The following is a 57,671-nucleotide window of genomic DNA, read 5'->3' on the forward strand; positions in this document are numbered from 1 at the left end:
GCTGGCACAATATCCGCTGCTAATGAGCCGGCTGCCGTTGTAATAATACTAAAGAAGATCCCTTGAAAAAAACGTAATCCTAGTAAAAGTCCAAAAGGATGTATAAATAAATATAAAACTGTACATAAAAAATAGCCGATAATTGAAATAACTAAAAGTTTTTTCTTCCCAAATACATCTAATAACTTACCAGAAAAGGGACGAACGATTATAGCCGATAATAAAAATCCTGACAGTAACAATCCCGCTTCCTTGTCAGTCTGGTGCAACTCACCAATCGCATAAAGCGGCAAAGTCGTTACTAATCCATAAAAAACAAAAAATACCGAGATATTTGTGAAAAAGAGACTAATAAATCGCTTCGTCCATATTTTTGTATTTCCCTCTTGCTGCATATCTATCAACCTTTCATTTTTTCCAATAAAATCATAAATTGCTGCTGTTCCTCTACAGTCAATGCCCCTACCATTTCTTCCTCAAATGCTAAAATGGTTTTAGTAATAACAGGCAAATGTTCCTCTGCATATGGAGATAAGGTAACAATTTTTTCTCGTTTATCTTCACCATTTATTCTTAGCACCCAGCCTAAATCCTCAAGTCGAGTTATTGCTCTTGTAATACTCGGCGCTTCAACGTTCAAATACTTCCATATTTGTGTTAATGTCATTGATCCGTGATTATGTAAACAATATAAAATAGTCCATTGTGAGCTATACAAATTATGCTGTTTCAGTACTTCATTTAAACAATTCGTTATATAACGACTTTTTTGGAATAACGCATGAAATAAAGGATTCATGATTGTGACCTCCCACATTTATTTATCTAGCTAAATAAATACTATACGCCTCATTTTTTTCGTTGTAAAGCAAGCTGTTTATGTAGTGCATTTAGTGGCAATGTTCCAGAGTCGACTGGCGCGGATTCTCACACAATTAACAGCGATTACACTACTTCTTCTAGCTTTTCTATACTATTAGAAGGGAATTATTTGAAAGTGTCGAATTTAGCTACTAGATTACAATAAAAGGAGATGGAAGCATGGGGAAAAAGGTATTAATACTTGCAGGAGACGCAGTTGAGGCTTTAGAAATTTTTTATCCTTATTATCGTTGTCTTGAGGCTGGCTATGATGTAACGATTGCAGCACCATCCGCAAAGAAGTTACAAACTGTATCGCACGATTTTGTCGATGGAGTTGATACTTACATTGAGCGTACAGCATATGGCTTAGAAGCGCACTCATCCTTTGCCGAAGTAGACCCAACACAATTTGACGGACTCATCATTCCTGGTGGACGAGCGCCGGAATACATTCGTTTAAATGAGCATGTTCCAGCACTAGTGACCCATTTCTTTGAAGCAAATAAACCAATCGCCGCTGTATGTCACGCAGCACAAATTTTCGCGACTATTCCAAAAGTTCTGCAAGGACGTGAGCTAACTGCTTATATTGCCTGCAAGCCAGAGGTTCAAGTAGCAGGAGGAACGTATATCGATGCTAATCTTCATACAGACGGCAATTTGATTAGTGGTCATGCATGGCCAGATTTACCTGGATTAATGCGAGAATTTATTCATAAGCTAGAAAACTAATAGAATGAGGATGCCTGAAGTTAGGCATCCTCTTATTTTATGAAGTGATTTCTTGGAATTCAACTTTTACTAATTTATTTGTATTGGTTACATATTTGATTCGAACTTGTACACCGAATTCCTTGTCACTTAGTTTTATCCAAAGCTTAAATTTCTCAATCGTGGTGTCTCCTTTAACCTCGCTTCCCTCATGCAAATAATCGAGGATTTTAGCTTGAGGATATTTTGCCTGCGTTTCTTTTATCGCTACTTTTCCCCATTGAGCATGGGCTGGTATTTCTTGCTGAGCATAGACACTTGTTGGGAGGTAGGTCGATACGGCAAACAATACAAGAGAGAATCCTAGCATTACAAAAAATTTTCGCAAGTGAATCAACCTCTCATATTTTTTTGGGATAAAGTCGCCAAAACAGCATAAAATAAGTGCTCCCTAAGTATTTTTTCAATTTACTTAAGGAGCAGTTTTTATTATCTTTTGCTGGATTGTTTTGGCTGCTGAGGATTGTTATGAATTACTTGATTAAATTCGGCTGAATATTCTTCACGATCATTTCTTTTATGTGTATCTTCTTTCTTTTTCTTTTTGAAGCTTGTTTTACCCTTCTTTGCCATTTTTTTGCCTCCACTATTTGTTTTTGTTGGACTGTTGATTTTTCTTATGGTTCGTTTTATTATCTTTATTTTTGGCCTTCGCATCGAATTCTGCAGAGAATTCTTCATTTAAATTGTCATTCGGGTTATTGTTATTACTATTTGATTGATCGAGGTCTATTTTTTTGTAGGTATCAAAAGGATTATGCGTTCTAATGTTCATTGTTTTATTGTTATTTTTGTTGTTTTTATTCGTATTTCTATTGCCCACGGATGTTCACCTCCTAATTGTAATGTGCTCAGGATAGAACGATTTATGCTTTGGGGATTACTGCAGGCATTGCCAAAAAAAAATGTACATCACCAATATTAATTAGTAATGCACATTGTATTTAGACAATCGTATATTCAGTTATATTTAACAATGCACCGACTGCGCCAGAAAAACCGTGGTCATTTATAAAGATTGGTGTATGTTTTTTCGTTCTTGTGTAATTGGCAATAACACGTGCAAGATGATCATTATTACTTAAAGTTGAACCGATATAAACGATATGCTGAGCATTTTTCTCTTCAGCATATTGAATACTAAGGGTAGTAATAACTTCACCAACAAGACCTTGTACAGTTGCAATAATATCTTCTGTTGGATGTTTGACTGACTCGGTAATACCAACTTTACCAAAATTACTAGCTGTCAAATGCCCATCAATAGGTGTGTCCATCCCTTGGTAAATATCCTTTACAAGTAAATCAATACTTTCACGATTTCCCATAGAGGCCAGATTTCTTATTTCATTATAATCCGTGATTCCCGTTGTAAGCGCTGACAATCCAATCAATGTTCCACCACCAACGCCTGTCCCACCAACACGGACATGCGTATTATCTTCCATATAATGAATTGAAGTACCAGTACCAATATTCGTAATCATACTTCGCTCGAAAAAGTAGCCCTCTTTATGCAACAAAAATCGAACGCCCTTTAAAGTGGCTTCAAACTCTACTATATAATGAATCGATTTCATTGTTTTAATGACATCAAGTAATTGTTCCGTACGCCCTCCCGTAACTCCAATATCCTCAATATCTGGATGATTAATAATCCAATTCTTCACAGCGAGCAAATCATTTGACGGGAAAGTTGTTAAAACAAGCTCGTTATGCTCATCTAAATAAGCAACTTTTGTCAATGTTCCTCCTGCATCAATACCTATAGCCTTTGGCATACCATTCTCCTTTGACTTTACGTACAATCTCTATTTCAGATGGTGAGATATATACTAGATTTTGCTTTTATTCAAGAGGCTTTTAGATGCCAGTTGAATAACGTTCATGTCTCCACAAATGTCACGGATTTTGCAAGGAGTTATTGTACCAAAATCCGATGTATTGTATTTAAGTACCGAAAGCAAACAACAGCAACAAATGTTTTCTGTGCGGAAGCGAAACGGCAGCCGCAATTTCTCGAAAGATGAAGCTGCATATTTGTCCTTCCTAAACTTTAACGCTGTTGAAATAATTGTGCAATAACTTAGCAAACTTTCATGAAAAAAACACGAAAAACATCAAATTCCTACTATTATTTACGCGATTTTCGCCGCATTTTTATAACTTTAACATTATTCTATTAAAAAAACAAAAGAAGCGAAAATACGCTAATACATTTTCACTTCTATAGGAATTCTTGCAATTAACGAGCCAGATATCCTCATCATTCACTAGGTAATTTTTGTCGCCAACTTAAACATTTTCTCCAGTGCCATTGCCATCTTTGACGCCCAACCTATACTATTCGCAACTTTGTTATCCATCCTTTCTATCCCATTTGAAAATAGTTAAATATAAATTGAACAATCTGTTTTATCTTTCTTCACTTTTACGATACGATATACTATAGATGCGTTACCATTTGAACGGAGGAATACAAGTGAAAGAGCAAAAGAAACTTTACAAAGAAGCGATGCAAGTTTTAAAGGAAACTAGTCGCACTTTTTATATACCAATTACTTTTTTAAAGAATGATTTAAAATTGTCTGTGGCAGCCGCTTATTTAGCAATGCGCGCTATAGATGAGATTGAGGATCATGAAGAACTTTCAAATGATGTAAAATTTGATTTACTAACTGCAACAAGTGAATTATTAAAAGATACATTTAATGCCGAAGCTTATGAAGCATTATTAGCGCCATATGCAGATCAGCTACCTGAAGTATCTCTTCGTTTAGCAGATTGGCTAATATTTTGTCCTGAAGGCTCACGTAAAATTGTTCAAGCTTCAACGAGTGAAATGGCATTCGGAATGGCAAAATGGGCAAAGGCAAACTGGCAGGTTCATACGCGAGAGGATTTAGATGATTATACATACTACGTTGCTGGGCTTGTTGGGACAATGCTGTCTGAACTTTGGGCGTGGGGTGCAGACATTCAAACAGATCGCGATTTAGCAATTGGCTATGGTCGAGGTCTCCAAGCAGTCAATATTTTACGCAATCAGCACGAAGATCTGGATGAGCGCGGCGTAAGTTTCGTTCCTGATGGCTGGACACGCGATGATTTATTTGCATACGCGGAGGAAAATCTTGCGAAAGCGGATCAATATATGAAAGATATTAATAAACGAACAGTATTATTATTCTGTCGATTACCGCTTGCCTTAGCTCATAAAACATTGAAGGCGATGCAAGATGGTCGTGAAAAAATGACACGAGCAGAAGTAGAACAAACAGTTGAAGAAGTACAGGCCGACTAAAACCAGCTTCTTTAAAAAAGAGCCCTAGTACGAAAAAAATTTCGTACTAGCGCATCTTTTATACTGTCTGTATAAGCTTAATCATAATTTCATAGCTAAAAAAGACTGAAAGTATTGTTAACAACATAAACACTACCTTTTCAGCTTTACTACCCGTTTTTGTAGTAATGGGTAGACGCACTGAAATGGATACTGGGAAGAACAGCTTAACACCCTTCTTCGTCCCCATATCAAGAAGTATATGACTGGCCATTCCTAATAAAATACCTAGTGAAATGGCTTTGTAAGGAATAAATGTATGTAGTAGCATCCCAACTAGAAATAAAAAAAGCAAACTATGTGTAAAGGAACGATGTCCAAACATAGTATTGACAATCTTTGAAATGATGGGAAGCTTCCTCCCAATTTTACTGCCGCCATGGCAAATATCTGGAAGTAATGCACCGATAACGCCTGCTCCTACTAAAACAAGCGGATTATCATTAGAAATTTGTGCAAAAGCAAGGCTTGCCGTGATGCCTCCGATAATATGTGTATTCCCTTGCATATTTACTTCCACTCCTTATGTCTCTATATTTTTACCTTTCTTAATTTATCACACTTCACCCCGAAAGGGAACATATATTCCGAACAAACAATCCCTTTTTTTAAAAATTTACCCGAAATAATAACTCTCATAAAAAATCAGAAACATTTCAGGTTCTTATTGTATATATAGGAGGATTAGAGATAAAAATGAGTATTGGAGGTTATTTATGAAATCTATCAAAGGAATTTTGTTTATTATACTAATCATGAGTGGTAGTGCTTTCCTATGGTATTTTGCTACACCTATAGAACCTATCCATGCTATTAACAGGCTTAGTCATATTATTGGAGGCATGGCCATTACGGGCTTCTTTCTTGTCTTCTTTTTAGCAACAAGAATAAAAATTTTTGAGCGTTGGTTCCACGGGCTAGAGAATGTTTATTTTTATCATAAATATTTAGCAATATTTTCACTACTATTGGTGATTATCCATGGGCAATTACAAGGTATAGTCCCTCGCTTCGATAAAATAGAGAGAACTTCATTCAGTGAATTTGCGAAAGAACTTGGGTCACTTGGCCAATATGGCTTCATTGCGCTTATTTTAATTGCGCTTTTAGCTAAATTTCTAAAATATGAACATTGGCGGATCTTTCATCGGTTATTACTTATCCCATATACATTTGGAATTTATCATGCCTATTTTTCAAGCAGATACGATTTATTACAGCCTACACCTTTAGGTATTTTTACCGTAATAACGGCTACTATTGGATTTATGTCAGCATTATTTATGTTGACGATGTATCAGGATATGTTTTTTAAATATAATGGCAACATTACGGGGATCAAAAAATTGGGGCCAAATGTTATTGAACTGGAACTCACACTTGATAAAACATTAATGTATCGACATGGACAATTTATTTTTATCAAGATTTTGCAAGATGGCATAGAAAAGGCGCCTCATCCATTTTCAATTTCGGGTGGCAATGGAAAAAAAGTAATTATCTCTATGAAGGTACTTGGTGATTTTACAAAAAAAGTATATGATGCCGTTCAACTAAATACACCAGTCACCCTCGATGGTCCATATGGTCATTTTAATTTTGAAAATGCGTCACAGCAACAAGTTTGGATAGCAGGTGGCATAGGCATTACTCCATTTTTATCTTATTTGCAATCACAGCCCGTCGATCGTAATATCGAGTTATTTTACACTTATCACGGTGAAGACAACGCAATCTATAAAGATTTTTTACAGGAGTATGCTCAAACTAATCAACAATTTAGAGTGAACTTTATTGATACTGCCCAAATGGATAGGCTTTCATTTGAACATTTTTCAGTGCCAGTTCATACGAGTATTTTTATGTGTGGCCCCAAAAAAATGCTTAAACATTTTGTCAAGCAATTGAAAACCTGCAATAAAGATTTAAGCATTCACTTCGAAGCATTTAAATTTAAGTAATAAAAAAACATAAATTTAAAACTCTCTAATTCGAGCAATTTACTTGGAATTTTAAAAAGGATATCGTATAGTAAAAATCTCATCAAAATTAAAGGAGATTTTTTAACATGACTACAACTAAAAGTTATTTAAATAAAGTAATGCACGATCGAAAATCTGTTCGTAAATATGAGTCGAATTTTAAAATTTCACAATCTGAATTAGAGGAATTACTTGTTGAGGCAACCACCGCTCCATCCTCGAGCAATTTACAACCATGGCGCTTTTTAGTCATCCAAAATGAAACAGTAAAAAAAGAACTACGTTTGATTGCTAATAACCAGGAGCAAGTAGAAACTGCGTCTGCTATCATTGCGGTATTAGGCGATACTGAAATGTACAATAATGTAGAGGAAGTCTATACAAAAAACTTCGAGCTTGGCTACATGGATGAAGCAACGAAAAATATGATGATTGAAAATTCATTAAAGCTTTATTCAAACCTTCCTAAAGAAGTTCTAAAAAATATAGCTACATTTGATGCTGGCCTAATTTCTATGCAAATCATGCTTTTAGCAAAAGAAATGGGCTACGATACGGTTACAATGGGTGGCTTCAATAAAGAGGCTTTTGCGAAACGCTTTGAATTAACAGATAATCTAGTGCCTATTGTCTTAATCGCAATCGGAAAAGCAGCAACACCGGCTTACGGCTCTTCTCGTTTAGCGTTAAATGACATTGCAAAATTCATTTAAGACTATAGAAAATGTTCTTTTTAGAATAAATATGATACACTGACTATAGAATAAAAAAGACTGGATGCGTTCACATCCAGCCAAAAGCAACAATCATGCCGCAAACATAACGGCTGACCAAGTTAAAGTTCATAGAATTAGCCACCTTACTTAGCCGGCAGGGTGGCTATTTCTTTTTATTTTGAGAGACAATAATGCTAAGCATCAGTGTAAGTACTGCAATTAGTAAAAGACTGCTCTGTACAATTAAACTGAATGCTTCAAATACTGTCATCCGCCTCACCCCCTTTCAAAAGGGAGTTCAGCCGCCACCTGCATTATGAATTGTTGCTATTGCTAGTCTACCAATTTTATGAAATATATTCTACGGAAAATCATCAGAAAATCCATGTTTTTTTAACTTGTATCGTTAGTCTGGTAAAAGACTCTACATTTGCCGCTTCATGAGCCGAATCCCGACTAAATTTGTGCCTAATATACACGTAGGAATGGCCTTTGTTATTCTGGCAATTTAGCTAATGACTCTTTCAAAAGCTGCAGTTCGGGCATTGATAACGTAACACCCTTCCCCATCTTTGTATGATCGTCCGACCAATCTCTAATATCGTATTTCGGTTCACGATCATTCCAACTAATTAAATTCAATTCTTTTTTCCAGCCTTTATTACCCTCCGATAACACCGCAATCGTTTCAATAATTTCGTATTTAATTTCTGCCATATGTATTCCTCCTTAATGTATCTGTAATAAAAACTATATCTTGAAATAATAGGATTATCAAACGTGACAACGCATGAAATAATGGACTTGTATAGAAACTAGATCGTGAAATCTGGACTTTTCTATGGCCTTCCTTAAAAAAATCAAATTATTACTTCAATTTGTGTACTTTCTGTGGTTTCTATACTTCAAGTACTAATGGCAACAACCTTAATCCCAATTTAGTCTTTGCCCCATTAAAATTCCTTCAACGCTCAATAAAAAAGATGACGCCTGCACGATACACGATACAGTCATCATCTTTTTTTAGTTACCTAAAGCGTAATGTCTTTTATAAAGAGCACACATTATATTATTGTTAGTTTTTCTTTTTATTATTTTGTAGGCATCATTTCAATTTGATCAACAACGAATTCATTCTTGGCACTATCGAATTTATATGTGATATTGAAATCACCTACATATACTGGAGATACCCCTACAGATCCAGGCATGTTTAACTTTATTTTTTGATTTTCCAATGTATAAATAACTACACCGCCGAATGCAAGCTCATCTTGATTTAGATTTGGCGCTGGATCAAAATCATAATCAAATTTAGATTCTTTTCCTTGCGCTGTAGCTGTAATCGTTAATGTACCATCGTCATTTTTAACAACTTTTGATTTAATTTCATTAGCAACAATGTCTTCATAACTTTGTACTTTAATCTCTGATAAATCCTCAACATTAATAACATGAATATCATAGTTATCTAATCCTGTTCCTCGTCCCGTTTGGATTATAACTACGGCTTCTTCCTTATTATCATTTGTAAGATCTGTATAGAATAGCTGGGGTTTAGTTCCTGTATTAGGGATTTCCCAGTCAAAGTTTTTTTGTTTACCCTCAATATCCAAAACTACGCTTTTTATTTCATTGTTTTCTTCATTATGTGCGTAAAGTTTAACTTTTTTATCATCTGAAGCCTCAATTAATTTTGCATCATTCTGTTGCTCTGACTGCGTTGTTTCCTGTTCACCAGAAGCCTTTACTGTACTTGTTGTTGACTTATCTAAACTGCATCCAGATAGTGTAAAAATACTCAACAACATCAATATTCCAATTTCTTTTTTCAATTTCTATGCTCCCCTTCTCCTATTATTTTACACGTGCTACATGCAATATAACATGTACTCTCTCCAACTGTAAAATAAAGGATAGGAACAACATTCATTAATAAAAATAACATCACCGAAGGCTTTAGGTCAACAGATATTCTTTTGTGCTAAAGCGTAGTGCCAACGTAGCAGTAACAACAAATGTCTTTTGTGCGAAAGCATAGTGCCAACGTAGCGGCAGCAACATTACTACCGAACTAGGAAGTAACGACAAGGTTAGGCCATCCTTTGTCATTACTTCCTTTTTTGGTTCAATCCGGTTGTCTTATAATCCGATAACAAAAACACATTATTATTATCAATAATAGCTTCAGGAAAATGATGTGAATATGTTATTACCATTAAATTCCGGATATTTTTTACTGTAGATTTATTACTTTAGCACTGTTATCATAAAAAAGTATTTTTTAGAAAGGAGGTTATCTTGTGTACGATTCTTATTATTACGATGATTTTGATGCGGCTCTCGGAGGTATATTTATCATTATTATGTTAATTGGCCTTATGTTAAGTATTGTAAGCTATGTTATTAGTTCACTCATTTATTATAAGGCAGCAAAAATAAATGGTTTTAGCGATCTAGCTTATATTGCATGGATTCCAATTATTAACGTTTATAGCCTTTTCTTATTAACTGCAAAGGGTGAAGATAACGCAACTGTTCGTGGTGCAGCGAAAAAGAATGCTCTTATTTACGTAGGATTAATACTAGTTTCATTTATCCCGCTTATAGGTATTATTGCTTCATTAGGTCTTTTGGGCTTTACTTTGTATTTCACGTATCGCCTCTTCTATCGTTGGACTGGTGAAACTGGCAAAGCTATACTTTATATCATTTTATCATTCATTACATTCGGACTATTTTATTATATTTACGGCTTAATGAAAATGAATAAACCTTTCGTTGCATAAATACATATGCAAGTACAAAAACCTCTTTAAACCTTTAAAAGGGTTTAAGAGGTTTTGAACTTAATTTTACTATGGAATCTCCTGATTTTTAGTGAAGACCTTATCTCACGTTTTAACTTTTGAATTTTGGAATCCTCGATCCTACCATTGTAGTTATAGTTTTTATTTTACATTAACATCAAAAACAAAAGTCTCTTTTCCTTTATCCCATGTTACCTTAAGTTCATAAATATAATGTCCTTCTTTAGATGGCATTGTTATTTTATAATCATTCATTTCAACATTATCAATTGTACCATCTTCATTCTGTTTAGTTATTGTAATAAAAGAAGGGTTTTTTTCAATTTCAAAATTTAATATCTCCTTTTTTTCGACATCTATTGTTTCAAAATCATCAGCTAATTCATTTAGATTACGAGAACGCATTTCTGTTATTTTTACATCGCCTTCATCCCATTCGAAATTACTTGAAATCATTGTATATTGTTCTCCATTCACAATAACTTTGCCTCCAGGCTGACTAACAGTACCGTTTGGAAAACCGTTACATCCACTCAAAAGAGTAACAATCAAAATGGATAAAATTATTTTTTTCATTCCATCACCCCTATAAATAAAATTATAGACCGATCATAGTAATGTTCTTCAGTATCCTATGTAAATGTATATCATTATAATTTTAGCTTCCCTCTTCATCCTTTACTTCAATTAAATATATACCTTTCGAAAAACCTCCGCGTCGCCTCTTCTTCCGAGTACGTATTTGTTCTAATTGTTTGTAGGAAACATCGTACATTTGTATAGCTGTATGTACTAGTTCTAAAATATCCGCAAGTTCCTCAATGGCTTCTTTTGGAGAGGCTGCCTTGTGAAATTCTAATGCTTCTTCTTGCATTTTCACTTTTATTTCTTCTAAATGTTCACTCTGCTCTAAAAGTCTTATGTTACATGTTTTACCCCTCGCTTCAATTACTTGTGGAATTAAATCACGTACTAATTTATTGTATATCGGCATGTCCCCTGTCTCCCTTGTAACATCTTATTTTTCACCATATTTCTGCTGAATCGTTTGAATATGTTGTTTTTTGACTTCATCGGATACTTGCATTTGAGGCACAAGCTTATTGTAAATCGCTTGAATATCGTCCTGAGAGAAAAGTTGTCTTGCAGTTTGCTTTTGCGTTTGGATAAAACGCCTTAAATTCTCTCGTTTTATAATATGTACATTTTGGGAAGTTACCGCCACTTTTTTCAAAGTACAGCGCTCACTAAAGACAATGACTGAATGAATTGCTTCTATAGGAAGTTCTAAGAAATCTTGAATTGCACGTATATGCGTAGCATTTTGACGGATTGGATTGAAAAATTTATATTTTTTCTTATTCGGCATTGTTTGTGTCCATTGCTGTTGTGTTTCATTGCCAAAAATCCAACCACTATAGTTTTTGGACTCAATCACATATAGTCCCGTTCGATCAATAAATAGAAGGTCAATTTCCGTTAATTCATCTGAATTTCTCTTTGGAACATATACATTTAATAACTGCCTATGGCTTTGTAAGGCATGCTTCTCAATAATTCTCGATGTTAAGTATTCACCATTTCTCCCTTTATTGAATTTAACTGCAAAGAAATTATTTTTTGTCAGTTTATAATAGACACTTTTTCGATAATTTTTGTCCATGAGGTAAAAGCTTAAAACTATTAATACAAAGAAAATAATTAGCAACATAAATCCCCCTATCTCATTATTTTTCACTCCATAAAAAACAATAATTCCCAAAACTATTATACCAATTTTACCAATTATGTTTTTACATCCTTCAACTATTTCCCTTATCAATTACCACCGTATGTTTGAAAAGGAAGTTAGCTATCAAAAAGTATGCTATACTTTAATTAGAATATTTAGAATCTACAAAATTTAATGCAAAGGGGTTTGATGATAGTGTATGAAAATATTTTAAGACACCCTGGGCCTACTCCTATCCCAAAAAAGGTTCAGCTTGCGATGAATCGTGATATTATCAGTCATCGAAGCAATGAATTTGTGGAGCTTTACCGCGAAACCATTGAATTAGTAAAACCTGTCTTCGGGACAAAACAGGATATTTTACTCCTTCCATCAGGTGGTACGGCTGCTTTAGAAGCTGCAGCGATTAACACTGTTTCTGCAGGTGAAAATGTTGTTGTAATCACTGTCGGAGCTTTCGGAGACTATTTCGTTTCAATTTGTGAGAAATATGGCTTTCATGTACATAAGCTTGAAAAAGAATGGGGACAAGCTTGCACAGCTAAAGAGCTACGAGAATTTTTGCAGCCGTTACAAGATATTAAAGCTGTTTTTATCACATATAATGAAACTTCGACTGGGATCATAAACCCAATTGCTGAATTAGCAGAAGTTGTTCGTGAAGAAACGGATGCATTATGTATTGTCGATGGTGTTAGTTGCATAGGTGGAGCTCCTGCTGAAATGGATGCTTGGGGCATCGATGTTCTTGTTACGGGCTCTCAAAAAGCCATGATGCTACCTCCTGGACTTTCCTTAGTCAGTGTAAGCGAAAGAGCTTGGAAAGTTATTGAAGAAAATAAAACACCATCTTATTATTTAAACTTATTGAGCTATCGTAGCTGGGCAGAAAAAGGAATGACTCCAAATACGCCTACTGTCACACTAATATATGGACTCCACGAGGTATGTAAGCTTATAGAGGAAGAAGGAGGCATTGAACATACAATTGCTCGCCATGAACTAATGAAAAACATGGTTCGTCACGCAATGAACGCCCTTAATATTGAACTTCTCACTACTGATGAGCATGCTTCTCCGACCATTACAGCAATTATGGCACCAAAAGGAATAGCACTTGGAGACTTCTTGTCGCATTTAAAGCAGCAATATCATTTAGATTTCGCTGGAGGACTTGGTCATTTGCAGGGTAAAATTTTTAGATTCGGTCATATGGGCTATTGTTTCCCAAGTGATATTTTACAGGCTATTTCTTTAATAGAGGCAGCACTGCAAGACTTTGAATATGACTTTGAGCTAGGTGCAGGTGTGCGGGCAGCACAGGAAGTATTTTTATCCGCTCAGCGAAAACATTGCCACAATAAAGTGAAACTTTAATCAGCGGGGTCGTCTTCATCCCCAGAGGTTAGTCTTTACGTATCGGGCTTATGCAAGCAGTTTATCTCTCACATCAAACTGGTTGTTTTCACTCTTACTGCTTGTAATATGGGATAAAGCTTCAAACCTTCAAATCTGTGTATGGATTGGGAGGTTTGTTCATTTATTTGAGTTAATTTCATAAATTTAATCCCTTTAGTTTCAATGAATCCGAAACAAACTTTTTGTTATAGTTTTTTATATTGGGGCTGGGAGATAAATAGTCTCAAGAAGAAGTGAAAAAAGTGAAATCGCTTCGTCGATTTCACTTTCTTCGTAAATAAATAGTTTACAAATTTTATTTGAGTAATGTGAGAGTTGTTGCGATTGCATTGTCAATAAATGATTTTTGTGGTTGAGATTTCATCATGACTGTTAATCCAATTAACGCCACAATTAGAGCCTGCGCTAAAGACTTCGCATCCGTTTCTTTCTCTAACTCACCCGATTGAATTCCTCGTTCAATTGTCTCCTGAAAAATGACGGCTAAATAAAGTTGATGTTCTCTCGTTAAGATTTCAAATCTCTCATCATGAGGAGCTAGTTCAACCATTGTATTGATGCAAAAACAGCCGTTACTAAGATCTTTCGTATATTCAGCAGCAATCACTTCTTCAAAAAAATTAGCAAATGCCTGTTTTACAGAAGAATGACCTTGAAGTCTAGCTCTTATTTCAGCTGCACGAGATGTCGTATACCTACGAAGTGCTGTTTCGAATAGTTCTTTCTTATCACCAAAGGTTGAATAAATACTCGGACGTTGAATCCCCATTCTAGCAGTGAGATCACTTAAAGAAGTAGCTTCATAGCCCTTCTCCCAAAATAACTGCATGGCAGCCTCTAAAACTTTTTCCTCATCAAATTCACGGGTTCTTGCCATAAAAAATCCACCTCCATTGTTTAAGAGTTAGTGAGTTTGTCACTTTGAAATTTAAAATACCAAACAGTATGTAAATATTGTATAATCAGCTGCATTTATTGTCAATTTTCATTGTAATAGGTAAATGGGAAGTAAAATAATTTCAAATAAATCCTTGACATTATGAACAGAGCTAAGATATATTTACCAATATTCATATTGTACCGAACGGTATGTTATGATTAAAGTCTAATAACGAACGGAGGAAATGGTGTGGACAATGATCTGAGGCAAGAAGTGGATGCATCTGTGATGAATCTACAACCTTCTATGTCTAGAACTGTAACTTTATTATTCGCAACTGCCTGCGGAATGTCTGTGGCCAATATTTATTTCGCACAGCCGTTGCTTGATCAATTGTCTAATGAATTTAATATTGATCACTCAACAATAGGTATTGTAATTACCATTACGCAGATCTTTTATGGGTTAGGCTTATTACTTCTGGTGCCTCTTGGAGATTTACTAAACCAACGACGCTTGATTATCGGACAGATCCTATTATCCACAACAGCATTGGTTATAGTTAGTACCGCTTCTTTTAGCGTGGTGCTTTTTACAGGTATGGCCTTAGTAGGTCTACTTACAGTTGTGACGCAGACACTTGTGGCGTTTGCAGCAACTATGGCTTCCCCTACAGAACGTGGACGCGTTGTTGGTATTGTTACAAGCGGAATCGTCATTGGCATTTTGCTTGCTCGAACCTTCGCTGGTCTATTAACAGACCTTACAGGATGGCGCTCCGTCTATCTAGTCTCTGCCATCCTTATGCTTGTAATGGTTTGTATGTTTCTGAAGGTCTTACCAAAGGTTGAGCGTGAAGTAAGATCACTCCCCTATCATCAGCTAATTAAATCAGTGTTCACTCTGTTTATGCAAGAAAGAACATTACGTATCCGCTCAGTTCTAGCCATGCTAATTTTTGCTGATTTCAGTATTTTGTGGACTTCACTTGTTCTGCCACTTAGTGCGCCACCATTAGCTCTTTCACATAGTGTAATTGGCGCATTTGGCCTCGTTGGTGTGGCTGGTGCACTAGCTGCTGCACAGGCCGGAAAACTGGCTGATCGAAGTTACGGACAAAGAACGACAGGTATTGCTTTAGTTCTTTTACTCATTTCATGGTTTTTTATCAACTATCTAGAACAGTCTTTATTGGCATTAATTGTAGGTATTGTATTGCTTGATTTGGCCGTACAGGCAGTACATGTCACTAATCAGACGATGATTCTTCCATTACGTACAGAGGCACGGAGTCGACTTACTGCTGGATATATGATGTTTTATTCCATCGGAAGTGCCGGTGGCTCAATCGCTTCTACACAGATGTATGCACACTTTGGTTGGGAAGGAGTTTGTTTCCTCGGAGCTTTAATCAGTGCAATTTCCCTTATTTTTTGGGTTACAACTAAAAAGTTTACAAATTATTAATTTTGACAAGGAGAGATAACAAATGGAAATAGGAATTACCTCTTTTGTAGAAACAAAACCAGATGTTCATAGTGGTGAAGTGATTAGTCATGCACAACGTCTTCGTGAAGTGGTTGAAGAAATCATTCTTGCAGATCAAGTCGGGCTGGATGTGTTTGGTGTCGGCGAGCACCATCGAGAAGATTATGCTGCAGCCTCTCCAGCAATGGTGCTATCTGCTGCAGCTCTACAAACAAAAAAGATTAGGCTTACAAGTGCAGTAACAGTTCTATCTTCAGCTGATCCCGTACGTGTCTTTCAGGATTTTTCCACATTAGACGGACTATCAAATGGACGCGCTGAGATTATGGCCGGTCGGGGTTCCTTTATCGAATCCTTCCCCTTGTTTGGCTACAATTTAAATGATTATGATGAACTATTTGAGGAACATCTGGACTTACTTCTCAAAATTCGCGAGTCAGAAAAAGTAGTATGGGAAGGTAGACATCGATCAGCAATCAATAATTTAGGTGTGTATCCAAGACCTGTTCAAAGCTCCTTACCAATATGGGTTGGTAGTGGAGGAAATCAACAATCTGCCATCCGTGCAGGACTTTTAGGATTACCACTTATGCTAGCAATCATTGGTGGCAGTCCAATGCAGTTTGCACCTATCGTACAGCTCTATAAAAAAGCAGCTGTTCAAGCAGGGCATGATCTATCAAACCTTCAGGTGGGATCTCATTCAATTGGTTTTGTTGGCCCGAATACTGAATGGGCAGCGGATACATTTTTCCCCTCAACAAAAGCGGGCATGAATAAATTGGGCAAAGAACGGGGTTGGCGATATTATGATCGCTCTAGCTATGATGCTGCACGAAGTTTTGAAGGGGCGTTATATGTAGGTGATCCAGATACAGTTGCTGAAAAAATCATCCATCTTCGTAAATACGTAGGGATTACACGTTTTATGCTGTATGTACCATTAAGTACAATGCCACACGATCAAGTTATGCAAGCTATAGAATTGCTCGGAACAAAAGTTGCTCCTCGTGTACGTGAGGAAGTTGCCAAATGGGAGGCGAAAATGGCACTAGAAGGGCTTCCATTTCTTTAAGATATATTTTTAACAGGAGGAATTTATATGACGATCAACAACCGAGTCTTACCAGAATTAAGACAGGCTTACTCCCAATTTCCAGGGTTTCGGTTGGAGAAAGATTTAGCATGGAGTCGAAATCTCTTGTCCACCCCACCTTCGAAGAAGTCAGAACTAGTACACACATCAAATCGTATGATTCCCAGAGGTGATGGAAACGAGATGTTGGTTAAAATTTATGAACCTGTTGAACGAAATATCAACCAGCTTCCAGCGATGCTTTGGATTCATGGCGGTGGTTTCGTTATGGGACACTCTGATATGGATGATATTTTATGTGAACGCTTTGTTCAGACTGCTAATTGCGTTGTCGTTTCGGTAGATTATCGACTCGCTCCTGAGCATCCCTACCCGGCAGCTATAGAAGATTGTTATGCAGGGTTAGTATGGATGACAACTGAGGCATCTGCACTTGGCATCGATGTCAAACGGGTGGCGATTGCAGGCGCAAGTGGTGGCGGAGGGCTAACAGTAGCTCTAGCATTAATGGCTCGCGATAAAGAAGGACCTTCAATTATATTCCAGATGCCACTGTATCCAATGCTCGATAACCGAAATGAAGCACCTTCTAGCTACGAGATTACCGAGGATCATGCAACGTGGAGTAGAATTAATAATTTAACCGCTTGGCGTATGTATTTAGGTGAGGAAAAGGACACCCATGAGCTATCTCCATACGCGGTCCCTTCAAGAGCAGATAACTTAGCAGGATTACCTCCAACTTATACATGTATAGGTCAACTCGATATATTCCGAGATGAAACCATTGAATACGTGACACGTCTTGCCCAAGCAGGAGTAGATGTTGAATTCCACCTCTACCCTGGTAGCTTCCATTGCTTTGAAGTCTTTGTGCCAAATGCGGAAGTAAGTCAACGAGCTAGTCAGAATTATTTAGATGCTATGGCACGCGCTCTTTATTCTTAATATCGAATAGCCCTAATCTTTAAATGAAGCCCTCTCTGACTGATTTAACTGCGTAAGAGAACGATAAACCTAAGTAAAATTGCCATTTAGGCCAATATTTCATTGTATGATCGACTGAATAATCTTTTAAAGCTAGAATTATGAATATAAGTGCATTTTCAAAAGCTAAAAGTGTTATACTAATAAGCACGTTATAAATTGAGGAGTTTGACAGTATGAAATATTTTAAACCACAAATGCAGCAACTTGTGAAAGAAAACCGTGAATTACATGATCGCCTAAAAGAGTTAATGGCCGAAATGGATTTGCAAAAAAATTATGCTTTAAAAGCGCTATATCACGCTGAAGTAGCGGACGGTGGACGCTATCAGCAAGATTATCAAGCGTTGGACTATTTATATAAATAACTCTCAATGAGCAAAAACACTTTTAATAATTGCCATTAATGAATAAATATTTGAGATCAATTTTTTAAAAGTAATAAACGCAAGAATGTTAATTCCGATCGCATTCTTGCGTTTTCTTATTAACTACCTTAATCATCAATTCTTGCTGCTTGCACTACCTTTGCCATGTATTCCTCACGCATTTCCACCGGCACCATACTTCCACCTGTTGCCCAAACAAGATGGGTAGCTTGCTCCATCTTATTAACTAAATCATGCTTTTCTAAATAACTTTGTCCATTTTTCATTAATTGAATTGGTCCGAACATCCCTGCATGTGCAGACGGCTCTAAAAATAACTCTTCAACTTCCATAGTTATTGCAAGCGATTTAAATAATTCCTCATCTTTTACCGTGTAACAGCCACTAATATAAGTTTCCATTACTTTCCCAACGAACTTAGACGCGCGGCCAACAGCAAGGCCATCTGCTTCAGTTTTATTATCAAGACCAATATCTTCTACACTGATGGCGTCATGTAAACCTGTCATTAAACCAATTGTCATACAAGGAGAAGCTACGGGCTCAGCGAAGAAAATATGGGCATGTTCTCCAAAAATTTCACGTACGCCGTATGCAACACCGCCTGGTCCACCACCTACACCACACGGCAAATACACGAACAATGGATGGGCTTCATCTACTGTAACATTCGTGTTTTCAAACTGAGCTTTTAAACGTTTCGCCGCCACTGCATAGCCAGCAAATAAGTCCTTCGAATTCTCATCATCAATGAAATGGCACTTAGGGTCTAGTTCAGCTTCTCGACGCCCTTGTTCCACAGCGACGCTATAATCAGCTTCATATTCAATCACTGTCGCACCTTTTTCACGCAGCAATGCTTTTTTCCACTTTTTTGCATCACTCGACATATGTACAACGACATTAAAGCCGAGTTTTTTGCCCATAATGCCGATACTTAATCCTAAATTACCTGTAGAACCTACGGCAATTGTGTATTGCTGGAAGAATGATTGAAAATCATCTGTTGCCAACACTGCATAATTGTCCTCTTTTGTTAGTTTGCCACTAGCGATGGCAAGGCGCTCTGCATGCCTTAATACTTCAAAAATACCCCCACGAGCTTTAATAGAGCCTGAAATTGGCAAGGTATGATCACATTTTAAGATCAACTGACCTGGTATTAAAACGTCAAATTCCTTTTCAAGAGCTTTCTTTATCAAAGCTATGTCTTGTATAGGTGATTCAATAAGTCCTTTACTTTCCAAAAGCTCAGGAAATGCAATAGTTAAATAGGAAGAAAAACGTTTAAGTGATTCTTCCGCTTCCTCAACCTCTTCCATTGAAAAAAGATTGGTTTCCCCCTTTTTTTTTCGATTTGTATTTTCCCATAGCACAGTTTCATGATTCGCTAGCTCTTCTAATCTCGAAAATCGGTTAAATAGTTCGTGTTTAAGTTCATTTTTCACCTTTAGATTCCTCCACTTTTTGAGCTAAAATCGCTCGTTCACAAATTTGTCGAAATTTCAATTCGAACGAAATATTGTTTTCTTGTGTTCGTTTTTTCGGTCCCCTCGTACGTCCACCTGCACGTCTAATTTTTTGTCCAACATGGCGCATATCGAGCAAACGTTCGATATTTTCATCGGACATCTCTCGTCCATTTTGATCGATTGGATAACCACCTCTTGCCAAAACCATTGCTGCTAACCCGTAATCCTGTGTAATGACAATATCATGTTTTGAAAGCGCATTCACTAGCGTAAAATCAACCGAATCTGGCCCCTTAGGAACAATAATTGTTATTACATTATCACGTTCAACACGATGGGATGTATCGCAAAACAAGATTGTTTCAATCTCAAACTCAGATGATATGGATAGTGCTAAATCCACGACTGGACAAGCATCAGCGTCAATTAAAACCTTCACAATAAAGCATCATTCCTTTCTCATAATTAGATAGATCAATCACACTATTATAATTTCAATATAATAAATTCTTACTCCCATTTGTTCAATTTTTCACAAACTTAAGACTGTTAAAAAAAGTATTTTATTGAATAGTGTGAAAAATAGATATACGATACACCTATCAACTAACTGGAGGTTTTTTACTATGACAACTGTAACTGTAAGCAACGAACAATTAGCAAAAGAATACGTTGATGGCGTATTTGAGCAACTAAAAAACCAAAATAGTTATCAAGCAGAGTTCTTACAAGCAGCTGAAGAAATTTTTATTTCATTAGTGCCTGTATTTGCACAACACCCTGAATATATAAAAGCCAATATCTTATCTCGTATCGTTGAGCCAGATCGAATCATTTCCTTCCGTGTTGCTTGGCAAGATGATAATAATCAAGTTCAAGTAAACCGTGGTTACCGTGTGCAATACAATAACGTTATGGGGCCATACAAAGGCGGCCTTCGCTTCCACCCTTCCGTAAATGAATCCATTATTAAATTCTTAGGCTTTGAACAAATTTTTAAAAATGCTTTAACAGGCCAACCAATCGGTGGTGGTAAAGGCGGCTCAAACTTTGACCCTAAAGGTAAGTCAGATTCAGAAATCATGCGTTTCTGTCAAGCATTCATGACTGAATTATACCGCCATATTGGTCCTGATGTCGATGTTCCAGCAGGTGATATCGGTGTTGGCGCTCGTGAAGTTGGCTATTTATGGGGTCAATATAAGCGTATAACAAAAGCAAGTGAATCTGGTGTATTAACAGGAAAAATTCCTGGCTATGGTGGCTCTTTAGCTCGTAAAGAGGCAACTGGTTATGGTACTGTTTATTTTGTAAATGAAATGCTACAAGATGCCAACGATTCATTCGAGGGTAAAACAGTTGTAGTTTCTGGCTCTGGTAACGTTTCAACATATGCAATTGAAAAAGCACAATCCTATGGTGCAAAAGTTGTTGCTTGCTCTGACTCTTCAGGCTATATTTACGATCCAGAAGGTTTAGACCTTGATGCAATTAAAGAAATTAAAGAAATAAAAGGCGATCGTATTTCCACTTACTTAAACTATCGTCCAAATGCTACATTTAAAGAAGGCTGCACGGGTATCTGGACGATTCCTTGTGATATCGCGCTTCCATGTGCTACTCAAAATGAAATTAATGGCGATTCGGCTCGTACTTTAATTGAAAACGGCGTAAAAGCTATTGGTGAAGGTGCAAACATGCCATCAGATTTAGAAGCAATTAACGAATTTTTAAATGCGGGCGTATTATTCGGTCCTGCAAAAGCGGCTAATGCCGGAGGTGTTGCAGTATCTGCTCTTGAAATGGCGCAAGATTCAAGTCGCGTATTCTGGTCATTTGAAAAAGTAGATGCTAAATTACACGAAATTATGAAAAATATTTACGCAGATAGTAAAGCTGCTGCTGAAAAATATGGTTACCCCGGGAACCTTGTCGTTGGCGCGAACATCGCTGGCTTCGTAAAAGTTGCTGATGGTATGCTTGCTGAAGGCGTATATTAATAACTTTAGCCCACTCTAAGATGATAACGAATATTCGTTATCATCTTATTTTTTAATAAGAAAAATGTTAAAATACACGTGAAATTTACATTAAAACGAACAATTTTACTATTAAACAATAAAAACATTCGTGTTATAATATTGGAGTACTACGACATATTGGAGGGTTTTTTGTGGAATTATTGTATACAGGTAAAACGAAAAATGTGTTCAAGTTAGAAGATGGTCATTACTTATTAAAATTTAAAGATGATGTAACTGGTGAAAACGGCGTATTCGACCCAGGTGCTAATACTGTTGGATTAACAATCGACGGTGCTGGTTTGGCTGGTCTTCGCTTAACTTCTTATTTCTACTCAAAACTAAACGAACAAGGTGTTCCTACTCACTATGTTGATGCAAACTTCAACGATGCAACAATGACGGTAAAACCTGCAACTGTTTTCGGTAAAGGGTTAGAGGTCATTTGCCGTTTCAAGGCAGTAGGATCTTTCCTACGTCGCTATGGTGCTTACGTGAAAGAAGGACAAAACTTAGATTCTTTCGTAGAAGTTACCATCAAAGATGATGATCGACTAGATCCTCCTATTTCTGAAGATGCTTTAGCAATGTTAGACCTGTTAACACACGAAGAATATGCAATTTTAAAACAACGCACGATTGAAATTGCTAAATTTGTTGCTGCAGAACTTGCCAAAAAAGGGTTAACCCTTTACGATATTAAATTAGAATTTGGCCGTGATGCTCAAACAAATGAAATTTTATTAATAGATGAAATTTCAGGTGGTAATATGCGCGCTTACAAAGGCGAACAATACATAGAACCATTAGAGCTTGAAAAAATTATGTTAGCTGAATAAAAAAACCATTCTATTAATATGCTATGTAAGAGTAGTTACGAGTAATCAAAAGAGTCGCTTTTTTGCGGCTCTTTTTGTTAATAAAATGATTTCTTTCGAAACTTTTCACTAGGTAATTCCGTATACTCATTATACGCATAAATTTTTACTATTATTTTGGAGGTAATTTGATGGATAACTATAATGAATCATCACAAGAAAGGCCAAAGGTTAATCCATTTTTGTCTATTTGGTTGCATCCAAAGAAAACAACCCGTTACATGATAGAAGAAAAATCAATAGGTTTTGCGATTCTTCTCATGTCAATTGGTTATCTAGGTGTTACACTTTCAGACCTTATTGATAGTACATTTTTGTCAGACGTGTCTCCTTGGTTTATCGTCATTTTTTGTGTTATTGCAGCACCGATTTTAGGGATAATTGGCACGGCTTTTTCTGCACTAATCACTTGGCTGTTCGGTAAACTTTTTAAAGGAACAGGCACGTACTCCCACTTATTCAAAGGGCTAAGTTTAACTTCTATCCCATTTATAGTACTAATTCCTTTTTATTTAATTTGGTTATTTACATCACCTGAGTCTTTAATGAATTCTGACTTCGCTGGAACTTATCCTTGGGTTATTTGGCCAGCACTTTTATTAACCCTTGTGGTTGTAATTTGGTCCCTCGTTATTACAGTAGGAATTGTAGCCGAAGCACATCAAATTCCGAATTGGATGGCCTTCTTAACGCTCTTAATTCCAACCATTATTTTCGTTATACTATTCATCATTCTTATTATTGTTCTATTTTTCATTTTCGGCATTTTATTCGGAATGATGTAAAAAAATCTCCCCTCTCTATGAGAGTGGGAGCTTTTTTAGGTTCACTTGTATACATAAATGTTAAACTGAAAGCACTGTATTTTGTTGGAAGAGCTCTGACACACCTGACTCAACAGCTGCACCACTTACAGCTTGCGAAACAATTTCAACAACCCGCTCATCTAATGATTTAGGTACAATATATTCCTCGGTTAATTCCTCATCACTAACAAGAGCCGCTATCGCTTCCACTGCAGCTATCTTCATCGCTTCGTTAATATCTGTCGCTCGAACATCCAATGCCCCACGGAAAATACCAGGGAAAGCGAGTACATTGTTAATTTGGTTCGGATAATCTGAGCGTCCTGTTCCCATAACACGCACACCCCATGCCTTAGCGTTTTCATACGTAATTTCAGGATTAGGATTCGCAAGTGCAAACACGACCGGATCTTCATTCATTGAAGCAATATGTGCTTCTGTTAATAAATTGGCAACAGATACGCCGATAAAGACATCAGCCCCTTTAATGGCATCCTCCAATGTACCCTGTATTTTTTCTGGATTTGTTAAATGGGCAACCGTTTCTTTAATCGGATTCATACCTTCAGCGCGGCCTTCATAGATGAGTCCCTTTGTATCGCACATGAAAATATTTTTATAGCCCATTTGCACAAGAATACGCAAAATAGCAATACCCGCTGCTCCTGCACCATTAATGACAACCTTCATCGTTGCCACATCTTTCTTCACAATACGATTGGCATTAATCATCCCTGCACCTACAACAATCGCTGTTCCATGCTGATCATCATGAAATACAGGAATATCACATTCTTGGCGCAGACGATCTTCAATTTCAAAGCATCTTGGCGCAGAAATATCCTCTAAGTTTACAGCACCGAAAGTTGGAGCAAGCGCCTTCACAATGCTGACGATTTCATCTGTACTCTTCGTATCTAAGCAAATAGGAAAAGCATCAACATTAGCAAATCGCTTTAATAAAATCGCCTTCCCCTCCATTACCGGTAACGCCGCCTTCGGACCGATATCTCCTAATCCTAACACCGCTGTACCATCCGAAACAACAGCCACCATATTCCCCTTCATTGTATAGTCGTAAACAAGCGATGGATTTCTTTCAATCTCTACGCAAGGCGCAGCTACCCCCGGAGAGTACGCAAGACTTAGATCATATGAATCTTGTACAGGTACTTTAGAAATCACCTCTAATTTCCCACTATAATACTCATGCATTTCTAAAGCCTTTTTCATAATGTCCATTCAATCCCATCCTTTTCTTTTCGAATTATTATATATTTCAGAATCATAATACTTTGTGAAAGTAAAGTCAATGAATTTTCTGTCAATTTTATTTTTTCTTTGAAATAGCGCTATTTTTAATCGTCTACTCCTGTTTTTTGTCATGTTATTTCCTTCACAATCAATTATTTCAATATAAAATTTACAACTATTGTCCTTTCAATAAATGTATAACTACCGGCATTAAACCTGCTCAACTTTTCACATAGTATTTTTCTTATGTAATTGAGATTTTTTTCACAAACTTATGTAAGCGCATCCATTACCCTATCTAGTTTCGTCACATTTTCTCCACATTTTTTCACATAGTTTTTTATTATATTCATTCCTTAACAGTGTTACATTAATCAACAAAAAAGAGCCCTTATTTCAAGGACTCTTGCGTAAACTGATTTATAAATGCGGTGATAATATGCTTAGAAGACCATTGTTCCCCTGATACTTTTGTAATCGGGTATTCCCGAGAAAAAATTGATTTTGTCATTTCGCCTACCGAATAACCTTTATGAAACAGTTGCCTTATATTCTCCTCCATCTCTTCTAAATAAGCAATTTTTTCTTGTATTTTCGCTCGACCATCCGCTATAAAGCCTGCATGACAACAATATACTACCTCAAAATCATAGTTTACTATTTTTTTCAAAGACGCTAAGGTATGTACGATATTTTCTTCATCAAGGACAACCTTAGTTTTCGTTTGTATATACAAATCACCTGTAAACATAGCACCTGTTTCCCGATTATAAAATGATACATGATCTGTCGTATGTCCTGGCGTTTCAATAACATCCCAAGTAGCTGAATTCGTTTGTAACGTATCGCCAAACGGTTGAGCTATAAACGCTGGCCGCTCACCCCATAATGCCTGTCGATAAAAAGGATACTCCCCATCTTTTGCACAAATGCCCACCGAATCACGGTGAACATAGATAGGTACACCCGTATGTTGCTGAATCCATGCTGCATTTCCTGAATGATCCTCATGAGAATGAGTGAGCGCCAATTGTTCAATCGGTAATTCTTTAAAAAAAGATTGGAACTCCTGCGAAAGTGAGTATGAGCCTGTATCAATTAATAACCCATCCACAAAAAAGCTATATACACTCATGCCGATACCCTGAACCGCCACTTTTCCTTGAGCACATTGCACATCAAGATTCCGTTGAATTTCTATACTTTTCTCTCTTTCAAGCATCCTTTCTCCCCCTTTGTAAAAAGAGTTTAGCATAAAAAGAATATTCAGTCATTTGAACAATCCGTCAAAACTCGGTTCGTTGGTATAATTTCTCCCTAGCGGGGCTTTCCATCATTTTGACGGTTCTATCCACGACTCTGACTTTTCTTTCCGTTGCTCTTGCTTTTCTTTCCGTCACTCTGATTTCCATGCGTCACCTCCGCCTTTCTTTCCGTCGCTTCGACTCTTCTTTCCGTCGCTCTGATTTCTATCCGTCACCTCCGCTCTTCTTTCCGTCGCTTCGACTCTTCTTTCCGTCACTCTGATTTCCATCCGTCACCTCCGCCCTTCTTTCCGTCGCTCTCGCCTTTCTTTCCGTCACTTCGACCGCTTTCCACCTTTTCCACTCCAATAAAAGCAAAAACGCCCACCAAAGTGAGCGTTTCTTCTATAATCTTTTATTCATTTGTTCCTTTTTCAACGTCATATTGTGTAATCCAGTCACTATAGCTACCTACGTACAGTTGAATATTTTCGTAGCCTTCATCTGCTAGCACTGCATACAATGGTGATGCTGTAACACCGCTTCCGCAGTACACCACAACATGCTCGTCACGAGTAATCTTGCTACGTAACGCATCATTCGCTTGCAAATGACCGTCTGATTTTAACTGTTCCCAGTCAAAGTTTTTCGCAGTTGGAATATGCCCAGCTACACTATCAAGAGGCTCCATCTCACCACGATAGCGAGCTGCGGCACGTGCATCTAACAACGTAGCATTAACTTCTCCATCCACAATTGCTTTCACTGCTTCACGTGGAGCATATAGTTCATCTCGCCAAACAAATTCGATCGTAGTTGGTGGATATTTGATAATGTCTTTTGTGAAAGGTATTTTCTTTTCAAGAGCCGGTGCGCCACCATTCACAATTACTACATTCGGAAAGCCTGCATAAGTCAGCATCCACCAAGCACGTGGTGCAAATGGAGCCGCTCCTTGATCGTAAACGACAATTTGATCCTCATAGTTTAATCCCAATCCTTGAAATACCGCGGATAGCTTTTCCTTATTCGGCATGGGATGGCGACCATCGCCGGACCCCATATCAGATAAATCCTGCTCTAGATCCATATAAATCGCTCCTGGTGCATGCCCTTCTTCAAATGCTTTGCTACCCGCCTCTTTCTTTTGTAAATCAAAGCGGGCATCTACGAAACGGACTTCATCAAACTGAATTTCCTCAACTGATTTGAATACTTTTCCCAAATGAATCACCTCATGCGTATTGTAATTGAGCATAGATTGCTTTCCAAGAAGCTAAACGACTTTCTTCCTGAAGTGCAAGTCTTTCTGTTGCAATTTGTTCAAGTGCCTGATGATAAATATGCAGACGTAATTTCTCTGCTTCCTCCGCAATATAAGTAATCGCCCATGCCATGAGAGATACTTTTTGCGAATCTAAATAATCTTGCGCATCTGGTTTTGTTAAGGCCTCTAGCGCCTCACTTAACTTCACTTTTTCATTTTTCTCAAAGAATGCCTTTTGATTACGGAAGTGTGATTTCACACCTGAATATTTAGTGATATCTGCAAATGGCCCTTCAAAATCAAGTAAATCTGGCTCAGAAGATTCAAACGCTAAAAACGAGAAGCTTCGATTTAATTCTTTAAGCTCACGTACTTCATCTTTAAAGCGCAGTTGCATTTTTTTACTAATAAACTGTGATAAACGGAAGTTCGTTACACGCATTTCTTGTGTAAAATCAAATCGTAAACTTTGCATTACTTCCTTTAAAGCATGCTCTAATGCTTGCTGAACCGGCATTGCTGCAAATGTTGACGGATTGTAGCCTTCCTTAAAGAACTCTGGGTAACGATAGTACACACGCTGAAGAACATAATACAGTAATTCATCAAGCTCTTGCTTCGTTTCACTTTCTACCATACTTGTATTAAGCGAATTGAATTTCGATTTCACATGTTGTTCAAGAGTTGTTAATTCCTCTAAACGCTCATCCTTACGCTTTAAGTTCTCTTCTGTTTGAGCAATTAAGTCACCTAAACGTTGCTCCGTTTTATCGACTTCCTCTGCAAGTGCCTGAACCGCCAATGCACTTAATTCATCATTTAAGAATGTGTGGAAAGAATCTTCGAAAGGAGGCATACCAGATGTTAAATCCGCACCCTCTACTTTTTCCTTTAATGCTAATAAGCTAGACACACCGTAAAGTCGTGGGAAGCGAATGCCAAAGCGTTGTAATTCTGAACGCACATAACCCTTTACATCTTCCTGTTCTTCTTCTGTTGTCGCTAAATCAATCGCATTGACGATAAAGAACATCTTATCAAGCTCGAAGGCATCCTTCACACGACCAAGCTGGATTAAAAACTCACGGTCCGCTTTTGCAAAAGCATGATTATAATAAGTAATAAACAAGATTGCATCAGCATTACGAATATATTCAAATGCCACACCTGTATGACGCGCATTAATAGAATCTGCTCCTGGTGTGTCAACAAGTGTTACACCCATGCGTGTTAACGGACTGTCATAATAGAAATCAATATTATCGACAAAGCATGATTTATTTTCCTGCGCAACAAATTTTTCGAACTCTTCACGGTTTACACGTAATACTTGTCCAAGCTCAGACTTAAAAGTTGGGAACCCTTCTTTATATGCGCGAATAAATGATTTATGCACATTTAAGCGTTCGTCAGATAGTTGCACCGCAAGTCCCTCATCTGCACGATTGAATGCTTCTTCTAACGAAGAAACCGATAAACCAATCGCTGCATATGAAGCTTGAATATCTTCTAACATTTGGTCAGCTGTTTTTAATTGGACATCTGCTGTTTCATGCGGATGATCTGGTGAAACAGGACGAATTTTATTAATAGCCGCTGTTGTCGGGTTTGGTGACACAGGTAAAACCTTGGCACCCATTAACGCATTAGAGAACGAAGATTTCCCTGCACTAAATGCACCGAAAAGCGCGATTGTGAAATCCTTTTTCTGTAAGCGTTCTACTTTATTTTCTAAGTAAGTTGCTACTTCCGCAAAGCCTTGTACATCTTTTACAGCAGTTGCCGTGTGAAGTGCACGCTTCACTACACCTTCAATAGGAAGACTTGTTGCACTAACTGCTTGCTCTGCTTCTTCCTCCATTAACGCTTCCTCTTTTGGCTTTAACATCGATTCGTCAAATAATCGAATATCTGCTAAATCTTGCTTAAATGCATGCTCCCAATTTGTCAGCTGTTGATTGGCTATTTTACGTATTTCATTGCTAGCCTGATGCATAATACTTGCACTATATTGCTGATAGCCCTCGATTTCAAGCACTGCTTGAATGGCATCAACTTTCTCTTGCATCCCAGCCATTTTTAATTTAGATGGAGCAGCCGTTTCTGTAGCTACTGCTTCTAAAGTTGTTGCTTGCGCATCTTTCCACTTATCAGTTTCCTGGATATAATAGCGCTTAGTCGCTTCTGCCACACGGTTGGCAAAATTCAACACAGCATCTCCTGTTAAAATTGCGCCAACTTGTACTTGCTGCTCAATAAGGGAGAACGGTAAATCAAAGGCGTAGGCATCAATAGCTGTAGCACGTTCTTCATTTAACGCACCAACATCCTTTATCACCTTTTTCATTAGCCCTTTTAAATGTCCAGTAATCTGTGCATGAACAACATTCTGATAGGCACTATAGGCATCCTCTTTACGGCGGTTACGCTCTTCCTCTGTTTTTTTCTTAGCAGTAAATAAGCCCCCTACCTTGAAACCTTCCTGCTGACTTTCTAAATAAAGACGTAATTTATCGCGTAAATCTGCTGGCATAATAGCTGCATTCGCAAGAAGTTCTTTACGTTGCTCTTCGAACATTTCATTCCATGCCTCAACTGAGAACAGTTCAACTTGACGATTTAGCTTATTGTACTGCTCTAAAATATCCTTATGGTTTGCCCAGTCATCGGCACTTAATACATCTTCATCAATGTCTAAACGATCCTGTCTTTCTTCCGTTAAATAATTGTCATGCTCACTTTGTAATAAACGCAATGTATTTGATGCAGTTTGTACAAGCTGCTCCTGCCAATCATTCATACTATCCATAACGATTTTCTTTACGACCGTAAAATCGTTATTAGGGTGCTCCGGCTCTCTTAATGAAGTAAAAAATACGCCTTTTGGTACTACGCCCCAAGCTGCAAAGGAATTGTGAACAGTTGCTTTAAATTCCTCGAAGCTTAATTCATTTTCCTTATGCTTATCAATCATGTTAACGATTAAATAAACGTTTGGATTGTACTTCATTAATTGCTTTGTAAATTGAAAATTCAATTCCGATTGCACGTGATTGTAGTCCATTGTATAAAATACGATATCAGCAATATGAAGAGCAGACTCTGTTGACATACGGTGTGCATCATCTGTCGAGTCAACTCCTGGTGTATCCATAACAGTGACACCTAGTGGTAATGTCGATGTACTATGACCAATTTCAATTTGTGACACTAGGTCCCCATTTTTACTTAGCTCTTTAACTGTTTTAAAATCATAGCCCGCTTCGAATTTTACAGGCTTTTCATTATGCATATAGACAATTGCAAAGTCTTCTTCAGATTTATGGACTTTGACGATATTTGCACTCGTTGGAATAGGGCTTGCCGCAAGTAAATCTTCACCCGATAGTGCGTTAATCATACTCGATTTACCAGCAGAGAAATGGCCTGCAAAGCCAATAACATATTCTTTTTGCTGTATTTTACGTGCAAAAAGTGATGTCTTATCCATACGCTCTGTATCACCATTATGCTGATAAATTATGTATTGTAACGAAGCCTGCTTTAAAAGCGCCTCCAATTGTTGTTCAAAATCTTTCATAAAAACCAGTAACCCCTTTATTCATATTAATCAATTTCGCCTTGGCGTAATCGCGTCCGGATTGTGAATTGTGGAGCACAACTCACTCCTTTAAAAATCCGTGACATCCGCCGGAGGTTTTATCTTCAATCAGTGATATTTGGAAAGGAACCATATCCGTATTCATCTTACAACTTCAGAGGAAGTAGTTTTTACGAATGAAGATAGTCATAATTAATATTCTACCTTATTCGACAAGCAAAGTATAACACTAATTTACTATTAAAAGCATATATATCAGGATTTCAGACGCCATATTCATCTATATCGTCCTGTTTATTTATAAAATTAAAGCATTATAGGCACATTATTACTAGGTAATGATGTTTCTTAAAACCTTATACCAGGATAACGCCCAGCCTGAACAGAAATTCCCCACACGTTATGGTCATTATTTTTCTAACTACTAATTTCTATTGCAAAAATGGATGTGCAACTATTCAACTACTAGTTTTCTTGATATTTTAAAGTAAGAAAAAAAAGATTGGTGTGCGATTGTAAATATAAAAGTGAATAGATAAGTACGAAGTTAAATGGAGTGATAAACTTATGGTTAACTTTAGGAACCACCAAAAAATCGAGCAAGAGTGTGAATGTGAAGATCGGTTTATTTGGCCACGTATAAAAGCTAGTAACATTCTTTTGAAAGAGCCTCCCCCAGTCGTTGAACCTAGTAGAAATATTATTCCAACAGTAAATAGATATTTCAATATTGTTACATCGGATATTGATTTGACTAATGGGGCGACTCTATCAGCTAGCCAATTTTGGAATGATAATGGGAACCAAGCAACCGAATTTATCATTTTTAATCCGAGTGGCTACGTTAATCTTTATATCAATGCCGTCATGCAGGAAGGTGGAATTTATACTTTGACTCCAACCACGTTAACCTTAAGTCCAAGTAATTCAACAATTTATAGGGGTACTCCAATCATCATAGAATCAATAGGGTTTTCAACACAGTAAAATAAAGCCTTGAAATAGGTACTTTATCTGCCTGGACACTGTATTAGTGATAGAATAAACGGGAGTACGTTGATATCAAATCAATCCTACTATCCAATAATTTGTTTCATTACTTATCTAACTAAAAATGGATGCCTAAAATGATGATTATCATTTCAGGTCATCCATTATACTTCTTTATTTATCCTCATCGTTTAAGGAAAATCAATCTTTTGCTGAACGAACTGTCTCCTCGATACAGAGCCTAATACACGTGATTAAATCTTGGATATTCCATCCCGGTATTTTTCCATGTTGAATCGCCAAATCAAATGACGCAGGAATATGAATAAATCCAGCACGTACCTCTTTATGTTGCTTCGCGTAAACAAGCCCTTCATACATAATGTTATTACATAAATAGGTACCTGCCGTATTTGAAATCTCCGCTGGATATCCTTCTTTGCATAATCGATTTACCATATTTCTAATAGGTAGATTCGTGATATAGGCATCTACACCATCATCATAAATGCTCTCATCTACTGGTGTATAACCTTCATTATCTGCTTCCCCATCTTTAATATTAATCGCAATTCGCTCTGGCGTTATTTTAAATCGGCCTCCAGCTAATCCTAATGAAATAATGATTTGTGGCTTAATCTCAGCAATATATTGTTTCAGCTGTTGAGCGGATTGCTGAAAATCTACAGACAAAATGCGTCCTACAATTTCATAGCCATCCATCTTTTCCCCATTTAATTTTTCTACAATTTGCATCGTTGGATTTATTTTATAGTCAAGAAATGGCACAAACCCTGTTAATAATATCTTCGTCATTTTCTTCACCTAATTTTCTATAGGACATCGCTTGATTGCCTATCCATTTTTATTTTTTGATACTACAGTAGTCAGAACGATCATTAGCAACTAATAAACATTCTATGAAGTTAATGTCTTATTAATAGCCTCGTAACCAGTCTATAAAAAACCAATTCTCATTTTCAACATTTTTCAGAAAAAAACAAATAATTATCCTCTTTATTCCCTCGAAAGTATGTAAGATAAATATTTTCGTAAAAAAAAGCATGATCTTTAAATTACTTAGACCATGCTCTACTTGTAAAAATATTGTCGTTATTGTTTATTCTCTTATTTTAAATGCGCAGTCGCCTGTTTCATAACGTGTTTTCCTACTCCAATATAGATAACCACTGCCGTTCCAATCAATACGAATGTCATCGCTGACCGCTCCTTTTTTTATAAAATCGTCCATTTAATGATTTTGAAAATCATTCTCATTAATATAATATAAATTTCCCATTAATTCGTCAAGACATACTTTCATCTTACCCATTTAACATGGTAAGATGTAGAAAAGTCGGAAAAAGGATGCGGTAAAAATGAGTAATTCGAAGTACTTTCAAACTATTTTAAATGGGACAATCCACGCTTTAAAATCGATCCTACCTATGGAGATAGACGTGAAAACGCCGAGTATTATTTCTGAACCATTTCAACAACAGCAAATGGGTGTTTTAATTGGTTTAATAGGTGATTTAAAGGGCCGAGTAATCATTGATTCGTCTCCAGAAACATTTAGTGGCATCGGCAATACAATGTTTGGTATGCCTCTCGAAGGGGAAATGTTGGAATCCTTTACAGGGGAATTTGGCAATATGATTGCCGGAAATCTATGTACTACCGTCGGACAAGAAAGCTTAGAAATTGATATCACACCGCCAACGGTGATGGTTGGTAACACAAAATTATACGGCTTTGATAAGGCCTTTATACTCCCTGTCACAATTCCAAGCGTCGGTCCATTAACAGTTCTTTTAACAATTGAAGAAGAATAAAGTTCTAGAATATCGAACTGGTTCAATTTATACATCCTATGCCTACACATCAAACATTTATGATTACGCCTGATCATTCTCTTTAATAAACGGTGAATGCCCCCTAAGGCTCAAGTCTAAATTTCATATAGTAAAATTCCTTGAAAAATAATAGATTTCAATAATAATCACTTCATTTTCAACCAAAATGCGGCCATCTCAATGACTATAGAGGTGGCTTTTTTTTATTCCCCCCTCAATTTTTCACATTTTTTTCACATTATTCGTCAAGATGTGTGATTTTTTTCACATCAAAAAGAATTTTATTTATATATCATGGCAATAAGAAAGACACACTAAAAGCGAAGGAGGAGCAAAAATGGCAAATAAAAAAAAGTCAGATGAAAATTTAAAAGGTTCACTCTATGCGGTATTTGGAGTAGGAATCATTATTATCTTACTTTGGGTGTACTGCTTCGATTTGTTCATCAATCGTTTTTAACTTCTTTCAACGGGTGTCCAAACACCCACTGAAATAGAGGAACTCAGTCTAATAACACCACGTCCTGTGGCAACGACTGAGTGACCAACTTTATGTTGGCCTAAAGCCTCCGGCGGATGTCATGGAATCAGAAAGGAGTTCAATATAGGATGTTAGCCTAAGATCATCGCATCCATGCGATAACGGCTAACTTACCTGCATCGGTAAAAACGCCACGTCCTGTGGCATTATCGAAATGACCGACATCGTGTCGGCCCTCGTGCAGGCCTAAGCACAAAGCTGATTCCGGACGCAATTATGCCGAGGCATAATTGATTCTATTAAGAATAAGAAAGGACAGAGACATATGCACTTACATAAGTATGAGAAATACTGGCTTGTGTTTGGAGTTACTACTTTAGTAGCATTCCTTATCATTCTCGGCATCGGTGCATTTCATCAAGGCTCACATCCGAACAATGGTAAAAAAACACTAGATTATGAGAAAGTAAATGAATTCCCTCCCTTCGATAATCCTGGTGTTCACAAAGTTGAAGGTAAGGATTGGGACTATGAAGTGGTTGTTTTAGCATCAGCATTTAATTACAATCCGCCAGAAATAGAGGTCCCTCTAGGAGCTAAGGTGAAATTTATCGCAACAAGTGCGGATGTCATGCACGGTTTTGAAGTTGCAGGTACAAATATTAATATGATGCTTGAACCTGGATACATTTCTGAATATGTGACAGAAGTAAATAAAGTAGGAGAGTTTTTAATTGTATGTAATGAATACTGTGGTACAGGACATACGATGATGCACTCTATGCTAAAGGTGGTGGATCCAAATGAGTCTCAACAATAATTTGACAAAAGTGGATCGTCGTGATGCGAAGCTAGCAATGGCACATATATACGTGGCATTCATCGCATTATTATTAGGGGGTCTTGCAGGTTTATTACAGGTTTTCGTTCGTTCTGGTCAATTTACATTACCAGCAGGCATTGGTTACTATCAAGTTTTAACTGTACATGGTGTTTTACTCGGTCTTATTTTAACAACATTCTTTATTTTCGGTTTCCAAATTGCTAGTGTTAGCCGTACATCGGGGACTTTCTCAGACGGACAACGTCGCCTTGGTTGGATTGGCTTCTGGTTAATGACTATCGGTACAGCAGCTGCTGCAGTAATGGTTCTATTGAACGAAGCATCTGTTTTATATACGTTCTATGCTCCACTGAAAGCTCACTGGATTTTCTATTTAGGCCTTACATTAGTCGTTGTTGGTTCTTGGGTTGGCGGCGCAGGTCAAATTTTACGATATGCTCAGTGGCGTAAAGAAAACAAAGGTAGCGGACAACGAAGCCCATTACTTTCATTTATGGTTGTTGTCAATAATTTAATGTGGTTCGTAGCAACTTTAGGTGTAGCTGTTTCTGTTCTATTCCAGTTACTTCCATGGTCTTTAGGCTTTATCGAACGTGTTGATGTAGCACTATCCCGTACATTATTCTGGTATTTTGGTCATGCTCTTGTGTATTTCTGGTTATTGCCAGCTTACATGGTTTGGTATGTCATTATTCCGAAGGTTATTGGCGGAAAAATTTTCTCTGATTCTTTAGCAAGACTGTCATTTATGTTGTTTTTAATATTCTCTGTACCGGTTGGGATCCATCACCAATTAACAGAGCCTGGTATTGATGGTACATGGAAATTCATACAAGTTGTTTTAACATTTGCCGTAATCGTACCATCTTTAATGACCGCCTTCTCGATGTTTGCAATGTTTGAATTACGCGGTCGTGAATTAGGAGGAAAAGGACTTTTCGGCTGGTTTAAAAAATTACCATGGAAAGATGCTCGTTTCTTCGTGCCATTTGTCGGCATGTTAGCATTTATTCCTGGTGGCGCAGGCGGTATCATCAATGCTTCTTACCAAATGAACCAATTAATCCATAATACTATTTGGGTTACAGGACATTTCCATTTAACAATTGCAACAACAGCCGTATTAACTTATTTTGGGGCGGCATTTTGGTTAATTCCTTATTTAACTGGTCGTACACTGACTAAATCTTTAAACAATCTTGGTAATTTTGCCGCTATTTTATGGGCGGTAGGTATGACAATTATGTCTTCTGCTATGCATATCGCTGGTCTGATTGGTGCACCGCGTCGATCTGATTACTCTGAGTATGGCGGAGCTCAGCAAGCTTACGATTGGATTCCTTATCAAATCGCTCAAGCTGTTGGTGGCACAATTCTATTCATCGCCATCATAATCATTCTTTATATTGTGGTGAAATTAGCATGGTTTGCACCAAAAGGCGAAGAGGAATTCCCTGTTGGTGAGGTACATGAAAACGGTGGTACGACACCAGCTATTTTAGAGAACTTTAAAGTATGGCTAGTTATTTTAGTAGCATTAATTTTATTTGCTTATACTATTCCAATTATCGATATTATTTCTAATTCTCCACCTGGCTCTAAAGGCTATAAGCTTTGGTAATAATGTTTTGTCTCTTCATAAAAAGAGGTTGGAACAAAACTAGCTTCTAATATCAAAAAAGTGAAATTGAGTGTGCTTAATTTCACTTTTTTTGATTTCTCCTATTTTAGCTTACACTTCTTAGTGAATAGCCGTTAATTTCCTCAAATTATTTACAGCCATAAATACATGCAAGACCTATTTCGTTTTCTACTTTCAATTTTCCTCAGAGAGAAAATCGAGTGAAATGCAAAGCTTCTTTCACTTGCGTATAGGCGCATAAAATCCGTTCAAGCACCATACGTGGATGATAGGCAGGACAACCCGCACTTCGTATAAACGGTTTGAAATTTTATTACGAAAAATATAAAGCTGGTGAAATTTTACATTCCGTAAAACTTCACCAGCTTTTTTGGTATCAGAGGAATGGTTTGTCCTTGCCTCTTAGTAAAGGTATCTGCAAAATTAGCATAATGTCTCTCTTTTGCATACCGATCATTTTTTAAAATATTTTTTAGCGAGCTCTCTTTTTCTATTTTTGTATGCGTAAATTGCGCAATCTCAACTGCTTTTTCATATGACTACCTCAATTTGAAATGTTTTAAAATATACTTTTCGTATTATAACAGTTTTAATTGAGGAGAGGCCGCATTTTAATAATTTGTGAAACACAAGCTCATATATTAATGTGATGCCTCACGATTGTACGTTTCCATTTCAGAAGCAGGGTCGAATTGCTCTCTACCCATAGCAAATGCCATAATTAACGCAATAGCAGCTGGGATTATCGCCCAAGCAAAAGTATGAGCAACTGAAATAGTAAGTGCTTCTTGCATTTTATCGAGAACCTCTACAGGAATGACGTTTCGAGTTTCAGATGTTAGGATTACACTAGGATCACTTAAATCCATACCATTAGGTGCTTGACCACTAAACGCGGACGTTAATTTATTTGAGAAAATATGGTTTTGAATAATCCCAAACACTGTAATTCCTAATGTCATTCCTAGTTCTCGATTGAAGTTTAGCGTTGAGTTAGCCGAGCCACGTTGTCTCATACTAAGACCATGAATAACAGCATTGCTCAAAACAGAGAAAGACGAGCCAATGCCAAGACCAACGAGTATCATAAAGATTGTTACCATAAAGTGTGACGTTTCAGTTGTCAATGTTGTAAGCAAGGTAATTCCAACAACGAATAGAGTTAAAGTCGGTAACATAATCGTTCGATACTTAAATTTCGTGAGGAGAGCTCCACCCCCAGATGCTGTTACAACCGAACCGACCATCATCGGAAGTAAAATAAGACCTGAGTTCGTTGCCGAGCCTCCAAGTACGCCTTGAACAAAAATTGGAATGTAGATGGCAGCTGTAATGTAAGCAGCACCAGCAAATATTGAAATGATATTACTCGTTGCATAAAGACGATTTTTGAACATTTTAAAGGAAATAATAGGCTCTTCTACACGTAGTTCAATTAAGATAAAGCTAATAAGAAGCACTCCAAATAGAGTGAATAATCCAAGAATCATTGCGGAATCCCAAGCGTATTCTTTTCCTCCTAGCTCAAGAGCAAACATTAAACTAACTACTGCACTAACTAAAGTAACTGCGCCAAAGTAGTCGATTTTTTGCTTCGCATGTACAACAGATTCATTGTAAAATTTTGTGACTAATACAAAAGCAATTAGCCCCAGTGGTAAATTAATATAGAAAATCCAAGACCAATGAACATAATCTGTTAAATAGGCTCCAAGAAGCGGACCAAAGATACTCGATAGACCAAATACTGCCCCGAATAAGCCTCCCATTTTACCGCGTTTATCTGGAGACACTACATCAAACATAATTGTGAATGCGATTGGCATTAATGCACCACCGCCAATACCTTGAATTGCACGGTAAATACTAAGCTGAACGATTGAGTTTGCTGTACCAGCTAGCGCCGAACCGATTAAAAATACAACTAAACCGAAAATAAAAAATCTTTTACGACCATACATATCGGATAATTTCCCGAAAATCGGCATACCTGCAACCGACGCGATCATATAAGCTGATGTCACCCAGACAAGTTTGTCATATCCACCAAGATCTCCGACAATCGTACTGATTGCCGTTGCTACAATTGTATTATCCATTGCAGCCATTAAAATCGCTAATAATAGCCCAGCGATTACTACACCTATCTTACTTGTATTCTTTGCCACTTTCATACCTCCGTATTTGTGAATCCCTACTATTTTTAACTATCAATATGTATCTTGATAGGGGATGTTTAAATAACCATTTTGTATTATATCAGTTCTAATCAAGTTTATATACGATATAGGATTCAGCATTTTCTTTTGGAAAGAAGTGGGTCATTTGAATATGAAAAGCGATTTCTCTATAGTAGTAGAGAAATCGCTTTGACATTTAAAGCTGATACAGCTTCGTATACTTTTCTTGTAAATAGTTTGCTAAATATTTGGCGTTTAAGCCTTCCCCTGTCGCCTCTTGCAATAGCTCGAACGGCTTTTTCAGCGCACCGTATTGATGTACTTTCTCTGTTAGCCACTCCCGAATTGAAAGTAACTCACCTTTTGCCAGTAAGTCATCAAAGTTCGGAATATCTTTATCCATTGCATGCTTCCATTGTGCGGCGTAAATCATTCCTAAAGCATAGGATGGGAAATAGCCAAACATGCCCCCTGACCAGTGCATATCTTGTAAAACCCCTTTTGCATCTGTCTCAGGACGAATACCTAAATATTCCTCGTATTTATCATTCCATACTTGTGGAAGATCTTTCGCTTGAAGATCTCCATTGAATAGGTCTCGTTCAATTTCATAACGAATCATAATATGTAGTGGATACGTTAACTCATCTGCTTCAATGCGAATAAATGAAGGTTCCACCATATTGATCGCTCGTAGGAAATCAGCTAATGCTACATCACCAAATTGAGCAGGTGAATGTTTTTGCAGTCGCTCGTAATTATGCTCCCAGAACTTCTCGTTCCTACCTACAAAATTCTCATAAAATAAAGATTGGGATTCATGTATCCCCATTGATGTACCCGTTGCTAACGGTAAACCATCAAGTTTCACATCGATATTTTGTTCGTACATGGCATGTCCACACTCATGGATTGTTCCAAAAATTGCTGAGCGGAAATCGTTTTCATCATATTTCGTTGTAATACGATTATCTCCATGATTTAAGCCAATCATAAATGGATGAACACTTTCGTCTAAGCGACCTGCATCAAAATCATAGCCAAGTTGTGTTAGCATTTCCAATGATAATGCACGTTGAGATTCACGAGGGAAATGCTTAAATAATATGCTTGTATCTGGTTTATTTGGTGAGTCTGTAATTTTTTGCACAAGAGAAACGATTGTTTCACGTAATTCACCAAAAACTTGATCTAAAACATCAGTCGTCATATCCGGTTCATATAAATCTAGTAATGTATTGTACGGAGAACCGTTTTTAATACCCCAATATTGAATGAATTTCTTCTGCCAACTAATTATTTCCTCTAAATAAGGTAGGAATAAAGCAAAATTATTCGTCGCTTTTGCTTCTTCCCATGCTGTTTCTGCTTTAGATTGTAGAATGACAAATTCCTTATATTCATTAGCTGGAATTTTTTTATTTTGATCGTAATCTTTCCGTACTTTCTCTACTAAACGCAGTGTAACATAATCGAGATCTGCCTTTTGTCCCTCTAGATCCGTTAGTAATTTCCCTAACTCTTCACTAGTTTGCATTTCAAATAAGGAAGCAGATAATGTTCCAACTACCTCTGAACGCTGAGTTAATCCCTTCTTAGGTGCACCAGTACGCATGTCCGATACGAAAAACATATACATTTCTAAAATGTAGATATCTCTACTGTGACACAACTTATATCTTCCGACTTTCGTATGTGTGTCTTCCTTATTCTCCGAGTCTGGTTTCGCAAAAAGCTACTAGCCATTTAGTATGACTCTCCAAGGCTTAAATTCCGCAGTATCGTTGCGTACACATCTAAGGCTTAGTGTCAGTTAATTTCCTTAGATTGAGTAATTTGCTAAGTTAATGCTTGCGTTCAAATCTCTATCCAGTTTAAATCCGCAAGAGCAGATAAATAATCTGTCTTTCAGTCTCAAATCGAATTTGATTTGTCCACAACTAGAACAAGTTTTGGATGATGGATACCACATCTCGCAGTCCCCGCAGACTTCCAAAACAAAACCTCTTGTTCTTTAGTTAGCTTTAGTCTTATCTTTGTCGCCATTATCATTGTTTTTCACCTTGACTTGATGTACTGACTCGACAATAGCCAATGACCAACTTTTGTTTAGCAAATTTCCCAATGGACATTCATTCCATGCGTACCACCTCTCTTTCACTAGGATAAAATCACATTACCCTATTTAGAGAGTTTGTTAACATTTTTATAGTTGTATATGTCTTTCTTGTTCACATGAAGGCGCAACCCTTCATGCAGTCTTTCTCTCACGAGTAGACCTCTTATGCTTTCACATAAGCGCAGACTATATCTTCATCTTATCCTCTGATAAGAGCCACATTTTTCTTCCGCCATTCGCTTGCGGTTTTACTCTCCCTCAAGGAGATAGTCGTTGAACGTCTTCCTTGTCTCATGAGAGATTTAGGAGTTTCGCTGCTAAACATCCATTTCCAAAGCACTTAGCGCCACCGTTTTCCGTTGTCACGATGATCCTTTACGGACACTGAGTAATTTTTTTCAGCTTATGCCATCCTTGTTGTTTTTTCTGCTTTCGCACCGTTACGTCTGCCGTTTCCAGCTCCGCGTTGGTCACAAGGCTTTAGGAGTTAAAAGCAATTAACGTGGAGTTCGCACCAATTGCTTGATACGAAGGGTATTCTGTTAGAAATATATGCTTCTATACAGATTTGTATAGTTTTATCTAAATTTATCGTAACAGTTTAGTTACCCAGTAAATCACACCCAGCGCTTCTCCGTAGTGCTGCATTTTTTTCACATAGTCAGTAAATTGTTGTACAGTCATGCTAACATCCTCCTTTTCACGCTACTAGTTTATCATATTTTCGAAAATTTTGTATATTATGGACTTTTAGTATTTTTCTAGTTCTACTTAAATTAAATATTGATTCTACAAAAATTTAAGGCTATGTAAAAAAAGGTGTAAGGGGATATTGGATTTTCTATAATGCGTTCAGGAGATTATCATGCTGCAGTACTAGATGACTAGATGACTTTAAAAAAGGTGAATACAGAATAAAAATCACTATGTCTAGTCTTTGATTTACTCACCCATAAGTTGTTTGTATCTCAAGTAGATAATATAGCGACGAGAACAAATACTACCAAGTGGTATGAACATAAGAGCATTTGTTAATGATAGCAATGCATGCTCTCTACTCCAATGACCTACCAGTATCCTTACAAGAAGAAATCCGAAAAACAAAATAATTCCAGCAATAGAGCTTTTTGTAGTAACGATTCCTCTAGTATGATTCTTTCGAATTTTTTCTAGTTTTCCTTTCCATACTCCTATACCCAATCCAACCATTAAACAGCTGATATACATCATCATACTTAAAGGCGTTAATTTAATACTGGAAATAGTAGAAAACACTACACCAATTAACAAAACTGGTATGACCCACAATCGTGCTGGTCTAACTTGTTTCTCCTTTAACATTATAAGGACAATGACAATAAAGACGACCAAGTAGTTAACCATTTCTTTCCCTCACTTTATTTAAAAAAGTATAATTTAACCTCAAACTGAAGATGTAGTGAGCACAACCTTCAGAAAGGGGAACTTTCAATTCACTTCATCATAAAGATCACTTTATCAAATTAGATAACAGACTATTTATTATAGCCTATTGTCTAATTTGATGGGATCGAAATTTTACCTATGTCATAAGTTGATTGGGATCGAGACTGTGAAATACGTTGGGGGGATAGTTTACCGATGAACTTGAAGCAAGCGTGCATCCACCTAATTGGAAAGGAATTATCCCCCCTCACTTGAACTATTAAAATTATTGATTATTTTTAACCGCTGGGATTATATACTCTTTCATTAACGGCCATCTATCTCGTGGATTCATGATGAATTCTGAACTAATTGCCACAACCATATTCAAATTCAGTATACAACAAATCATATTGCCTCCATCCCCTATTGCTGAATATGTAAATAGTCCATCATCTCGGCGTAGCCACCATAAATAACCGTAATTGTGATAGTTCATCTCCGTTGATTCTCGAATCCATGTCTCTGAGAGGACCCTATTATTATTCAACATGCCATTGTTTATATAGAGGTAGCCAAATCGCGCCATATCACGAGTAGTTAATGTTAGTCCCCATCCACCTGTCGAATGACCATTTGGATCATGGACCCACCCCTTAACGTTTTTCCCGAATAAATCATCAAACCCATAGGCATTCATTTGGTAGTTCGGAATTTCTTTCATGCCAAGCGGTGTAAACAAATGTTCATTGGCAAACGCTCGTGCACTCTTGCCAGTACTTTTAGTAAGAATTGCCGACAACACGTGTGCCCCAGCTGTAGAGTATTTAAAAGCACCTAATTCCCCATTTGCACCCATTAAATCAAGTGTGTATTTTATCCAATCCTGCTGTTGACATAGCTTATCTAGTGGCTCATGCCAATCCTTAAATGGATAAGGAACTGTCATAGAAAGTAGATGTCGTATAGTAATCTGTTGTTTCTGCTGATTAGAAGCAAACGTATACTCTGGGAAAAAACCCAACACCTTTTCTTCAACGCTATTTATATAGCCTTTATCAATTGCGATGCCTATTAGTGCAGAGAGTACACTTTTTGTTACAGATGCTACATGGTGACAATGATCAGGACCTTTGCCATTAAAATATTTTTCATATGCTAAATGACCATCTTTAATAATAATAATGCCATTAATATTGTGATAATCACTTTTTATCGTCTGTTCTAGCTTAGAAAGACTTTCATTGTTCATATATATGCTTTCAGGTTTTACGGCTTCCCAATTTATTGTTGTTTGCATAGGAACCTCCTATTGTCATTTTTTCTTTACAGGAAAATATACCTCAGTAACATACTCCTCAGGGTCGATTGCTTGATTTGGGTCTGTTACATATATTTCATATGGTGGCAATATTAGCTCGTATCCCTCGTTTTCAATCCACTTCATCAAATTTGCGTAGACGGATGTCAATTCTGGATATGCCCCATTTAAAACAGATTTAGCACAGAGGCTACCAGGCAAATCTCTCGTTCCTTTGACAGTCTCAGCTATTGTAATGGCGAACTCGGTATCATTGCCAGCAGGATTAAATTCAGGGCTATGGTAAATCGTCATCGGCTGACCAAGTAAAGTGAGCTTCTCCTTCGCAATTCTTTCATATAACTCGCTAAAATAACGACCATATCCCGATGCATAATCATCACTGCTCAATATTATTCGCTTATAAAGGATATTTATTGGCTTTGTTTCTACTAGTTGTACTTCGAAGTCGTCAAGGTACGACATGATTGGCACCCCCTTTTCTAAATTTGAAATATCTTGATTTAATTGTTTTACAACATATTCAAAAGCCTTTAGTTTCTCTTGAATTTCAGTTTTCTTATGATTTAGCGCAGAACAAAGCATTTCTTCGGATTGATCCTCTTCTAATTCCAACATCGTTTTAATTTCTTCAAGTGAAAAATGATAAGATTTTAAACGGTTGATGTAGAGCATCCTTTTTAGTTGTTCGATGGAATAATACCTATAACCGCTTTCAGCATTAATCTCATCTGGGTTAATTAATCCAATTTCATCGTAATATCGAAGTGTTTTTGTAGAAACACCACATATTTTTGAGAACTCTCCTATTGATAGCACAAAACCACCTCACTCATTTTTTTGTTACTTGTTACCATTCATTTATACACCTTCCCCTAAGGACAAAGTCAACGATAAAGTTAACTTTATCCAGTGGCGTCTTCTTCAACAAAAAGAAGCTCTCTTCAAACTTTCACGTTCAAAGAGAGCTTCATATTCTATATAAATATGGGGGAATTTTAACTAGATTTTACGTGCAATGTTCGGTTTCCAATCAAACATTTTTAAGAGCTAAAGGTTTTTACAACAGATATATAGTTGGGGATCCTACATATCTTATTGCTGCATAGGGTCTGATTACCCTATGTTTTGACAAATCGTTAATACTTGTTTAACTGCTTCTGCTGATTGATGAAGTGCCATTTTTTCTTCATTTGTCAGGTGCAATTCGATAACTGATTCTATACCATTGCCGCCTAATATTGTCGGTACACCTAAAAATAATTCGTGGTAACCGTACTCACCTTCTAAAAGGGCAATTGAAGGAATTATTTTGCGTTGATCTTTCATGATGATTTCGACCATCTGTGCACAGGCAGCAGCTGGCGCATAATAAGCACTGCCATTCCCTAACAAACCAACAATTTCTCCGCCACCTTTACGTGTACGTTCTACGATTTGTTGTAATCTGTCTGAGGGAATTAGTTTTTCTAATGGGATACCCCCAGCATAGGAATATCGAATTAAGGGGACCATTTCGTCGCCATGTCCACCTAAGACGAATCCTGACACATCCTCTGGGGCAATTTGCAGTTCCTGTGCTACAAATGTATTAAAACGCGCTGTATCTAACACACCTGATTGACCAATGATACGATTTTTCGGAAAGCCTGTTTCCTTGTAGCAAACATAGGTCATGGCATCGACTGGATTGCTTAATATAAGAACTATGCTGTTTGGAGCATAATGTTTTATTTGTCTAGAGACTTGTTGAATAATTTTTGCATTCGTCGTCACTAAATCATCTCGGCTCATGCCTGGTTTACGAGGAATACCAGCAGTAATAACGACAATATTTGCTCCTGCTATATCCTCATAATTGCACGTTCCTTTAATAGAAACATTAAACTTTTCGATTGGTCCTGTTTGTAATAAATCTAGCGCCTTTCCTTTTGTCGGATTCTCCGCTTCTGGAATATCTAACAGGACAACATCTCCTAGCTCTTTTTGTGCCAAAAATAAACTTAAAGTTGCGCCAGTATGACCAGCACCAATTACAGCAATTTTACTTTTTTGAAAAGACATTATGCCTCACCTCGTTGATCAGTAGCTGCTGTAGTTTCCGTCATTTTTTTAGTACGCGTTGATGTTGTGGCTGGCTTTTTCTTTGGTGCTTCTGGTCCTTTAATCATTTGAAAAACATCTTCATCCGGTCTCGGAATTACGTGAGCACCTAATAGTTCTCCAACACGTATGGCAGCGGCTTTTCCAGCTTCTACTGCTGCCTGGACAGAACCAACATCACCTTTCACGACAACTGTCACAATTCCACCATCAACGAACTCTTGCTTGACGATTGTTACATCTGATGACTTAATCATTGCATCAGCAGCTTCATAAGAGCCTACTAATCCTTTTGTCTCTATCATTCCAATAGCGCTACCCATTCTCTTCACCTCTCATAACTTCCGTAGAATCAATAATACCTATAACAACTGCATCGATAGGCAATGGATTTTCTTTCATAATATATCGTGATGATCCACCACTTGTAATAAGCACATCATCGCCGATTCCTGCCCCGATACGATCTGCTGCTACAATCTCTGAACGAATCGGCTGCTGTTTGGAGTCAATTGGTTGAATAATTAAAAGTTTTAAGCCATTCAACCCTTCTTCCTTACGTGTTGCCCATACACTGCCTATCACTTTTCCCATTTGCATGAACTTCACCTACTTTATCCTGAATGGACTTTTCTAATTACTCCGAGCGAATTGTTAACGTCTTATTTAACTCTCGTATTTTGTCATAAGCCAATGCCGTAACAATTGTGTTTTTAGGAACAACAATTTCCCGGGCTTCTATTTCAAGTACTTCTACTTGCGAAAGTAGCTTCTTGTCAAATTGATAGCTGGATGGTCTTTCAGCTTGTTTAAAGACTGGAGGAATTTCTTTGACATCCATTTGTTCGTTAGCTTGTACATAGATAATTTCAGCAAGTGCACCTTGTTGAATTAATCCTGCATTTGCTTCATCTGTGTCGATATGCATCTCCAATCGATAACGATCCGAAACACGAATCATTACATTGGATAAAATAATCGGTCTTATACCCTCTACTTTAATTTGTACCGATTGTCCATCTGCTACTTGGAACCGAGCGCTATCAGCTGGTGACATATGAATATGTGCTTGCGCAATAATGAGCCCTTCATTTAGCACGACACTGCCATTTGGACCGATAAGTGTGACAGGGCTGGAACCTTTAATATCTCCTGAAATTCTTAATGGTGGCTTCATCCCTAATTTCATCGCGTCTGTCCAGCTTACTTCTACTTGAGATAATGAACGAGCTGGGCCTAATATTCGCACTCGCTCAATGGAACCCTTAGGACCAGCAATAACAACGGTTTCTTCAGCAGCAAACTGTCCTGGCTGTGAAAGTTCAAACTTAGGTGTTAATTGATAGTTCTCGCCAAAAAGCTTCTCTACTTCAGCTTGAGCAAGATGGACATGTCGTGCTGAAACACCAATAGGGATTTTCCCGTCATATTGAGAAGAAGGCTGCTTTTTTAAAACTTGCTGCAATACTTCTTCGACAATTTTTTGGACTAAATTTTCCTGCATCCAACCTCCTCCTTACGTTAATGATCTGATAATTCTCCCTTGTGCTTGCTGTTCAATAAAGCCTGCATTCGCTTCATCTGTATCAATATGCATCTCCAAACTAAAATCGTTTGACACACGAACTACAACTCCACGAAACGTCACAGGTCGCTCACTTTCTACTTCAACAGATACTAATTCATTATTTTGTACGTCCAATGCAATTGCATCTTCTTCCTTCATATGAATATGTGCCTGTGCAATAATAACTCCCTGCTTAATTATAATTTCTTGTTCTTGATTAATTAATTTGATGCCTGCTGAACTTTCGATATCTCCCGATTGCCTTAAAGGAGGAGTTAATCCTAGTTTCATTGCATCTGTTCGACTTATTTCCACCTGTGTTGCCGCTCTAACAGGACCTAGTACACGCACATTGTGAAGAACACCTTTTGGTCCCTCAATAGAGACACGCTCTTTGGCTGCAAACTGTCCTGGCTGTGAAAGATCAAAATCCTTCGTTAGCGTTGCATTTGGACCAAAAAGTGCTTGTAAATCCACTTCACTGACATGTATATGACGAGCTGAAATGGCCACAGGAAATATCTTTGTCGCTGTTTTCACGTTAGCCACCTCTATATCTATATTACTGTTGATAATGAATGAGCAGGATGAGTTATGATGAGTAGCATCCTGCCCTTCTAATTAGGTTGTTTTATCCGTCGCTTCGGGCGGGTTTTTCCTTCGTTTCGATGATTCTATCCGTCGCTTCGACTCTTCTATCCGTCACTCCGAGGATTCTTTCCGTCACTTCGGCTCTTCCTTCCGTCACTTTGACTTCTATCCGTCGCTTTGAGGATTCTTTCCGTCACTTCGGCTCTTCCTTCCGTCGCTTTGACTTCTATCCGTCACTCCGAGGATTCCTTCCGTCATTTCGACTCTTCTTTCCGTCACTTCGAGGATTCTTTCCGTCATTTGGACTCTTCTTTTCGTCGCTTTTATTCGGACTGAAATAAAATTAAGCTTCTGCTTTTGGTAAAATTAATTCTAATTCATGGTGTGGACGTGGGATTACATGAACTGATAGCAGTTCTCCAACACGTTGCGCCGCTGCTGCACCTGCATCAGTAGCTGCTTTTACCGCTCCTACATCACCACGAACTAATACAGTGACGATTCCGCCACCAACATGTACTTTTCCTACTAAATTAACACTAGCAGCCTTTACCATTGCGTCTGCTGCTTCAATTGCTCCTACTAATCCTTTTGTTTCTACCATTCCTAATGCTGTACTCATTTGTCATTCCTCCAAATTATTTATTTTGTAATGTTATTTGTTTTAATACTTGATCAACAATTTGTTGAACCACTGCTGTATCCAACGATGGATCTTGTGCCTTAATATTTTCTACTACTGGTTTTGTTAAGAACTTTGGTTTTGGCACCTCTACATCTTTAATGCCGTATGCCATACGTTTAATATTCAATAAATGTCTCGCTGTAATGTTATCGGACGTAATATTGCCACCAAACGTGCCACATCCTAATGTGAAAGATGGTGCTAAACCTGTAGTTCCACCAACAGCGCCAATAGATGATAATGTATTGATCACAATTCTGGACACTGGTAATTCAACAGAAAATTGCTCAGCTAAAGCTGTATTTTCTGTATGGATCGAGCATGTATGTCCGCGTCCACCTATGTTTAGCAAATCAATCATTACCTGTTTTGCCTCTGTACTGTCCTCAACTGTGTATAACGCAAATATCGGGGACAGTTTTTCTAGTGAAAATGGAATGTTCTTGCCGATCATCGTTTCCATACCAACAAGTACTTTTGTATCTTCCGGCACGGTAACACCGATAGAATCTGCTAAGCAAGCTGCTGACTTGCCTACAATTTGAGGATTTACTTTCCCAGGGACAGGAGAAATCAACTTCTCCATCTTCACCTTCTCTTCATCGCTCAAAATATAAGCATTGTTCTTCTTTAACTCTGATAAAACTTGCTCGGTAATAGCTTTATCTACAATAATCGATTGTTCTGTAGCACAAATCGTACCGTTATCAAAAGACTTACTTTGGACAAGCTGGCGAACAGCTTTGGATATATTTGCCGATTTTTCAATATAAGCTGGAACATTCCCTGGTCCTACACCATAAGCAGGTTTACCTGAACTATAGGCTGCTTTTACTAGCGCACCCCCACCAGTCGCTAATATTAAGTGGATATCGGGGTGCTTCATTAGTTGCTGCGTAGCCTCCATTGAAGACAGTGTTAAACAGTGAAGCAATCCTTCTGGTGCTCCCGCTTCTTCTGCTGCTACTCTACAAATCTCTAAAGCTTCCTTTGTACATTCAACTGCATATGGATGCGGGCTTAGAACAAGACCATTTCTAGTTTTCAATGAAATAAGTGTTTTAAAAATTGCAGTTGATGTTGGATTTGTCGTTGGGACAATGCCCGCAATTACGCCAAACGGAATAGCAATCTCTGTCACTTTCTTCATTCGATCGAAACCTACGACACCGACAGTCTTTAAATCTTTAATATCTTCATAGACATCTCTAGAGGCAACCTCATTTTTCATCTTTTTATGATTAGGAACACCCATCCCTGTTTCCTGAACGGCCATATTTGCCAGACGTTCTGCCTCTTTAAATGCGGCATCCGCAACAGCCTTGACGATATGATCTACTTGCTGCTGTGAATACTGCATATACGCAGCCTTTGCAATATTGGCACGTATCACGGCGTCTCTCATTTCTTGAATGGCTAATAAATCTTTATCTAATGTGGCCATAAAGACCCACCTTTCTAAACAACTGGATTTCTTGTTAAATTTTCAATAGCTTCTCTAAAAGCATTTGCAGCAGCTTGGCAGGAAGATTGGCTACCACTTACTAAACCTCCACCGAAATTGGTTTCAGATGGTGGACCAAAGAAAACCTTTAGCTCTACATCTGCCGCCTTTAATGCAGCATCTAAACCAACGACAGCTTCAAGTGGCGGTGCGATTAAGTAAGCAAGGGCTGTTCCAATCTTAACGTTTGCTAGCTCTGCCAAATACGTACCACAGCTTGCTACAGTATGTGCAAAAAGAGCGTGGTTTTCATTTTGAAGGATCGCTTCAAAATACGTATCAAACTGAATTTTCTGCTGAATCGCATCTAAACCACTGCGTATTTCATCAGGCGATCTACCGGCAATGATGCCAATGACTTCACCAGATAATGGGCCAGATGCATGTGCCGAGCCAGCATAAAAACTTTTCGCATACACTACATCGACATCTGCTTTTTTCGTAGCCTCGTCCAAAGCTACATAGCCAACATCATCTATTGTTAGTGTTACGAGTCCAATGCTATTGTGATATGGCTTTAAATCTAATTGCTCGGCTAGTTCACTATTCACTCTTGGAATGACTTGCATTGCTAAAATTTCTGCCATAATTTTTTGAGGATTCATCGTTTGTCCCCCTAACCTTCTTTTGCCACAAGACCAACTCCACTTGCCTTGTAATGCAATATTTTTTGCACGACTGTTCCTAAATAGGCTCCAGCCTCTAACGGTGGGATACCACCTTTATGAATGTTCGAAACGACCATTCGATCAGCTTCTACTGTGCCAATTCTAGGTTGATAGCATATATAGGCACTCATTGACTCGGCTGATACAAGTCCCGGACGCTCACCGATTAGATAAACAATCACTTCTGCTTGTAAAAGCTCGCCAATTTCATCCATAAGAGCTACACGCCCTTTATCAATATAGAAAGTCGTTCCTATTTCTATATTTAAATTATTGAGACTTTGCTGTAACGCTAAATAAACATCTTGCACATTTTCTTCTATCGCACTTGCACTTAATCCGTTAGATAGAATGATTTGTACCTTTGGATTTTTTGCACACTTCGATTGGATAAGTGTTTTTGATTCATCTGATAAACGACGACCTAAATCAGGTCTAGTAATGTATTCTTCCTTATCTGTCACTCTTGTTGTTACTTGAAAGACGTCAAGCTTTTGTAGGAGCCCTTCAGTCACTTCCCCATACACCGCATCTACTGCCGCCGCATGATCGAGTCGGAACTTTAGCCACGTTTTTGTTTTTGGCCTTGTCCCAGCTCTCCCAACACCTATTCTTGCAGGTGTATGCTTTTTAGCAGCTTGAACACTTTCAGACACTTCATCCTCTTCAAATTTAAAAGCTGTAATAGGTGCCATAGTGTCAGTTGGTTCATTATTACTTGCGCTGTAATACAATAGTTCATGGTTATGTGATTCAGAATGATAAAGTTTAATTAATGGTTCATTTGACCGTTCTATTGCGCTCGGACTTGCTACTATATTAGCTTCACTAGTTTCCTTAGCTTGAAGTTTAATAAGTATTTCCTTATGGTCTTCTATTGGTACAGCCGTCTCATGAGAAGGTTCGTCGGGCGTTTGATTGCCCATCTTTTCTATTACGAGCTGTGTAATCATCGATACTAATTGTTCATTCAATGGACTCACCTACCTTTCAAATATAGATAAATCGCCAGCTATTGCAGATAGACGACCATTTTCATAAATGCCCATTTTTTCTAACCACGCTAGAAATGCAGGTGCTGGTTTTTTACCAAACGTTTGAAGTAATGTAGCGACATCATGGAAGCTCATTGACTGATAGTTCAACATGACATCGTCGCCCATTGGTGCAGCTATAATAAAGTTGACACCAGCAGCTGTTAGTAAAACACTTAAATCTTCAACATCATTTTGGTCTGCTTTAATATGGTTTGTGTAACAAATATCAACGCCCATTGGAATTCCGTGCATTTTGCCCATAAAGTGATCTTCTAGCCCTGCACGTATAACTTGTTTGTTATTGTATAAATACTCAGGTCCAATAAAGCCAACTACCGTGTTCACAATATACGGATTAAAATGTCTAGCAAATCCGTAATTGCGCGATTCAAGTGTTACTTGGTCAATACCCATATGTGCCTCAGCAGATAGCTCCGAGCCTTGTCCAGTTTCAAAATAGAATAAGTTCGGTCCAGTTCCTGTTCCTTGCTTTTTCACAAGCTCCTCTGCTTCTCTTATTAGGTCAGCAGAAATACCAAACGAACGATTAGCAATTTCTGTTCCTGCAATACTTTGGAAAATCATATCGGCAGGTGCACCTTGTTTAATAGCCTTCATCTGTGTTGTAATATGTGCTAATACACAGTTTTGTGTAGGAATCGACCAATCATTGATAAACTCCTTTGTTGCTTGCAATACTTTTTTCACACTTTCAACTGAATCATCTACTGGATTAATCCCAATGACCGCGTCACCTATACCATAGGACAGACCCTCTTTTAATGAAGCAATAATACCGTCAATATTGTCTGTTGGATGGTTCGGCTGTAATCTTGAGGAAAGTGTGCCCTTTTGTCCAATCGTACTATTACAAGTTGACAGTATTTCCACTTTATTGGCAGCATGGACGAGATCTAAGTTGGACATTAGCTTTGTAACGGACGCAATAATTTCTGAATTCATACCCTTGCTTAAGCGTTTTAATTCCCGATCGCCTGTGTCATTGGATAAAATATATTCTCGTAGTTGCTCGATACTCCAGTTTTTAATTTCTCCATAAATTTGCTCATTAATATCTCCTTCAATAATCCGTGTCACTTCATCCTCTTCGGGAGAAACTAATGGGTTTTCTCTTATATCTTTCACTAACAGCTCACTTAGAACGGCCTTTGCCGCAATTCGTTGTTGTACAGATTCAGCAGCAATTCCAGCTAACTGATCTCCTGATTTTTCTTCATTGGCCTTGGCCATTACATCCTTCAATGATTTAAAATTATATTTTTCTCCACCAAATATCACCGATAGATTCACATTCATCCTCCTTACTTTGAGTGAAAAGCAAGTGTTTTTACAACGACTGGGACAACTCCAGATGGCAGTACTTCCCCAATGTCAATGTAATCGCCTGTTTCCACTTTGATTTGATCGATGCAAATGATGGGAACTGTTTGATTAATCGCTTGTATCGTTTGCCCAATAACTTTTGCATAATCTGATTGAATGACTATGATAATTGGTAGTTCCTTGGAGCTTATTGTCGCTAAGTGTTTCAAAATAGCTTCACATAAAGTACGGACATCCTGGAAGCTTAAATAGGGTAACTGACTAAAATAGAGTGCAAACGGTGAGCGATTCTCCTGTATAGAAAATAGAGCATCGGCTCGTTCAACCGCTATTTTTACCACATAGTCGAATTCTTGGCTGTTCGTATCCATATGGCAATCGAAAACAGGCACATTTTTTAAAGGCAATACTTCCGCGTCTACTTGAATCGTTGCACCACTAATCTCAGTTGTTTGGGTACCTGCACCAGTCACCGTTGCCCGTGCTGTTTCCTCTGGTTTTAGCCATAAAAAGGATTGTAACTGTTCGTGCTTCAAAAGGTATGTCGCCAATTTTTCGCCGATATCATCATATTGACGGTTTGTACATGCCTGTTCATAAATACAAGCCGCTACGCCACCGGAAAAAACGACTGCTTCAACTGGTTTATTCCAAGTTGGCAAATGTCCTAACAATAACGGATGCTGTTCATCTGTCAATTGTCCGCTGAGTGTCATCGCGACTATATCCGCCATTTCTTGGATTAGTTGTGTGACACGTACATCCTCTGCTGCATCACCCACCTTTAATGGCTTTGACCATTTTTCCATTAGTTTCATAATGGGTGGTGAAATCGATTGGACAATGCCATTCTGAAATTCTATGAGTCTCCCTCCGACATGCAATGTACACGTACCAATTACTTCACCGTACTGCATTACCGCAATATTTGCTGTACCACCACCGATATCGATATTAGCGATAACTTTGGCCGTATTTTTAGATTGTTGTAAAGTACCCGCGCCCTTTGCTGCAATGATTCCTTCCAAATCGGGTCCGGCGGTAGCAACTAAAAAGTGTCCAGCTGTATCCGCAATTGCATGAACCACCTCGCTAGCATTTTCCTTTGTTGCAGATTCGCCTGTAATAATAATGGCACCTGTTGCAATATCTGCTGGTGCAATTTGGGCCAATTGATATTGCTGAAAAATAAATTGCTCGATTTTTTCCATATCGATAATTTCTTTATTGATAAATGGTGTTTTAATAATCGGGCTTTGATGTAAAACCGTTTTTTCAATAATTTCTATGCGAGGCACATGCGTTACTCCTGCAACGTTTTTCAATAGAAAACTACTGACGACCATTTTTGTTGTACTTGTTCCAATATCAATGCCTGCACTATAAATTTTTTCTGTCTTCAACTTACTCCCCCCCGATTGCCACTACGGGCTATACATGAGATAAGGACTATCACGATCCTTCACAAATTGGCGAATTTCTTCGTCACAATTGAGCTGAATAAGTGGCGCAATAAACTCAATACCAAGCTTTTGCCACGAAGAGGTTTTCACAATAGGACCACGTGTCATGACATTTTGTAATAACGCTGTCGCTCTTTCTACATCTGCAAGAGGTGCATCAATTTTTGTAATAACACCAATTTGTATTTTGGGAATTCCTAAGCTAAATTGCGGAGGAAAAACACTCCTTGATGACGTGGCATCCTGCAAATAAATCACATGTGTGACTTCAAGCGATGTTGCCATGATGTTTTTGTAATACATTGGATTTTCTATATATTCTCCAGGTGTATCAACAATCCAGTCATCATAAACGAGCGCTTGTGTTTTATTGGCTTGTCTATCTTTTCCTAATAACGCATTCATCAATGTCGACTTCCCTGCTTGCACACCACCTATAATCATTACTCGATTTTTCATACGGCACATCCTATGACTTCGTTATTTTTGATGGCGTATAGCCAAGTTTCTCTGATAGAAAACGATTAATCTCTAACATCGCCATTTCAACCTCGGAGACACTGCCAACAATTACGAGACTGCCGGTAAAGCGATCTAAAAACCCAAGTTTTACGTTCGCTGACTTTGTTGCTAAATCCCCTGCGATAATAACTGTCTCACTTGGTGTACATGTCATGATGCCAAGTGCACCTGCTTCTTGGATACCTAGCTTTTGAAACATATCAGGGTCAGGGTTTGCGATTAAATGACTTAATGTTAGCTGCTTTCCTGGCACAAACTCCTGAATAAACCGTTTCTTTTCTTCACTCACACGTCATCACCTCTTTCAAGTTCATCGTTCATTTAATCAAGACTTTTGCTCTAAATATTCCCCTTCTTTAATAATGCCCGCCTTGCGATCCTCTTGTTCTAGCCTTAGAGCTGTTGGAACAGATAGCTTATAGGCAAATATAATTGCGATAACACCCGCTAAAAACTTACCAGCAATAACCGGTAAAATAATGGTCGGTTGGAAGTTAGCTGTAAACGATAAATGATCTCCGAGAAGGAATGCTGAACAAACTCCAAAGGCAATGTTAATGACCTTATCTTTCGGTGGCATATGTCGAACAAGTGTAAACATGGCTAAAATATTAGCAATTGTCGCTAAAATACCAGCGCTCCCTACTGATGATAGGCCTAATTTTTCACCTGCCGCTTCTAGAGGCTTCGATGCATATTTTCTTATTAAGTACACCATTGGGAATGCACCCGCTAACATAATACCGATGTATCCAGCTGTTTCAAGTGCCCGGAATTGATCGACTTTATCTGCCATGATCGGATCAAAGCCCCATGCACCAAAAACTTTCGTAAAAATACCTGTGAAAATTTCTACAATCGAGAACACTAGCACAAGCTTGATTGCAGCATCCATCACACGTCCAAAAATCATGAAGCCTTTGATCATGCCATTTGGAATTAGTTTTAGACCTAACGCAATTAACACGACAAAAATAAATAAAGGCAATAAATTAATTAATATTTGTAAAACAGAAATGGCAAAAACATATGTTGGTGCCGCCGTTGTACTAATAACTTCACGAACCTCCGTATTGAACATCACGATCAAAATAGAAGAAATAAATGCTCCAATTGGAATTGTTAAAACACCCGCCATAATACCTAAAGCCATATATTTATGATCTCGCTTATCTAACATGGCAAGCCCCATTGGAATAGAGAACACAATTGTTGCACCTGACATAAATCCGACAACTAGAGCCATGACCCATCCTTCATAAGACTCTTTTAACGCATTTGCTAATTGATAGCCTCCCATGTCCGACGCTAAAATTGTCGTTGCCGCAATCGCTGGATCAGCACCAATCCATTCAAAAATCGGACTAATAAAATGACTTATAAACCACGTTAAGTAAGGTATAGCTGCCATGATCCCTGCAGCGGGTACAAAAATATGTCCAACCGTATGAATACCATTCATAAACTCTTTACCGATTCCATATTCAGCATCTCGAATTGCCCCAATTGCTCCTAAAACTGCACAAATCATAATAATATAAACGATAACCGTTCCTATCATTGCCATCCTTCTCATCACCCCTTATATTTTTCTATTTATAAAAAAAAGACGCATTTAAAGAGGAAATCTCTTTAAAGCGTCTTTGCTTTAACTATTTACTTGTAAAGTATTGATAATGCGCCTTGCAATAAGCGCCATTTCCTGTTGAGTCTGCATACTTTCACTTCGAATTTTTTTATAAGCTTCGTCCTCACTAAGGTTCTCTGACTTCATGAGCAAACCTTTTGCTCGTTCGATTATTTTTCGCTGTTCTAATTCTGTCTGTTTATGCAGCAATTTCCCGTTTAAACGGTTGAACTTATCAATCTGGTGAAATGCGACTTCCAACGCCGGAAGGACATTCTTCTCAGAAAACGGTTTCATTACATAGCCTAAAATATTATCCTGCTTCATATACAGTAACAATTCTTTTTCACTATAAGCTGATATAAATAGCACTGGTATACCGAGCTGCTGTTCAATAATTTTACTTGCCTTTAAACCATCTAGCTTTGGCATTTTAATGTCCATTAAGATTAACTGAGGCTTATGTGTAAAAGCCAACTCAATTGCTGATTCTCCATTATTCGCTTGTGCTACCACTTCGTAGCCATTATCCTCTAACATAAACTTTAAATCAATTGCAATAAGGGACTCATCTTCGACAATCATAACTTTCCTAGTCATTTAGGATAAATACCTCCTCACTTACAGGGAACTGGATTTGAGTATGTGTACCTTGTTCACTAGGGATAATTGAAAATATGCCAGCTAAATCATGTTCAACAAG

At 37.7% G+C, this 57,671-nt stretch carries 63 protein-coding genes (2 of these 63 only partly in view); 18 read left to right on the forward strand and 45 right to left on the reverse strand.

Features of this window, described 5'->3' with window-relative positions:
• Positions 1–395 carry the start of an MFS transporter gene (locus ACVYAD_RS04170; protein WP_349658805.1) on the reverse strand. 790 nt of this gene lie to the left of the window's left edge, so only the first 395 of its 1,185 coding nucleotides appear in the window; its start codon is at positions 393–395; its stop codon lies off the left edge, out of view.
• A 5-nt stretch (positions 396–400) separates the two neighbouring features.
• Positions 401–799, reverse strand: coding sequence for a MarR family winged helix-turn-helix transcriptional regulator (locus ACVYAD_RS04175; protein ID WP_476424800.1), 399 nt, complete (start codon positions 797–799; stop codon positions 401–403).
• 242 nt (positions 800–1,041) lie between these two features.
• On the opposite strand from ACVYAD_RS04175, the gene ACVYAD_RS04180 reads away from it, so the two are divergent.
• Positions 1,042–1,596 (forward strand): DJ-1/PfpI family protein, encoded by a 555-nt coding sequence (locus ACVYAD_RS04180; protein ID WP_476424801.1) that lies wholly within the window; start codon positions 1,042–1,044, stop codon positions 1,594–1,596.
• Between the two features lie 37 nt (positions 1,597–1,633).
• On the opposite strand, the gene ACVYAD_RS04185 is transcribed toward ACVYAD_RS04180, so the two are convergent.
• The 4 genes from ACVYAD_RS04185 to coaW form a co-directional block, all read right to left on the reverse strand.
• Positions 1,634–1,963: a DUF3889 domain-containing protein gene (locus tag ACVYAD_RS04185; RefSeq protein ID WP_349658808.1), complete on the reverse strand. Its 330-nt coding sequence runs from the start codon at positions 1,961–1,963 to the stop codon at positions 1,634–1,636.
• 101 nt (positions 1,964–2,064) lie between these two features.
• A complete protein-coding gene (locus ACVYAD_RS04190) occupies positions 2,065–2,208 on the reverse strand; it encodes a hypothetical protein (RefSeq protein WP_170938888.1) in 144 nt (47 codons plus the stop codon).
• A gap of 13 nt (positions 2,209–2,221) precedes the next feature.
• Complete coding sequence (locus ACVYAD_RS04195) at positions 2,222–2,458, reverse strand: hypothetical protein (protein WP_386827991.1); 237 nt, start codon at positions 2,456–2,458, stop codon at positions 2,222–2,224.
• Positions 2,459–2,579: 121 nt separating this feature from the next.
• The gene (gene coaW, locus ACVYAD_RS04200; RefSeq protein WP_386827990.1) at positions 2,580–3,416 is read right to left on the reverse strand and encodes a type II pantothenate kinase; all 837 of its coding nucleotides are present in this window, start codon (positions 3,414–3,416) and stop codon (positions 2,580–2,582) included.
• Positions 3,417–4,117: 701 nt separating this feature from the next.
• On the opposite strand from coaW, the gene ACVYAD_RS04205 reads away from it, so the two are divergent.
• Complete coding sequence (locus ACVYAD_RS04205) at positions 4,118–4,939, forward strand: squalene/phytoene synthase family protein (protein WP_476424804.1); 822 nt, start codon at positions 4,118–4,120, stop codon at positions 4,937–4,939.
• Positions 4,940–4,997: 58 nt separating this feature from the next.
• On the opposite strand, the gene ACVYAD_RS04210 is transcribed toward ACVYAD_RS04205, so the two are convergent.
• Positions 4,998–5,486, reverse strand: coding sequence for a metal-dependent hydrolase (locus tag ACVYAD_RS04210; protein WP_349658812.1), 489 nt, complete (start codon positions 5,484–5,486; stop codon positions 4,998–5,000).
• Positions 5,487–5,694: 208 nt separating this feature from the next.
• On the opposite strand from ACVYAD_RS04210, the gene ACVYAD_RS04215 reads away from it, so the two are divergent.
• On the forward strand, positions 5,695–6,939 hold the full coding sequence (locus tag ACVYAD_RS04215) for a ferredoxin reductase family protein (protein WP_476424806.1): 1,245 nt from the start codon (positions 5,695–5,697) through the stop codon (positions 6,937–6,939).
• A 107-nt stretch (positions 6,940–7,046) separates the two neighbouring features.
• Positions 7,047–7,673 carry a nitroreductase family protein gene (locus ACVYAD_RS04220; protein ID WP_349658814.1) on the forward strand — a complete coding sequence of 209 codons (627 nt, stop codon included), beginning with the start codon at positions 7,047–7,049 and terminating at the stop codon, positions 7,671–7,673.
• Positions 7,674–7,839: 166 nt separating this feature from the next.
• Here ACVYAD_RS04220 and ACVYAD_RS04225 read toward each other — a convergent pair whose 3' ends face one another.
• The 3 genes from ACVYAD_RS04225 to ACVYAD_RS04235 all read right to left on the reverse strand — a co-directional run bounded on the left by ACVYAD_RS04225 (position 7,840) and on the right by ACVYAD_RS04235 (position 9,511).
• Positions 7,840–7,947: a putative holin-like toxin gene (locus ACVYAD_RS04225; RefSeq protein WP_240518187.1), complete on the reverse strand. Its 108-nt coding sequence runs from the start codon at positions 7,945–7,947 to the stop codon at positions 7,840–7,842.
• A gap of 224 nt (positions 7,948–8,171) precedes the next feature.
• Positions 8,172–8,393: a YdbC family protein gene (locus ACVYAD_RS04230; protein WP_349658815.1), complete on the reverse strand. Its 222-nt coding sequence runs from the start codon at positions 8,391–8,393 to the stop codon at positions 8,172–8,174.
• A gap of 374 nt (positions 8,394–8,767) precedes the next feature.
• A complete protein-coding gene (locus ACVYAD_RS04235; RefSeq protein ID WP_349658816.1) occupies positions 8,768–9,511 on the reverse strand; it encodes a hypothetical protein in 744 nt (247 codons plus the stop codon).
• 468 nt (positions 9,512–9,979) lie between these two features.
• On the opposite strand from ACVYAD_RS04235, the gene ACVYAD_RS04240 reads away from it, so the two are divergent.
• Positions 9,980–10,465 (forward strand): hypothetical protein, encoded by a 486-nt coding sequence (locus ACVYAD_RS04240; protein ID WP_476424809.1) that lies wholly within the window; start codon positions 9,980–9,982, stop codon positions 10,463–10,465.
• Between the two features lie 162 nt (positions 10,466–10,627).
• Here the strand turns inward: ACVYAD_RS04240 and ACVYAD_RS04245 are convergent, their stop codons facing one another.
• From ACVYAD_RS04245 to ACVYAD_RS04255, 3 genes are all read right to left on the reverse strand, one after another.
• Entirely contained in the window at positions 10,628–11,062 is a 435-nt protein-coding gene (locus ACVYAD_RS04245; RefSeq protein WP_476424811.1) for a membrane lipoprotein lipid attachment site-containing protein, read from the reverse strand.
• 82 nt (positions 11,063–11,144) lie between these two features.
• Positions 11,145–11,480, reverse strand: coding sequence for a pyrophosphohydrolase domain-containing protein (locus ACVYAD_RS04250; RefSeq protein WP_476424813.1), 336 nt, complete (start codon positions 11,478–11,480; stop codon positions 11,145–11,147).
• Positions 11,481–11,504: 24 nt separating this feature from the next.
• A complete protein-coding gene (locus tag ACVYAD_RS04255) occupies positions 11,505–12,308 on the reverse strand; it encodes a nuclease-related domain-containing protein (protein WP_476424815.1) in 804 nt (267 codons plus the stop codon).
• A gap of 105 nt (positions 12,309–12,413) precedes the next feature.
• Here ACVYAD_RS04255 and ACVYAD_RS04260 point away from each other — a divergent pair, with 105 nt between their 5' ends.
• On the forward strand, positions 12,414–13,595 hold the full coding sequence (locus ACVYAD_RS04260) for a pyridoxal-phosphate-dependent aminotransferase family protein (RefSeq protein WP_476424817.1): 1,182 nt from the start codon (positions 12,414–12,416) through the stop codon (positions 13,593–13,595).
• Between the two features lie 337 nt (positions 13,596–13,932).
• Here the strand turns inward: ACVYAD_RS04260 and ACVYAD_RS04265 are convergent, their stop codons facing one another.
• Positions 13,933–14,514 carry a TetR/AcrR family transcriptional regulator gene (locus ACVYAD_RS04265; protein ID WP_386827980.1) on the reverse strand — a complete coding sequence of 194 codons (582 nt, stop codon included), beginning with the start codon at positions 14,512–14,514 and terminating at the stop codon, positions 13,933–13,935.
• Positions 14,515–14,805: 291 nt separating this feature from the next.
• Here ACVYAD_RS04265 and ACVYAD_RS04270 point away from each other — a divergent pair, with 291 nt between their 5' ends.
• From ACVYAD_RS04270 to ACVYAD_RS04285, 4 genes are all read left to right on the forward strand, one after another.
• Positions 14,806–15,984: an MFS transporter gene (locus tag ACVYAD_RS04270; protein WP_476424934.1), complete on the forward strand. Its 1,179-nt coding sequence runs from the start codon at positions 14,806–14,808 to the stop codon at positions 15,982–15,984.
• A gap of 22 nt (positions 15,985–16,006) precedes the next feature.
• The gene (locus tag ACVYAD_RS04275; protein ID WP_476424820.1) at positions 16,007–17,080 is read left to right on the forward strand and encodes an LLM class flavin-dependent oxidoreductase; all 1,074 of its coding nucleotides are present in this window, start codon (positions 16,007–16,009) and stop codon (positions 17,078–17,080) included.
• Positions 17,081–17,107: 27 nt separating this feature from the next.
• Complete coding sequence (locus tag ACVYAD_RS04280) at positions 17,108–18,049, forward strand: alpha/beta hydrolase (RefSeq protein WP_476424821.1); 942 nt, start codon at positions 17,108–17,110, stop codon at positions 18,047–18,049.
• Positions 18,050–18,264: 215 nt separating this feature from the next.
• Positions 18,265–18,456 carry a hypothetical protein gene (locus ACVYAD_RS04285; RefSeq protein ID WP_053482024.1) on the forward strand — a complete coding sequence of 64 codons (192 nt, stop codon included), beginning with the start codon at positions 18,265–18,267 and terminating at the stop codon, positions 18,454–18,456.
• A gap of 128 nt (positions 18,457–18,584) precedes the next feature.
• Here ACVYAD_RS04285 and ACVYAD_RS04290 read toward each other — a convergent pair whose 3' ends face one another.
• Entirely contained in the window at positions 18,585–19,925 is a 1,341-nt protein-coding gene (locus tag ACVYAD_RS04290; RefSeq protein ID WP_476424823.1) for a D-serine ammonia-lyase, read from the reverse strand.
• On the reverse strand, positions 19,915–20,388 hold the full coding sequence (locus ACVYAD_RS04295) for a YaiI/YqxD family protein (protein WP_197144149.1): 474 nt from the start codon (positions 20,386–20,388) through the stop codon (positions 19,915–19,917). Before ACVYAD_RS04295 ends, ACVYAD_RS04290 begins: the two co-directional genes overlap by 11 nt.
• Positions 20,389–20,575: 187 nt before the next feature.
• On the opposite strand from ACVYAD_RS04295, the gene gdhA reads away from it, so the two are divergent.
• From gdhA to ACVYAD_RS04310, 3 genes are all read left to right on the forward strand, one after another.
• Positions 20,576–21,949, forward strand: coding sequence for an NADP-specific glutamate dehydrogenase (gene gdhA / locus ACVYAD_RS04300; protein WP_349658825.1), 1,374 nt, complete (start codon positions 20,576–20,578; stop codon positions 21,947–21,949).
• Between the two features lie 173 nt (positions 21,950–22,122).
• On the forward strand, positions 22,123–22,809 hold the full coding sequence (locus ACVYAD_RS04305) for a phosphoribosylaminoimidazolesuccinocarboxamide synthase (protein WP_476424825.1): 687 nt from the start codon (positions 22,123–22,125) through the stop codon (positions 22,807–22,809).
• A 170-nt stretch (positions 22,810–22,979) separates the two neighbouring features.
• The gene (locus ACVYAD_RS04310) at positions 22,980–23,633 is read left to right on the forward strand and encodes a Yip1 family protein (RefSeq protein ID WP_349658827.1); all 654 of its coding nucleotides are present in this window, start codon (positions 22,980–22,982) and stop codon (positions 23,631–23,633) included.
• Positions 23,634–23,693: 60 nt separating this feature from the next.
• Here the strand turns inward: ACVYAD_RS04310 and ACVYAD_RS04315 are convergent, their stop codons facing one another.
• From ACVYAD_RS04315 to ACVYAD_RS04335, 5 genes are all read right to left on the reverse strand, one after another.
• Positions 23,694–24,896 (reverse strand): NAD(P)-dependent malic enzyme, encoded by a 1,203-nt coding sequence (locus ACVYAD_RS04315; RefSeq protein ID WP_386827974.1) that lies wholly within the window; start codon positions 24,894–24,896, stop codon positions 23,694–23,696.
• Positions 24,897–25,299: 403 nt separating this feature from the next.
• A complete protein-coding gene (locus ACVYAD_RS04320; RefSeq protein ID WP_476424827.1) occupies positions 25,300–26,130 on the reverse strand; it encodes an MBL fold metallo-hydrolase in 831 nt (276 codons plus the stop codon).
• Positions 26,131–26,304: 174 nt separating this feature from the next.
• The gene (locus ACVYAD_RS04325; RefSeq protein ID WP_476424828.1) at positions 26,305–26,430 is read right to left on the reverse strand and encodes a hypothetical protein; all 126 of its coding nucleotides are present in this window, start codon (positions 26,428–26,430) and stop codon (positions 26,305–26,307) included.
• Positions 26,431–26,567: 137 nt separating this feature from the next.
• A complete protein-coding gene (locus tag ACVYAD_RS04330; RefSeq protein WP_349658831.1) occupies positions 26,568–27,377 on the reverse strand; it encodes a sulfurtransferase in 810 nt (269 codons plus the stop codon).
• Positions 27,378–27,387: 10 nt separating this feature from the next.
• Positions 27,388–30,999 (reverse strand): dynamin family protein, encoded by a 3,612-nt coding sequence (locus ACVYAD_RS04335; protein WP_476424830.1) that lies wholly within the window; start codon positions 30,997–30,999, stop codon positions 27,388–27,390.
• A 588-nt stretch (positions 31,000–31,587) separates the two neighbouring features.
• Between ACVYAD_RS04335 and ACVYAD_RS04340 the strand changes: the two genes are divergently transcribed.
• Entirely contained in the window at positions 31,588–32,007 is a 420-nt protein-coding gene (locus ACVYAD_RS04340; protein WP_476424831.1) for a DUF4183 domain-containing protein, read from the forward strand.
• 204 nt (positions 32,008–32,211) lie between these two features.
• On the opposite strand, the gene ACVYAD_RS04345 is transcribed toward ACVYAD_RS04340, so the two are convergent.
• Positions 32,212–32,826 (reverse strand): pyroglutamyl-peptidase I, encoded by a 615-nt coding sequence (locus ACVYAD_RS04345; protein WP_476424833.1) that lies wholly within the window; start codon positions 32,824–32,826, stop codon positions 32,212–32,214.
• Between the two features lie 563 nt (positions 32,827–33,389).
• On the opposite strand from ACVYAD_RS04345, the gene ACVYAD_RS04350 reads away from it, so the two are divergent.
• From ACVYAD_RS04350 to ACVYAD_RS04365, 4 genes are all read left to right on the forward strand, one after another.
• Positions 33,390–33,845, forward strand: coding sequence for a chemotaxis protein CheX (locus ACVYAD_RS04350; RefSeq protein ID WP_476424834.1), 456 nt, complete (start codon positions 33,390–33,392; stop codon positions 33,843–33,845).
• Between the two features lie 358 nt (positions 33,846–34,203).
• Positions 34,204–34,326, forward strand: coding sequence for a hypothetical protein (locus ACVYAD_RS04355; protein ID WP_255505077.1), 123 nt, complete (start codon positions 34,204–34,206; stop codon positions 34,324–34,326).
• Between the two features lie 346 nt (positions 34,327–34,672).
• Positions 34,673–35,167: a cupredoxin domain-containing protein gene (locus ACVYAD_RS04360; protein WP_349658835.1), complete on the forward strand. Its 495-nt coding sequence runs from the start codon at positions 34,673–34,675 to the stop codon at positions 35,165–35,167.
• Positions 35,151–36,812, forward strand: a complete 1,662-nt coding sequence (locus tag ACVYAD_RS04365) for a b(o/a)3-type cytochrome-c oxidase subunit 1 (protein WP_349658836.1) — start codon at positions 35,151–35,153, stop codon at positions 36,810–36,812. Before ACVYAD_RS04360 ends, ACVYAD_RS04365 begins: the two co-directional genes overlap by 17 nt.
• 662 nt (positions 36,813–37,474) lie before the next feature.
• Here ACVYAD_RS04365 and ACVYAD_RS04370 read toward each other — a convergent pair.
• From ACVYAD_RS04370 to ACVYAD_RS04480, 23 genes are all read right to left on the reverse strand, one after another.
• Entirely contained in the window at positions 37,475–39,001 is a 1,527-nt protein-coding gene (locus ACVYAD_RS04370) for an MDR family MFS transporter (RefSeq protein WP_476424837.1), read from the reverse strand.
• Positions 39,002–39,209: 208 nt separating this feature from the next.
• Entirely contained in the window at positions 39,210–40,652 is a 1,443-nt protein-coding gene (locus tag ACVYAD_RS04375) for a carboxypeptidase M32 (protein ID WP_476424936.1), read from the reverse strand.
• A gap of 183 nt (positions 40,653–40,835) precedes the next feature.
• Positions 40,836–40,985 carry a zinc ribbon domain-containing protein gene (locus ACVYAD_RS04380; RefSeq protein ID WP_476424839.1) on the reverse strand — a complete coding sequence of 50 codons (150 nt, stop codon included), beginning with the start codon at positions 40,983–40,985 and terminating at the stop codon, positions 40,836–40,838.
• Positions 40,928–41,065 carry a helix-turn-helix domain-containing protein gene (locus tag ACVYAD_RS04385; RefSeq protein ID WP_432760123.1) on the reverse strand — a complete coding sequence of 46 codons (138 nt, stop codon included), beginning with the start codon at positions 41,063–41,065 and terminating at the stop codon, positions 40,928–40,930. Before ACVYAD_RS04385 ends, ACVYAD_RS04380 begins: the two co-directional genes overlap by 58 nt.
• A 1,009-nt stretch (positions 41,066–42,074) precedes the next feature.
• Positions 42,075–42,515, reverse strand: a complete 441-nt coding sequence (locus ACVYAD_RS04390) for a hypothetical protein (protein ID WP_476424841.1) — start codon at positions 42,513–42,515, stop codon at positions 42,075–42,077.
• Between the two features lie 307 nt (positions 42,516–42,822).
• The gene (locus ACVYAD_RS04395; protein ID WP_476424843.1) at positions 42,823–43,836 is read right to left on the reverse strand and encodes a serine hydrolase domain-containing protein; all 1,014 of its coding nucleotides are present in this window, start codon (positions 43,834–43,836) and stop codon (positions 42,823–42,825) included.
• Positions 43,837–43,851: 15 nt separating this feature from the next.
• Positions 43,852–44,676, reverse strand: coding sequence for a MerR family transcriptional regulator (locus ACVYAD_RS04400; RefSeq protein WP_476424844.1), 825 nt, complete (start codon positions 44,674–44,676; stop codon positions 43,852–43,854).
• A gap of 297 nt (positions 44,677–44,973) precedes the next feature.
• Complete coding sequence (gene mdh, locus ACVYAD_RS04405) at positions 44,974–45,921, reverse strand: malate dehydrogenase (RefSeq protein WP_476424846.1); 948 nt, start codon at positions 45,919–45,921, stop codon at positions 44,974–44,976.
• On the reverse strand, positions 45,921–46,283 hold the full coding sequence (locus ACVYAD_RS04410) for a BMC domain-containing protein (protein ID WP_476424848.1): 363 nt from the start codon (positions 46,281–46,283) through the stop codon (positions 45,921–45,923). The genes mdh and ACVYAD_RS04410 overlap by 1 nt, the downstream gene beginning before the upstream one ends.
• A complete protein-coding gene (locus tag ACVYAD_RS04415; protein WP_476424850.1) occupies positions 46,276–46,560 on the reverse strand; it encodes a EutN/CcmL family microcompartment protein in 285 nt (94 codons plus the stop codon). The genes ACVYAD_RS04410 and ACVYAD_RS04415 overlap by 8 nt, the downstream gene beginning before the upstream one ends.
• Positions 46,561–46,597: 37 nt before the next feature.
• On the reverse strand, positions 46,598–47,464 hold the full coding sequence (locus ACVYAD_RS04420) for a phosphate propanoyltransferase (RefSeq protein ID WP_476424852.1): 867 nt from the start codon (positions 47,462–47,464) through the stop codon (positions 46,598–46,600).
• A gap of 12 nt (positions 47,465–47,476) precedes the next feature.
• On the reverse strand, positions 47,477–48,067 hold the full coding sequence (gene pduL / locus ACVYAD_RS04425; RefSeq protein WP_476424854.1) for a phosphate propanoyltransferase: 591 nt from the start codon (positions 48,065–48,067) through the stop codon (positions 47,477–47,479).
• A gap of 394 nt (positions 48,068–48,461) precedes the next feature.
• Positions 48,462–48,740 (reverse strand): BMC domain-containing protein, encoded by a 279-nt coding sequence (locus tag ACVYAD_RS04430; protein WP_053482447.1) that lies wholly within the window; start codon positions 48,738–48,740, stop codon positions 48,462–48,464.
• 16 nt (positions 48,741–48,756) lie between these two features.
• Positions 48,757–50,247: an aldehyde dehydrogenase family protein gene (locus tag ACVYAD_RS04435; RefSeq protein ID WP_476424855.1), complete on the reverse strand. Its 1,491-nt coding sequence runs from the start codon at positions 50,245–50,247 to the stop codon at positions 48,757–48,759.
• Positions 50,248–50,261: 14 nt separating this feature from the next.
• Positions 50,262–50,912 (reverse strand): ethanolamine utilization microcompartment protein EutL, encoded by a 651-nt coding sequence (gene eutL / locus ACVYAD_RS04440; protein WP_476424857.1) that lies wholly within the window; start codon positions 50,910–50,912, stop codon positions 50,262–50,264.
• An 11-nt stretch (positions 50,913–50,923) separates the two neighbouring features.
• Positions 50,924–51,949 (reverse strand): ethanolamine ammonia-lyase subunit EutC, encoded by a 1,026-nt coding sequence (gene eutC / locus ACVYAD_RS04445; RefSeq protein ID WP_476424859.1) that lies wholly within the window; start codon positions 51,947–51,949, stop codon positions 50,924–50,926.
• Between the two features lie 9 nt (positions 51,950–51,958).
• Entirely contained in the window at positions 51,959–53,329 is a 1,371-nt protein-coding gene (locus ACVYAD_RS04450; protein ID WP_476424861.1) for an ethanolamine ammonia-lyase subunit EutB, read from the reverse strand.
• A gap of 5 nt (positions 53,330–53,334) precedes the next feature.
• Entirely contained in the window at positions 53,335–54,759 is a 1,425-nt protein-coding gene (locus ACVYAD_RS04455; RefSeq protein ID WP_476424862.1) for an ethanolamine ammonia-lyase reactivating factor EutA, read from the reverse strand.
• 21 nt (positions 54,760–54,780) lie between these two features.
• Entirely contained in the window at positions 54,781–55,278 is a 498-nt protein-coding gene (locus ACVYAD_RS04460) for a EutP/PduV family microcompartment system protein (protein ID WP_349660730.1), read from the reverse strand.
• Positions 55,279–55,288: 10 nt separating this feature from the next.
• Entirely contained in the window at positions 55,289–55,630 is a 342-nt protein-coding gene (gene eutS / locus ACVYAD_RS04465; RefSeq protein ID WP_283871719.1) for an ethanolamine utilization microcompartment protein EutS, read from the reverse strand.
• Between the two features lie 36 nt (positions 55,631–55,666).
• On the reverse strand, positions 55,667–56,908 hold the full coding sequence (eutH, locus tag ACVYAD_RS04470) for an ethanolamine utilization protein EutH (protein ID WP_386827952.1): 1,242 nt from the start codon (positions 56,906–56,908) through the stop codon (positions 55,667–55,669).
• 81 nt (positions 56,909–56,989) lie between these two features.
• Positions 56,990–57,568 carry an ANTAR domain-containing response regulator gene (locus tag ACVYAD_RS04475; protein WP_476424864.1) on the reverse strand — a complete coding sequence of 193 codons (579 nt, stop codon included), beginning with the start codon at positions 57,566–57,568 and terminating at the stop codon, positions 56,990–56,992.
• Positions 57,561–57,671, reverse strand: partial view of a sensor histidine kinase gene (locus ACVYAD_RS04480; RefSeq protein WP_476424866.1) — the 3' end only. It continues 1,320 nt past the right edge of the window; 111 of the gene's 1,431 nt are visible here — the last part of the coding sequence; the start codon falls outside the window, past its right edge; it ends in the stop codon at positions 57,561–57,563. The genes ACVYAD_RS04475 and ACVYAD_RS04480 overlap by 8 nt, the downstream gene beginning before the upstream one ends.

Source organism: Lysinibacillus sp. G1-3, assembly GCF_056322905.1.

Bases quoted from the DNA above. Each gene is read 5' to 3' on its own strand.
- ACVYAD_RS04360 (WP_349658835.1), top strand. From the start codon at position 34,673: ATGCACTTACATAAGTATGAGAAATACTGGCTTGTGTTTGGAGTTACT.
- eutH (WP_386827952.1), bottom strand. From the start codon at position 56,908: ATGGCAATGATAGGAACGGTTATCGTTTATATTATTATGATTTGTGCA.
- ACVYAD_RS04350 (WP_476424834.1), top strand. From the start codon at position 33,390: ATGAGTAATTCGAAGTACTTTCAAACTATTTTAAATGGGACAATCCAC.
- ACVYAD_RS04225 (WP_240518187.1), bottom strand. From the start codon at position 7,947: ATGACAGTATTTGAAGCATTCAGTTTAATTGTACAGAGCAGTCTTTTA.
- ACVYAD_RS04380 (WP_476424839.1), bottom strand. From the start codon at position 40,985: ATGTGGTATCCATCATCCAAAACTTGTTCTAGTTGTGGACAAATCAAA.
- ACVYAD_RS04180 (WP_476424801.1), top strand. From the start codon at position 1,042: ATGGGGAAAAAGGTATTAATACTTGCAGGAGACGCAGTTGAGGCTTTA.
- mdh (WP_476424846.1), bottom strand. From the start codon at position 45,921: ATGTCTTTTCAAAAAAGTAAAATTGCTGTAATTGGTGCTGGTCATACT.
- ACVYAD_RS04220 (WP_349658814.1), top strand. From the start codon at position 7,047: ATGACTACAACTAAAAGTTATTTAAATAAAGTAATGCACGATCGAAAA.
- ACVYAD_RS04310 (WP_349658827.1), top strand. From the start codon at position 22,980: ATGGATAACTATAATGAATCATCACAAGAAAGGCCAAAGGTTAATCCA.
- gdhA (WP_349658825.1), top strand. From the start codon at position 20,576: ATGACAACTGTAACTGTAAGCAACGAACAATTAGCAAAAGAATACGTT.
- ACVYAD_RS04320 (WP_476424827.1), bottom strand. From the start codon at position 26,130: ATGCTTGAAAGAGAGAAAAGTATAGAAATTCAACGGAATCTTGATGTG.
- ACVYAD_RS04395 (WP_476424843.1), bottom strand. From the start codon at position 43,836: ATGCAAACAACAATAAATTGGGAAGCCGTAAAACCTGAAAGCATATAT.
- ACVYAD_RS04250 (WP_476424813.1), bottom strand. From the start codon at position 11,480: ATGCCGATATACAATAAATTAGTACGTGATTTAATTCCACAAGTAATT.
- ACVYAD_RS04315 (WP_386827974.1), bottom strand. From the start codon at position 24,896: ATGGACATTATGAAAAAGGCTTTAGAAATGCATGAGTATTATAGTGGG.
- ACVYAD_RS04210 (WP_349658812.1), bottom strand. From the start codon at position 5,486: ATGCAAGGGAATACACATATTATCGGAGGCATCACGGCAAGCCTTGCT.
- coaW (WP_386827990.1), bottom strand. From the start codon at position 3,416: ATGCCAAAGGCTATAGGTATTGATGCAGGAGGAACATTGACAAAAGTT.
- ACVYAD_RS04475 (WP_476424864.1), bottom strand. From the start codon at position 57,568: ATGACTAGGAAAGTTATGATTGTCGAAGATGAGTCCCTTATTGCAATT.
- ACVYAD_RS04215 (WP_476424806.1), top strand. From the start codon at position 5,695: ATGAAATCTATCAAAGGAATTTTGTTTATTATACTAATCATGAGTGGT.
- ACVYAD_RS04335 (WP_476424830.1), bottom strand. From the start codon at position 30,999: ATGAAAGATTTTGAACAACAATTGGAGGCGCTTTTAAAGCAGGCTTCG.
- ACVYAD_RS04230 (WP_349658815.1), bottom strand. From the start codon at position 8,393: ATGGCAGAAATTAAATACGAAATTATTGAAACGATTGCGGTGTTATCG.
- ACVYAD_RS04355 (WP_255505077.1), top strand. From the start codon at position 34,204: ATGGCAAATAAAAAAAAGTCAGATGAAAATTTAAAAGGTTCACTCTAT.
- ACVYAD_RS04270 (WP_476424934.1), top strand. From the start codon at position 14,806: ATGAATCTACAACCTTCTATGTCTAGAACTGTAACTTTATTATTCGCA.
- ACVYAD_RS04385 (WP_432760123.1), bottom strand. From the start codon at position 41,065: ATGATAATGGCGACAAAGATAAGACTAAAGCTAACTAAAGAACAAGAG.
- ACVYAD_RS04415 (WP_476424850.1), bottom strand. From the start codon at position 46,560: ATGCAAATGGGAAAAGTGATAGGCAGTGTATGGGCAACACGTAAGGAA.
- ACVYAD_RS04190 (WP_170938888.1), bottom strand. From the start codon at position 2,208: ATGGCAAAGAAGGGTAAAACAAGCTTCAAAAAGAAAAAGAAAGAAGAT.
- ACVYAD_RS04390 (WP_476424841.1), bottom strand. From the start codon at position 42,515: ATGGTTAACTACTTGGTCGTCTTTATTGTCATTGTCCTTATAATGTTA.
- ACVYAD_RS04450 (WP_476424861.1), bottom strand. From the start codon at position 53,329: ATGAATGTGAATCTATCGGTGATATTTGGTGGAGAAAAATATAATTTT.
- ACVYAD_RS04420 (WP_476424852.1), bottom strand. From the start codon at position 47,464: ATGCAGGAAAATTTAGTCCAAAAAATTGTCGAAGAAGTATTGCAGCAA.
- ACVYAD_RS04285 (WP_053482024.1), top strand. From the start codon at position 18,265: ATGAAATATTTTAAACCACAAATGCAGCAACTTGTGAAAGAAAACCGT.
- ACVYAD_RS04175 (WP_476424800.1), bottom strand. From the start codon at position 799: ATGAATCCTTTATTTCATGCGTTATTCCAAAAAAGTCGTTATATAACG.
- ACVYAD_RS04435 (WP_476424855.1), bottom strand. From the start codon at position 50,247: ATGGCCACATTAGATAAAGATTTATTAGCCATTCAAGAAATGAGAGAC.
- ACVYAD_RS04245 (WP_476424811.1), bottom strand. From the start codon at position 11,062: ATGAAAAAAATAATTTTATCCATTTTGATTGTTACTCTTTTGAGTGGA.
- ACVYAD_RS04275 (WP_476424820.1), top strand. From the start codon at position 16,007: ATGGAAATAGGAATTACCTCTTTTGTAGAAACAAAACCAGATGTTCAT.
- ACVYAD_RS04430 (WP_053482447.1), bottom strand. From the start codon at position 48,740: ATGAGTACAGCATTAGGAATGGTAGAAACAAAAGGATTAGTAGGAGCA.
- eutL (WP_476424857.1), bottom strand. From the start codon at position 50,912: ATGAATCCTCAAAAAATTATGGCAGAAATTTTAGCAATGCAAGTCATT.
- ACVYAD_RS04365 (WP_349658836.1), top strand. From the start codon at position 35,151: ATGAGTCTCAACAATAATTTGACAAAAGTGGATCGTCGTGATGCGAAG.
- ACVYAD_RS04375 (WP_476424936.1), bottom strand. From the start codon at position 40,652: ATGTATATGTTTTTCGTATCGGACATGCGTACTGGTGCACCTAAGAAG.
- ACVYAD_RS04340 (WP_476424831.1), top strand. From the start codon at position 31,588: ATGGTTAACTTTAGGAACCACCAAAAAATCGAGCAAGAGTGTGAATGT.
- ACVYAD_RS04460 (WP_349660730.1), bottom strand. From the start codon at position 55,278: ATGAAAAATCGAGTAATGATTATAGGTGGTGTGCAAGCAGGGAAGTCG.
- ACVYAD_RS04345 (WP_476424833.1), bottom strand. From the start codon at position 32,826: ATGACGAAGATATTATTAACAGGGTTTGTGCCATTTCTTGACTATAAA.
- ACVYAD_RS04410 (WP_476424848.1), bottom strand. From the start codon at position 46,283: ATGGGTAGCGCTATTGGAATGATAGAGACAAAAGGATTAGTAGGCTCT.
- ACVYAD_RS04265 (WP_386827980.1), bottom strand. From the start codon at position 14,514: ATGGCAAGAACCCGTGAATTTGATGAGGAAAAAGTTTTAGAGGCTGCC.
- ACVYAD_RS04280 (WP_476424821.1), top strand. From the start codon at position 17,108: ATGACGATCAACAACCGAGTCTTACCAGAATTAAGACAGGCTTACTCC.